The organism is Bradyrhizobium sp. NDS-1 (assembly GCF_032918005.1).
Lineage (GTDB): Bacteria > Pseudomonadota > Alphaproteobacteria > Rhizobiales > Xanthobacteraceae > Bradyrhizobium > Bradyrhizobium tunisiense.
Map to the genome: position 1 here is coordinate 2,858,283 of NZ_CP136628.1, position 57,671 is coordinate 2,915,953.

Annotated in this window: 48 protein-coding genes (1 of these 48 only partly in view); 36 read left to right on the forward strand and 12 right to left on the reverse strand. The window is 64.2% G+C overall.

Annotation, left to right across the window (positions count from 1 at the left end; genetic code table 11):
• The 3 genes from RX330_RS13240 to RX330_RS13250 form a co-directional block, all read right to left on the reverse strand.
• A protein-coding gene (locus RX330_RS13240; RefSeq protein ID WP_317243279.1) for a branched-chain amino acid ABC transporter permease crosses the window boundary here: on the reverse strand, positions 1-247 show its start. 647 nt of this gene lie to the left of the window's left edge; 247 of the gene's 894 nt are visible here — the first part of the coding sequence; its start codon is at positions 245-247; its stop codon lies off the left edge, out of view.
• A gap of 217 nt (positions 248-464) precedes the next feature.
• Positions 465-2,396 carry a long-chain fatty acid--CoA ligase gene (locus RX330_RS13245; protein ID WP_317243280.1) on the reverse strand — a complete coding sequence of 644 codons (1,932 nt, stop codon included), beginning with the start codon at positions 2,394-2,396 and terminating at the stop codon, positions 465-467.
• Complete coding sequence (locus tag RX330_RS13250; RefSeq protein WP_212091335.1) at positions 2,393-3,214, reverse strand: ABC transporter ATP-binding protein; 822 nt, start codon at positions 3,212-3,214, stop codon at positions 2,393-2,395. Before RX330_RS13250 ends, RX330_RS13245 begins: the two co-directional genes overlap by 4 nt.
• Positions 3,215-3,552: 338 nt before the next feature.
• Here RX330_RS13250 and RX330_RS13255 point away from each other — a divergent pair, with 338 nt between their 5' ends.
• On the forward strand, positions 3,553-4,227 hold the full coding sequence (locus RX330_RS13255; RefSeq protein ID WP_317243281.1) for a Crp/Fnr family transcriptional regulator: 675 nt from the start codon (positions 3,553-3,555) through the stop codon (positions 4,225-4,227).
• 93 nt (positions 4,228-4,320) lie between these two features.
• Here the strand turns inward: RX330_RS13255 and RX330_RS13260 are convergent, their stop codons facing one another.
• The gene (locus RX330_RS13260) at positions 4,321-5,583 is read right to left on the reverse strand and encodes an MFS transporter (RefSeq protein WP_317243282.1); all 1,263 of its coding nucleotides are present in this window, start codon (positions 5,581-5,583) and stop codon (positions 4,321-4,323) included.
• A 337-nt stretch (positions 5,584-5,920) separates the two neighbouring features.
• Here RX330_RS13260 and RX330_RS13265 point away from each other — a divergent pair, with 337 nt between their 5' ends.
• From RX330_RS13265 to RX330_RS13275, 3 genes are all read left to right on the forward strand, one after another.
• Positions 5,921-9,244: an adenylate/guanylate cyclase domain-containing protein gene (locus tag RX330_RS13265; protein ID WP_317243283.1), complete on the forward strand. Its 3,324-nt coding sequence runs from the start codon at positions 5,921-5,923 to the stop codon at positions 9,242-9,244.
• 21 nt (positions 9,245-9,265) lie between these two features.
• Complete coding sequence (locus RX330_RS13270; protein WP_317243284.1) at positions 9,266-9,946, forward strand: redoxin domain-containing protein; 681 nt, start codon at positions 9,266-9,268, stop codon at positions 9,944-9,946.
• Between the two features lie 114 nt (positions 9,947-10,060).
• Positions 10,061-11,506: an adenylate/guanylate cyclase domain-containing protein gene (locus tag RX330_RS13275; RefSeq protein WP_317243285.1), complete on the forward strand. Its 1,446-nt coding sequence runs from the start codon at positions 10,061-10,063 to the stop codon at positions 11,504-11,506.
• Between the two features lie 5 nt (positions 11,507-11,511).
• On the opposite strand, the gene RX330_RS13280 is transcribed toward RX330_RS13275, so the two are convergent.
• The gene (locus RX330_RS13280; RefSeq protein WP_317243286.1) at positions 11,512-12,351 is read right to left on the reverse strand and encodes a uroporphyrinogen-III synthase; all 840 of its coding nucleotides are present in this window, start codon (positions 12,349-12,351) and stop codon (positions 11,512-11,514) included.
• A gap of 149 nt (positions 12,352-12,500) precedes the next feature.
• Between RX330_RS13280 and purU the strand changes: the two genes are divergently transcribed.
• Complete coding sequence (purU, locus tag RX330_RS13285; protein ID WP_317243287.1) at positions 12,501-13,364, forward strand: formyltetrahydrofolate deformylase; 864 nt, start codon at positions 12,501-12,503, stop codon at positions 13,362-13,364.
• Between the two features lie 80 nt (positions 13,365-13,444).
• Here purU and RX330_RS13290 read toward each other — a convergent pair whose 3' ends face one another.
• A complete protein-coding gene (locus tag RX330_RS13290) occupies positions 13,445-13,744 on the reverse strand; it encodes a hypothetical protein (RefSeq protein WP_317243288.1) in 300 nt (99 codons plus the stop codon).
• 525 nt (positions 13,745-14,269) lie between these two features.
• On the opposite strand from RX330_RS13290, the gene RX330_RS13295 reads away from it, so the two are divergent.
• The 14 genes from RX330_RS13295 to RX330_RS13360 all read left to right on the forward strand — a co-directional run bounded on the left by RX330_RS13295 (position 14,270) and on the right by RX330_RS13360 (position 28,782).
• Positions 14,270-15,487 (forward strand): ABC transporter substrate-binding protein, encoded by a 1,218-nt coding sequence (locus RX330_RS13295; RefSeq protein WP_317243289.1) that lies wholly within the window; start codon positions 14,270-14,272, stop codon positions 15,485-15,487.
• A gap of 166 nt (positions 15,488-15,653) precedes the next feature.
• Positions 15,654-16,523, forward strand: coding sequence for a branched-chain amino acid ABC transporter permease (locus tag RX330_RS13300; RefSeq protein ID WP_212091365.1), 870 nt, complete (start codon positions 15,654-15,656; stop codon positions 16,521-16,523).
• An 8-nt stretch (positions 16,524-16,531) separates the two neighbouring features.
• On the forward strand, positions 16,532-17,560 hold the full coding sequence (locus tag RX330_RS13305) for a branched-chain amino acid ABC transporter permease (protein ID WP_212091368.1): 1,029 nt from the start codon (positions 16,532-16,534) through the stop codon (positions 17,558-17,560).
• Entirely contained in the window at positions 17,557-18,312 is a 756-nt protein-coding gene (locus RX330_RS13310; protein WP_212091371.1) for an ABC transporter ATP-binding protein, read from the forward strand. The genes RX330_RS13305 and RX330_RS13310 overlap by 4 nt, the downstream gene beginning before the upstream one ends.
• A complete protein-coding gene (locus RX330_RS13315) occupies positions 18,305-19,021 on the forward strand; it encodes an ABC transporter ATP-binding protein (RefSeq protein ID WP_212091374.1) in 717 nt (238 codons plus the stop codon). Before RX330_RS13310 ends, RX330_RS13315 begins: the two co-directional genes overlap by 8 nt.
• A gap of 21 nt (positions 19,022-19,042) precedes the next feature.
• Positions 19,043-20,161 (forward strand): cobalamin-independent methionine synthase II family protein, encoded by a 1,119-nt coding sequence (locus tag RX330_RS13320; protein ID WP_317243290.1) that lies wholly within the window; start codon positions 19,043-19,045, stop codon positions 20,159-20,161.
• 503 nt (positions 20,162-20,664) lie between these two features.
• Positions 20,665-22,020, forward strand: a complete 1,356-nt coding sequence (locus tag RX330_RS13325; RefSeq protein ID WP_212091381.1) for a hypothetical protein — start codon at positions 20,665-20,667, stop codon at positions 22,018-22,020.
• Between the two features lie 62 nt (positions 22,021-22,082).
• The gene (gene metK / locus RX330_RS13330; RefSeq protein WP_212091385.1) at positions 22,083-23,279 is read left to right on the forward strand and encodes a methionine adenosyltransferase; all 1,197 of its coding nucleotides are present in this window, start codon (positions 22,083-22,085) and stop codon (positions 23,277-23,279) included.
• A 124-nt stretch (positions 23,280-23,403) separates the two neighbouring features.
• Positions 23,404-24,825, forward strand: a complete 1,422-nt coding sequence (gene ahcY / locus RX330_RS13335; protein WP_317243291.1) for an adenosylhomocysteinase — start codon at positions 23,404-23,406, stop codon at positions 24,823-24,825.
• Between the two features lie 165 nt (positions 24,826-24,990).
• Positions 24,991-25,407: a nuclear transport factor 2 family protein gene (locus RX330_RS13340; protein WP_317243292.1), complete on the forward strand. Its 417-nt coding sequence runs from the start codon at positions 24,991-24,993 to the stop codon at positions 25,405-25,407.
• Positions 25,408-25,456: 49 nt separating this feature from the next.
• Positions 25,457-26,923, forward strand: coding sequence for an NAD(P)/FAD-dependent oxidoreductase (locus RX330_RS13345; RefSeq protein WP_317243293.1), 1,467 nt, complete (start codon positions 25,457-25,459; stop codon positions 26,921-26,923).
• A gap of 155 nt (positions 26,924-27,078) precedes the next feature.
• The gene (locus tag RX330_RS13350) at positions 27,079-27,234 is read left to right on the forward strand and encodes a hypothetical protein (RefSeq protein ID WP_007612486.1); all 156 of its coding nucleotides are present in this window, start codon (positions 27,079-27,081) and stop codon (positions 27,232-27,234) included.
• 146 nt (positions 27,235-27,380) lie between these two features.
• Complete coding sequence (locus RX330_RS13355) at positions 27,381-28,310, forward strand: aspartyl/asparaginyl beta-hydroxylase domain-containing protein (RefSeq protein ID WP_212091398.1); 930 nt, start codon at positions 27,381-27,383, stop codon at positions 28,308-28,310.
• A 13-nt stretch (positions 28,311-28,323) separates the two neighbouring features.
• Positions 28,324-28,782 carry a YybH family protein gene (locus tag RX330_RS13360; RefSeq protein ID WP_212091402.1) on the forward strand — a complete coding sequence of 153 codons (459 nt, stop codon included), beginning with the start codon at positions 28,324-28,326 and terminating at the stop codon, positions 28,780-28,782.
• Between the two features lie 84 nt (positions 28,783-28,866).
• Here the strand turns inward: RX330_RS13360 and RX330_RS13365 are convergent, their stop codons facing one another.
• From RX330_RS13365 to galE, 3 genes are all read right to left on the reverse strand, one after another.
• Positions 28,867-29,568, reverse strand: a complete 702-nt coding sequence (locus RX330_RS13365) for a fumarylacetoacetate hydrolase family protein (RefSeq protein WP_212091404.1) — start codon at positions 29,566-29,568, stop codon at positions 28,867-28,869.
• A 35-nt stretch (positions 29,569-29,603) separates the two neighbouring features.
• A complete protein-coding gene (locus tag RX330_RS13370; protein ID WP_212091407.1) occupies positions 29,604-31,406 on the reverse strand; it encodes an ABC transporter ATP-binding protein in 1,803 nt (600 codons plus the stop codon).
• Positions 31,407-31,524: 118 nt separating this feature from the next.
• Positions 31,525-32,538: a UDP-glucose 4-epimerase GalE gene (gene galE / locus RX330_RS13375; RefSeq protein ID WP_317243294.1), complete on the reverse strand. Its 1,014-nt coding sequence runs from the start codon at positions 32,536-32,538 to the stop codon at positions 31,525-31,527.
• 126 nt (positions 32,539-32,664) lie between these two features.
• On the opposite strand from galE, the gene RX330_RS13380 reads away from it, so the two are divergent.
• Positions 32,665-33,702, forward strand: coding sequence for a glycosyltransferase family 4 protein (locus tag RX330_RS13380; protein WP_317243295.1), 1,038 nt, complete (start codon positions 32,665-32,667; stop codon positions 33,700-33,702).
• A 175-nt stretch (positions 33,703-33,877) separates the two neighbouring features.
• Here RX330_RS13380 and waaF read toward each other — a convergent pair whose 3' ends face one another.
• A complete protein-coding gene (gene waaF / locus RX330_RS13385; RefSeq protein WP_317243296.1) occupies positions 33,878-34,948 on the reverse strand; it encodes a lipopolysaccharide heptosyltransferase II in 1,071 nt (356 codons plus the stop codon).
• Between the two features lie 159 nt (positions 34,949-35,107).
• Between waaF and rfaD the strand changes: the two genes are divergently transcribed.
• From rfaD to RX330_RS13415, 6 genes are all read left to right on the forward strand, one after another.
• On the forward strand, positions 35,108-36,088 hold the full coding sequence (gene rfaD / locus RX330_RS13390; protein ID WP_212091433.1) for an ADP-glyceromanno-heptose 6-epimerase: 981 nt from the start codon (positions 35,108-35,110) through the stop codon (positions 36,086-36,088).
• A gap of 28 nt (positions 36,089-36,116) precedes the next feature.
• Entirely contained in the window at positions 36,117-37,601 is a 1,485-nt protein-coding gene (rfaE1, locus tag RX330_RS13395; protein ID WP_212091436.1) for a D-glycero-beta-D-manno-heptose-7-phosphate kinase, read from the forward strand.
• A complete protein-coding gene (locus RX330_RS13400) occupies positions 37,598-38,884 on the forward strand; it encodes an O-antigen ligase family protein (protein WP_317243297.1) in 1,287 nt (428 codons plus the stop codon). The genes rfaE1 and RX330_RS13400 overlap by 4 nt, the downstream gene beginning before the upstream one ends.
• 84 nt (positions 38,885-38,968) lie before the next feature.
• Positions 38,969-40,882: an SDR family NAD(P)-dependent oxidoreductase gene (locus tag RX330_RS13405; protein ID WP_212091454.1), complete on the forward strand. Its 1,914-nt coding sequence runs from the start codon at positions 38,969-38,971 to the stop codon at positions 40,880-40,882.
• A 2-nt stretch (positions 40,883-40,884) separates the two neighbouring features.
• A complete protein-coding gene (locus RX330_RS13410) occupies positions 40,885-42,105 on the forward strand; it encodes a glycosyltransferase family 4 protein (RefSeq protein ID WP_317243298.1) in 1,221 nt (406 codons plus the stop codon).
• Entirely contained in the window at positions 42,102-43,049 is a 948-nt protein-coding gene (locus tag RX330_RS13415) for an NAD-dependent epimerase/dehydratase family protein (protein ID WP_317243299.1), read from the forward strand. The genes RX330_RS13410 and RX330_RS13415 overlap by 4 nt, the downstream gene beginning before the upstream one ends.
• Here RX330_RS13415 and RX330_RS13420 read toward each other — a convergent pair.
• Both RX330_RS13420 and RX330_RS13425 read right to left on the reverse strand, forming a co-directional pair.
• Complete coding sequence (locus RX330_RS13420) at positions 43,037-44,071, reverse strand: MraY family glycosyltransferase (RefSeq protein ID WP_317243300.1); 1,035 nt, start codon at positions 44,069-44,071, stop codon at positions 43,037-43,039. The genes RX330_RS13415 and RX330_RS13420 overlap by 13 nt on opposite strands.
• Positions 44,068-45,027: a lysylphosphatidylglycerol synthase transmembrane domain-containing protein gene (locus RX330_RS13425; protein ID WP_212091466.1), complete on the reverse strand. Its 960-nt coding sequence runs from the start codon at positions 45,025-45,027 to the stop codon at positions 44,068-44,070. Before RX330_RS13425 ends, RX330_RS13420 begins: the two co-directional genes overlap by 4 nt.
• A gap of 235 nt (positions 45,028-45,262) precedes the next feature.
• Here RX330_RS13425 and RX330_RS13430 point away from each other — a divergent pair, with 235 nt between their 5' ends.
• From RX330_RS13430 to RX330_RS13475, 10 genes are all read left to right on the forward strand, one after another.
• Positions 45,263-46,252 (forward strand): NAD-dependent epimerase, encoded by a 990-nt coding sequence (locus RX330_RS13430; protein WP_317243301.1) that lies wholly within the window; start codon positions 45,263-45,265, stop codon positions 46,250-46,252.
• A 7-nt stretch (positions 46,253-46,259) separates the two neighbouring features.
• A complete protein-coding gene (locus RX330_RS13435) occupies positions 46,260-47,672 on the forward strand; it encodes a mannose-1-phosphate guanylyltransferase/mannose-6-phosphate isomerase (protein ID WP_317243302.1) in 1,413 nt (470 codons plus the stop codon).
• Between the two features lie 181 nt (positions 47,673-47,853).
• Entirely contained in the window at positions 47,854-48,858 is a 1,005-nt protein-coding gene (locus RX330_RS13440) for a Gfo/Idh/MocA family protein (RefSeq protein WP_212091475.1), read from the forward strand.
• 9 nt (positions 48,859-48,867) lie between these two features.
• A complete protein-coding gene (locus tag RX330_RS13445) occupies positions 48,868-50,055 on the forward strand; it encodes a DegT/DnrJ/EryC1/StrS family aminotransferase (RefSeq protein WP_317243303.1) in 1,188 nt (395 codons plus the stop codon).
• 200 nt (positions 50,056-50,255) lie between these two features.
• The gene (murJ, locus tag RX330_RS13450) at positions 50,256-51,782 is read left to right on the forward strand and encodes a murein biosynthesis integral membrane protein MurJ (protein WP_317243304.1); all 1,527 of its coding nucleotides are present in this window, start codon (positions 50,256-50,258) and stop codon (positions 51,780-51,782) included.
• Between the two features lie 88 nt (positions 51,783-51,870).
• Positions 51,871-52,212 (forward strand): hypothetical protein, encoded by a 342-nt coding sequence (locus tag RX330_RS13455; protein ID WP_249153614.1) that lies wholly within the window; start codon positions 51,871-51,873, stop codon positions 52,210-52,212.
• Between the two features lie 293 nt (positions 52,213-52,505).
• Entirely contained in the window at positions 52,506-52,910 is a 405-nt protein-coding gene (locus RX330_RS13460; RefSeq protein ID WP_317243305.1) for a DUF1127 domain-containing protein, read from the forward strand.
• A 260-nt stretch (positions 52,911-53,170) separates the two neighbouring features.
• Positions 53,171-55,480, forward strand: a complete 2,310-nt coding sequence (locus RX330_RS13465) for a xanthine dehydrogenase family protein molybdopterin-binding subunit (RefSeq protein ID WP_317243306.1) — start codon at positions 53,171-53,173, stop codon at positions 55,478-55,480.
• Between the two features lie 128 nt (positions 55,481-55,608).
• A complete protein-coding gene (locus RX330_RS13470) occupies positions 55,609-56,058 on the forward strand; it encodes a cytochrome c (RefSeq protein ID WP_317243307.1) in 450 nt (149 codons plus the stop codon).
• 319 nt (positions 56,059-56,377) lie between these two features.
• Positions 56,378-57,661: a cystathionine gamma-synthase family protein gene (locus RX330_RS13475; protein WP_212091490.1), complete on the forward strand. Its 1,284-nt coding sequence runs from the start codon at positions 56,378-56,380 to the stop codon at positions 57,659-57,661.
• Positions 57,662-57,671: the final 10 nt, after the last annotated feature.

Here is a 57,671-nt window from a genome sequence, read left to right on the forward strand (position 1 = left end):
CCTGGATCGCGATGCCGAACACGAACATGAACACCAGCGTCATCGGCATGCCGATCCAGAACGGCACCTGGTACTTCGCCAGCAGGGCCCAGCACACCCAGGCCCCGACCAGAAGCAGCTCGCCTTGCGCGAAATTGACGACCTGCGTCGCCTTGTAGATCAGCACGAACGACATCGCGACCACGCCATAGAGCGTGCCGACCACGAGGCCGTTGACCAGGAGCTGGATGAGGAAAGCGGTGTTCATGTGATGCTCGCGGACAAATGCGGCGCGCTCTTCCCCTCTCCCCTTGTGGGAGAGGGTGGCTTCGTGAAGCGAAGACGGCTGAGGGGGTGTTTCGGCAGTGACGGTGCGGAGAGACGACCCCTCGCCCGAGTGAGGATGTGGCTGATATCGGTGAGGCCCTCTCCCACAAGGGCAGAGGGCGCATCATCCGGCATCGCGCGCTGGGCGGGAAGCGAGCTCACTCCGCAGCCTCCGCCATGTGCCCGTGCCCGCCGAGATCCACCACGCGCAGCGTCGTGCGGACACGCTGCGTGGTGCCGTCCTGGAAGCGGATAACGGTGTCGACGGGGATGTCGGCATCGCCGCGGTAGATGGCGTCGATGATCCCGGCGTATTTCTCGTTGATGACGCTGCGGCGCACCTTTCTGGTGCGGGTGAGCTCGCCGTCGTCGGCGTCGAGCTCCTTGTAGAGCAGCAGGAAGCGCGAGATGCGCTGGGCCGGCGGCAGCGTCGCGTTGACGGTCTCGACCTCCTTGTGGAGCAGCGCATAGACTTCGGGCCGCGAGGCGAGGTCGCTGTAGGTCGTGAACGAGAGGCGGTTCTTCTCCGCCCATTTGGAGATGATGGAGTAGCGGATGCAGATCATTGCTGCGAGCGCGTCGCGACCAGCCCCGAGCACCACGGCTTCGGCGATATAGGGCGAGAATTTCAGCTTGTTCTCGATGAATTGCGGCGAGAAGCGCTCGCCGCGCGAGGTTTCGGCGAGGTCCTTGATTCGGTCTATGACGACGAGCTGCTGGTTCGCGTTGAAATAGCCGGCGTCGCCCGACAACATCCAGCCGTCCTTGATGTCGGCGACGCTTGCCTCCGGGTTCTTGTAATAGCCAAGGAACATGTTGGGGTGCCGCACCACGATCTCGCCGACGCCGTGGATGTCGGCGTTGTCGATGCGGATCTCGACGCTGTCGGACATCGGCACGCCGGTGGTGTCAGGATCGACCTTGCCCTCGGGATGCAGCGTATAGGCTCCCAGCAGCTCGGTCTGGCCGTACAGCGTGCGCAACGGCACGCCCATCGCCTGGAAAAACTTGAAGGTCTCTGGGCCGAGCGCGGCGCCGCCGGTCGCCGCCGAGCGCAAGCGCGTGAAGCCAAGGCGGTCGCGCAGCGCGCGGAACAGGATCGCGTCGGCAAGACCGGAGCGCTTGCCCTGCGCGAGAGCGGCCAGACCCGACTTCATGCCGACATCGAACATGCGCTGCTTTAGGGGCGTCGCGTCCATCACCTTGGCGCGAACGTCCGCGGCGATCGACTCCCAGACGCGGGGCGCGAACAGAACGAACGTCGGCGCGATCTCGCGCAGATCGTTCATCATGGTGTCCGGCTCTTCGACGAAGTTGATCTTCATCCGGCACAGGAGGCCTTTGCCGAGCACGTAGACCTGTTCCATGATCCAGGGCAAGGGCAGCACCGAGACGTATTCGTCGTCGGGGCCCTTCGGGTCAAAGGCGAGATAGGTGGCGCAATGGCCGAGCACGCGGCCAGCCGCAAGCATCGCCAGCTTGGGATGCGAGGTCGTGCCCGAGGTTGTGCAGAGGATCGCGACATCCTCGCCCTTGGTCGCGTCCACTAGGCGATCGTAAAGCTCCGGCTCCCGCGCGGCACGTGCCCGGCCGAGCTCGGCAAACGTCTCCGCGGACATCAGTCGCGGGTCGTCGTATTTCCTCATTCCGCGCGGATCGGAATAGATGATGTGCTTCAGCTTCGGCGCGCGCTCGGCGAGGGTGAGGAGCTTGTCGACCTGCTCCTCATCCTCGGCGAAGACGAGCTGCGCCTCGCCATAGTTGAGGAGATAGGAGGCCTCCTCGTCGAGCACGTCGCGATAAAGTCCGAGGCTGAGGCCGCCAATGGCGTGTGTCGCCACTTCCGCCGCCACCCAGTCCGGCCGGTTGTCGCCGATGATGCCGATGACGTCGCCGCGGCCAAGGCCCACTTCGAGAAGACCGAGTGCAAACTCGCGCACGCGGGTCTGATAGTCGTTCCAGGTGAACACCCGCCAGAGCCCGAGATCCTTCTCGCGCAATGCGATCTCGTTGCCATGCTCCTTCGCGTTGAGCCGGAGCATCTTCGGATAGGTGTCGGCCTTCGCCACGCGGCCTGCGTAATCCATCATGCCGCGCTCTCCTGCGCTGGCGGAGCGTCGTCGGGATCGACCAGCACCTCGTCTTCCTCGCCGAGATAGGCGCGCCTGACGTGGGGATCGGCAAGCACGGTCGCCGGGTCACCCTCGGCGATCTTCTTGCCGAAATCCAGCACCATGACCCGATGGGAGATGTCCATCACCACGCCCATGTCGTGCTCGATCATCACCACCGTCATCCCGAACTCCTCGTTGAGGTCGACGATGTAGCGGGCCATGTCCTCCTTCTCCTCGAAGTTCATGCCGGCCATCGGCTCGTCGAGGAGGATGAGACGCGGCTCCAGCGCCATGGCGCGGGCGAGTTCCACGCGCTTGCGCAGGCCGTAGGAGAGGGTGCCGGCGGTGGCTTTTCGCACCGACTGGAGGTCGAGGAAATCGATGATCTCCTCGACCTTGCGGCGGTGCGCGAGCTCTTCCTTGCGCGCGCCGGTGAGCCAATACAGCGAGCCCGTGAGGAAATTGTTCTTCAGAAGGTGATGACGCCCGACCATGATGTTGTCGAGCACGCTCATGTGGTGGAACAGCGCGAGGTTCTGGAAGGTGCGGCCGATGCCGAGCGAGGCGCGGGCATTCGGCGTCAAGCCGGTGATGTCGCGACCCTGGTAGAAAAGATGGCCCTCGGTCGGCTTGTAGCGGCCGGAAATACAGTTCACGATCGAGGTCTTGCCGGCGCCGTTGGGGCCGATGATCGAGAACAGCTCACCCTCCCTGATGGCGAAGCTGACGTCGGTCAGCGCGCGGACGCCGCCGAACCGCAAGGACACGCCGCGCACTTCAAGACTGGTAGCCACCAAACGAATCCCTCCCGGTGATGGCGCACTTCAGTGGCGCTCTTCGTCCGTTCCTTCCGGGCGATCCTAGTACGGTGGTGCCGGTGAGGCCATGCAGCAGATGGTCTCGACCGGAGCCCGCGCCACTCTCGTTCCCGTTTGGGATCAAAAGCCGCATTGCCCGAGGTGGTCCTCAATAGGGGATAGCGCTATTTTGAAATGTCTCCCGGCTGACAATTCTGCGACAAAGTTTGCCGGGCGGCTGTGGCCTTCATCTTTCGTCGGATGGCGGTCGAAATCATCATGCTGCATTGCAGCAGAAGGCGGAGCGACGGATCGGTGCGGCTGGCGGCGAGATCATGATTTCCGAAGATCATCTGAAGCGCGTCGCCGCCTGGTCGCGCGAGCTCACGCGAGCGGAGATCGAGGTCGCGCGGGCCGGAATCACCGAGCGGTCATACGGCACCGGCGAGACCGTGTTCATGCGCGGCGATATTTTTGCCTATTGGGCCGGCATGGTGGGCGGCCTTGCCCGCATGGGCGGCGTCTCGCGGGACGGCAAGGAGACCAGCCTTGCCGGGCTGACGGCGGGGGCCTGGTTCGGCGAGGGCAGCGTGCTCAAGAACGAGCCGCGCCGCTATGACGTGGTCGCGCTACGCGACAGCCGCGTCGCTCTGATGGAACGCAGTGCCTTCATGTGGCTGTTCGAGAACAGCGTCGGCTTCAACCGCTTTCTGGTGCGCCAGCTCAACGAACGGCTCGGCCAGTTCATCGGCATGCTCGAGGTCAACCGCACGCTGGATGCCACCGCGCGCCTCGCCCGCAGCATCGCCTCGCTGTACAACCCGATCCTCTATCCGGAATCGACGGCGCATCTGGAGATCACCCAGGAGGAAATCGGCGCGCTCTCCGGCATGTCCCGCCAGAACGCCAACCGGTCGCTGAACCGGCTGGAGAAGGAGGGACTGCTGCGGCTGGAATATGGCGGCATCACCATCCTCGATATCGAGCGGCTGCGCGGGTACGGTGACTAGAGCGTTTTCGAGCGAAGTGGATACCGGTTCGCGTCAAGAAACCGCGTCAGAACGAGAATCCAGAATCTCGTTCCGATTCATCAGAACGAGACTCTAGCGCGCATTGGCGGGGGCGTGCGTCGGCCAGAGATCAGCGCGCCAGCGGATCGCGATCGCCAGCATCGCGATGAAGCCCGCGGCGGCATAGAGCGAGCCGGTCGCGGAATAGCCGATGATGTCGATCAGGCTGCCGGCGGCGAGCAACCCCAGCGGCAGGCCATAGATCACCATCATGCGCACACCCATGACGCGGCCGCGCAGATGGGCACTCGCCGTTCGCATCAGGATCACGGCGGCCGAGATCATCGACATGCTCTGCGCGATACCGGCGAGAACGAGGCAGGCCATCGCCACCGGCATGGTCCTGACCTCGACGAAGATCAGTAGCATGGCGTACCAGGCCAGCGTCGCGCCGATCAGAAGCCGGGCAATGCGCAGCCCGCTGACGAGACTGAGCGTGATAGAGCCGATCAGCGAGCCGACGGCGAAGCTCGCCGAGAGATAGCCGAGGCCGGTCTGGTCGGTCTGAAAGATCTCTCGCGCGATATAGGGCAGCAATCCGCCGGTGAAAGGAAAAGCGGTGAGGTTGGCAAGGAAAGCGACGCAGAGCGCCGCGCGCATTCCCGGGCCGTTCCACGCGTAGACGATCCCCTCCTTGAGGTCGCCGAACAATCGCGAAATGGCGCGGCTGTCGGCGGGAAGATCGGTCGTGGTGATAATTCTCTTCGGCCGGGTCAGGCAGAGCATGAGAAGCGCGGCCGAGAAGTAGAGACAGGCGATCGCCACATAGACGAGGCCGATGCCGAGGACGGCGAACAGCCCGGCGCCCGTCAACGCTCCGGCGATGCGGGCGCTGTCCTGGGTGGTGCGTGCAACGCTGATGGCGCCCACCAGTTGCTCGGGCGGCATGATCTCGGCGAGCAGCGCGCCCCGGACGCCCAGATCCGAAGGGCGGATCAGGCCCATGATCGCGACGATGATCATGACGCTCAGCGGCGACAAATGACCGGTCAGCGCCAGAACCATGATGGTCGACGAGAGCACCGTATAGGCCAGACGCATCACGACCAGCAGATCGCGATGGCCCATGCGGTCGCCGATCATGCCGAACACCGGCGCGACCAATGTCCCGACGAACTGGAGCGAGGCAAGCACGGTGAGCAGCAGCACCGAGCCGGTCTCGACCAGGATGTACCAGCCGAGCACCAGCGTCTCGACCTCGAAGGCCCAGGAGGTGAGCAGGTCGGACGGCCACTGGAAGCGATAGTTGCGGATGCGGAATGGCGCGAGCGCGGAAGGTCGTGCGGCTGTGTTCAAGATGCGATGACGGGTTTCACGGCGATTCCCTGCCCTTATTATTCGTTCTTCTGTTCGTGAGCGTAGTACCGGTGACGCGCGTGTCAATTGACGCTACGGCATGCCGCCATGCTTGCCGACAATTTGCGCTGCGCCATGAATCACTTCGCGCTGCGGCCGGCTTTCGATCCGCCAGTGCACCCGCAGCATTGCTTCGCCGTCTGATCCGCTACGAAGGGGGGACCAGTCGCCGCCGCTTGCTCTTCCGGTCCGTCGAGCCCATTCTGGTCCGCATCCTGGGCCCATGAGGTCGGGCTCAGCGGATAGCGCCATCGCGGCTCCCGCGAGGTTTTGGGCCATGAACTGCTCGGGTTGCGGTTTCGAGGTTCAGAGCGGCTTTGCCTTCTGCCCGCAGTGCGGCACGAAGCAGCCGAGCGCGTGCCCTGGTTGCGGCTTTCCATGCGCACCGGATTTCGCGTATTGCCCGAAATGCGGCACTCTCGTCGCTGCGGCCCCCAAAGGCGGCGGGCAGGCAGCGGTGCGGACGGACTCGACGGCAGTCCCGTCGAGCTCCTCTTCGCCACCGCTCGTGCTCACGCCCGAGGCCCAACACGCATTTCGACGGCCGTCGGACAAAATCGATAGCGAAGCGAACCGCCGCACCATCACCGTGCTGTTTGCCGACCTCAGCGGCTTCACTGCGATGAGCGAGCGGCTCGACCCCGAGGACATGCAGACGCTTCAGAACGAATTGTTCGCGGAGCTGACGGCCGCGGTGCAGAGCTTTGGCGGCTTTGTGGACAAATTCATCGGCGATGCGCTGCTCGCACTGTTTGGTGCGCCAGCCGCGCACGAGGACGACCCGGAGCGGGCAGTCCGCGCTGCCCTCGACATGATCATCCGGACGGCGCGACTTAGCGAGCGCGCGAAGGCCTATGCCGGTTCGCCGCTGCTGCTCCATGTCGGCATCAACACCGGACACGTCGTTGCGGGCGGGCTGGGCGTGGGCGTTGCCAAATCCTATTCGGTGACCGGCGACACCGTGAATACCGCCCAGCGGCTGCAGTCGATGGCGCCTCCGGGCGAGGTGCTGGTCGGACCGTTGACCTACCGTCTGACGCGGCATGCGTTCGCCTATGATTCGCTTGGCGAGGTCTCGCTCAAGGACAAGATGGGCAGCGTTCTGGTCCATCGTCTGAAGGGACCGCTCGATACGCCCCGTGCGGCACGAGGCCTCGACACGCTGGGCATTGATGCGCCGCTGATCGGACGCGACGCTGAGCTCGCGCGCGTGATCGGCAGCCTCGATCGCGCGTGCGGCGGCGCGGCTCAGCTGGTGCGGCTCGTCGGCGAGGCCGGCATCGGGAAGACACGCCTGGTGAGCGAATTCGTCGTCCGCATCGGCGAAGAGGATCGCTTCGCAGGCGTGGCGATCCGGCAGGCGGTCTGCTCGCCGCTCGGCGAACAATCCTATGGCACACTCGCCGCCGTGCTGCGCAGCGCCTATGGCATCGCACAGAAGGCCGGCGCCGCAGAGGCGGAGGCGAAGGTTGCCGAAGCGCTGTCGGAGCTTGGCCTCGCGACCGACGAGGCCGACCGCCTGATGCCTCTCTATCTGCACGTTCTTGGCCACGGCGACCGCGACGCCGTGCTCAGGCACGTCGAGCCCGAACAGCTCCGTCGGCAGATCTTTTTCGCGATCCGTACCATCTTCGAACGCCGGCTCGCGCTGTCGCCGCTGCTGATCATCGTCGAGGATCTGCATTGGGCCGATGCGGTGTCGCTCGAAGCTTTGCGGTTCCTGATGGACCGGCTGGAGCGGTCGCGGCTGATGCTGCTGTTCACACATCGGCCGATGCTGGAGCTGGATCAGTTCGGTTCGAGCCGGATCAGTCACGCCACTCTTCGGCTGGCTCCGCTTGGCGACACTGACGGACAAAGGCTGATCGCGGCGTACTTCGGTCACAGTCTGCGTGAACCGCCGGGACATTTGTTCAGCCGTATCCTCGAGCGCGCCGGCGGCAATCCGCTTTTCCTCGAGGAGATCATCCGCGGTCTCATCGAAGCCGGCACCCTCGTGCGTGACGGCGCGCAGTGGCGGATGAAGGCGGATGAGGCCGCCGCCGATATTCCAGCGAGCATTCAGGCGCTGTTGCTGGCGCGCCTGGATCGGTTGCCGCATCAGGTGAGGCGCCTGGCCCAGGAAGCCGCAGTGATTGGCCCGCGCTTCGATGCGGCCGTTCTCGGTGCGGCGGCAACCGAGCCGGCAAGGGTCGAGCCGGGGCTCGAACTTCTGTGCGACGCCGAGATCGTCGAGGAGGTCGCAGGCTCGAACTCGATTTCGCTGCGGACCTACCGCTTCACGCAGACCATGCTTCAGGACGTGATCTATCAGAACCTGCTTCTGCAGCGCCGGATCGAGCTCCACGGACGGATCGGCGCCGCGCTGGAGCGGCTCTATGGCAACGAGCCCGAGCAGCTCGAAGATCTCGTCCTGCTTGGACACCATTTCAGTCTCAGCGCAAGCAAGCCGAAGGGCGCGCGCTATCTGCGCGCGGCCGGCGATCGCGCACGCGCGAGCTATGCCAACGACGATGCCATCCGCTTCTATCAGCAGTCTCTCGCCGTGCTGCTCGCCGGCGGCGAACGGAGCCCGGAACGCCTGGTCCTCTATGAGCGGATCGCGGATCTCTGTCGCGTGGCTGGCCGCCGAAGCACGGCCGAGGAGCACTACCGACGCGCCCTTGAGGAGCATCGCACGGCCGGGGACCGGATCGGCGAAGCGCGAATTCTTCGCAAGCTCGGCCACCTGTTGTGGGACGCCGGCAAGCGCACCAGCGCCGAGACACATTATGCCGAGGCGGCCGAGCGGCTTGGCGGGACAGATGCGCCGATCGAGTGGGCGCATCTCCTGCAGGAGCGCGGCCGTCTCGCGTTTCGTGTGGGGGATCACGTCGCCGCCGCCAGGTGGGCAGACGAGGCGCTCGGCTTCGCGCGATCCGCGCCGGCGAACGCGGACGAGCAAGTCGGGAGCGAGGCGGCGCGCGCCATTGCGGAGGCACTCAACACCAAGGGGGTTGCGCTGGCGCGGCTTGGGCGACACCAGGAGGCGGTGCGCGAGGTGGAGCAAAGTGTCGCGGCAGCCGAAGCCGCCGGCCTCCTCAACGTAGCGTGTCGCGGCTACACCAACCTTGGCGTGCTCTACACGATCGTCGATCCGGCGAGAGCGATGGAGGTTTGCAGACGCGGGCTCGATGTCGCGCATCGTATCGGCGACCTCGGCTTCCAGGCCCGCCTTCTTGCCAATTATGCCGTGGCCTGTTGCACCTTCACGGACAGATGTGCCGAGGAGGGGGTGCCGGCTGCCGAAAAGGCGATCGAGATCGACCGTGCGCTCGATCAGCGCGAGCACCTCCCCGTACCCCTGATCGTGCTCGGGCAAATCCATCAATGCCATTTCCGGCCCGATCAGGCTGCCCGCTGCTACAATCAGGCCATCGAGGTCGCCAGCGAAACCGGCGAGCCGCAGCAGCTCTTTCCATGCTATGATGGTCTCGCGACGCTGAACCTTGATCGCGGTGATTTGCCCGAGGCCGAGCGGTATTTCGCGCTGGCCGATGACGTCTGCACCAGGCACGGGCTTGATCCCGCCGGACTGATTGTACTGCCATTTCTTGACTAGGTCATGTGAAGGAGTTCAACCATGTCAGAACGTCATGTCGATGGACCGCTGCAACCGGGTGATCGCGCACCGAACATCGTGCTGGACGCCATCACGCGCGACGGGAAAATCGCGCTCGATGATTTTCGCGGGCAAAGTCCGATATTGGTCGGCCTGTTTCGGGGCCTGCATTGCCCGTTCTGCCGCCGCCATATTGCGGCACAGGCGCAGCTTGACGCGGCCCTGCGCGACAAGGGCGTCGAAAGTCTCACCGTCGTCAATACGCCGATCGATCGGGCGCGGCTCTACTTCCGATATCACCCATTGCCCAACCTGCTCGCTGCGTCCGATCCCGAGCGGGTTTCGCACCGCGCGTTCGGCCTGCCCAATCTCGAGTTCACGGAGAAGGAGACGGAGTGGCCGCGCAAGGTGGGCATGGACGTCATCATGAGCATGCAGGTGGACATTCCCGGAGAATTGCCCGGGCCGATGAATCGCATGGCAGCTGCCGAGCAGCTCAACAACAAGGATGGCTACGAGATGATGGAAGCCGATCAGCGCATGGCAGCGACCGGCCAGGGCCAGTTGTTCGGCCAGTTCCTGCTCGATCGGGAAGGGGTCGTACGCTGGACCTTTACCGAGGTACCCGAAGGCGGCCAGCGCATGTTCGGGATGCCGAGCCCGCAGGAGTTGATGTCGGCTGCTTCGCAGGTGGCAGGCTAGGCATCGTCGTCTGGTTGGCGCGTTGCCCTTGGCCGCAGGAGGCATGAGCCTTTGGCAGCCGTCGTTTTCCCGACCTCGCCTGCACGTGACGAAGGTAATGATCCCGGGCGTACAATGACCGAGATTCAGGAAAGGCTCCTCGAAAGCAAGATGACCGAGATCGAGCGGGCCCGATCCTGGAGCCCCCGCGTGATCTCCAAATTCGAAGCGCTCATCAGGAGCGGTGACGATTTATCGCTCTACCGCGTCAATCCTCTGGCATTCGCGCGCGACCGTGCCATAGCAGAGCCGGAAAGCATAGACCTGTTTCTCTATGCGACGAGAAGCGGACTATTCGACATGAGCTGGGACGTTGTTTGTCCCCAATCCGGCATGGTGCTCGATAGCTTTGGCGCCTTGCGCACGCTCAAAACCCATTATGTTTGCGGCTTGTGCGACGTCTCTGGCGAAACCGATCTCGACGACTTCATAGAGGTCACGTTTACGGTGTCGCCGCAGCTCCGGCGGCTTCCGTTTCATGATCCCGCCTCCCTTTCGGTCGAGGATTTCCATTGGAAGCTTCGATTTCTGAATGACGCACGGATACCGGGCCAGCAAATCCGGTTTCTCGACCATTTACATGCGTTCGTTCGCGGCCTTTCGTTCTTGCCACCAGTCTGCGTCACGACCATTCGATGCGAGCTGGGTTCCGGAGCTCTGGCGGGGGTCAACATTCAAACCCAGGCTGCGTTCGTCGTTGCGGTGACCGGCGAGTCGACAACCGTGCCGACAATCTTGCGAATTGGATACGATGGGCAGCGCTTTTCGTCTTCGCTGGCCGCCGTACCGCCCGGTCCCGTCATTGTCGAGACGGAGAACTCCGGAGCGATGCGAGGCTCCTTGCTCCTGATCAATTGGCCGCCTGAAGTTCTGGCTCAAGCGATCAAGCCGCCGCTTGATTTCGATCCCTACATGTCTGGAGGGATGTTGCTTGCGAGACAGACGTTTCGCCGCTTGTTCCGGTCAGAACGCGTGGACGAAAGGGAGGGCCTGGGTATCCGGCAGGTGACCTTGCTGTTCACGGATCTCAAAGGTTCGACCGCCATGTATGAACGGCTCGGCGATCTCAATGCCTATGCGCTGGTCCGCGAACATTTTGCCCTGCTCGGTGCGACCGTCCAGGAGCATTCCGGGGCGATCGTCAAGACGATTGGGGACGCGGTCATGGCTGTCTTCTCTCGTCCAACGGACGCGGTTTCGGCGGCGCTCGACATGCTGGGAGAAATTGAGCGCCACAACTCCGAGCATGGCGATCCAAGCATCATCCTGAAGATTGGAGCCCATTGCGGCCCCTCTATCGCCGTCACCCTGAACGACAATCTGGATTATTTCGGTCAGACCGTGAATGTTGCCGCGCGTGTGCAGTCGTTGGCGGACGCGGGCGAGATTTGTATCTCGGAGGCGCTGTATGCGGCGCCAGGAGTGAGTGATCTCCTCTCCGGGCATCCGATCGCAGTATTCGATGCACCTCTTCGCGGCGTTGAAGGAAACGCCAGCGTGTATCGTGTCTTGCGCGCGTAGGACTCTCAGCTCTCTCGTGATGGCTGCTTCTCCGCGAGCGCTACAGCCATTGCCGAGATCAGTGGCCGCATGAAATAAGCGTCCTCCGCCGGCACGATGTCGGTGCGCAAGCCATGTCCGGCGAGCTCGCCGGATACCGCCGGTCCCACCGACGCAATCAGCGTCCGCTCCAACCCCGCGCGCAACTTCGCCTCGCTGCCATCGGCCTTCGCCGCTTCGATCAGGCGGCGGACCTGGCCGAGATTGGTCAGCGCGATGCAATCGATCCGTCCCTCCGCCATGTCGTCGATGGCGGCGACGATGTTGGCGTCCGCTGCCTTGGAGTCATAGACATAGGGCAGCACGATATCGACCTCGGCACCCTGTGCCGAGAGCGCGCCGGTCAGCTCGCCATGATCCTTGTCCGGATAGAGCTGGAGGCCGAGGCGCCGTCCCTTCAGGTCGAGCTTGCCCAGCATCTCGATCACGCCTTCGGTGGTCGGTTTCTCCGTGGTCTGCTGCGTTTCCAGCCCGACCTCGCGCAACGCCTTGCCGGGCTTCGGGCCGCGGGTGAATTTCCGCGCTCTGGCGAGCGCCGCGACGAGAGCGGCGTCGAGCTCACGGGCGCGCGCGAGCTTCATGATCCGCCGCAGGCCTTCGCCGGTCATCAGCACGAGGTCGTCAAGAGGCTTGTCGATGGCGCGGCGGATCCAGGCCTCGATCGGCGCCGGGTCTGGCGCGTCGTGAATGGTGAACATCGGGCACTGCACGACCTCGGCGCCTTGCTCGGCCAGCAGTTTTGAGAACTGCGCCTCCTCGCGCGTTTCCAGGATGAGGATGCGGGTGCCGTTCAAGCGGTCGGCCATGGGTGTGCTCCGGTCAAAAATCGCAATTGTCCGTTCATCCTGACTCCGCGTGCGGGATTGGCGCAAGGCCAGGGTCGGTGCTAGAGCAGGCGCAAATCGCGGACAGTTCCGCTGCCCAATCCTTCATCAAGAGCCAAGCCGTTCATCACATGCCCGATCATCAATATGTCCTGACCCTGTCCTGTCCGGATCGTCCCGGCATCGTGTCGGCGGTGTCGACGTTCCTCGCACATAACGGACAGAACATCCTCGATGCCCAGCAGTTCGACGACATCGAGACCAAGAAGTTCTTCATGCGGGTGGTGTTCACCGCGGCGGATCTCGCGGTGGAACTATCGGCGCTGCAGACCGGCTTTGCGGCGATCGCCGAGCGCTTCGGCATGGACTGGCAGATGCGCGACCGCGCCGCGCATCGCAAGGTGATGCTGCTGGTGTCGAAGTCGGATCACTGCCTGGTCGACATCCTTTATCGCTGGCGCACCGGCGAGTTGCCGATGAAGCTGACGGCGATCGTCTCCAATCACCCGCGCGAGGTCTATGGCGGGCTCGATTTCGGCGGCATCCCGTTCCACCATTTGCCCGTGACCAAGGACACCAAGCACGAGCAGGAGAGCCAGATCATGGACCTCGTCGGCAACACGAAGACCGATCTCGTCGTGCTCGCCCGCTACATGCAGATCCTGTCGGACGATCTGTCGGCGAAGCTTTCGGGACGCTGCATCAACATCCACCACTCCTTCCTGCCGGGCTTCAAGGGCGCAAAGCCCTATCATCAGGCCCATGAACGTGGCGTCAAGCTGATCGGTGCCACCGCGCATTACGTCACGCGCGACCTCGACGAGGGCCCGATCATCGACCAGGACGTCGAGCGCATCAGCCATCGCGATACGCCCGAGGATCTGGTCCGCAAGGGCCGCGACATCGAACGCCGCGTGCTCGCCCGCGCGATCCGCTACCATCTCGACGACCGCGTCATCCTCAACGGCCGCAAGACCGTGGTGTTCGTGGATTAGTGGTAGCGAATAGGGAGTGGCGAGTAGCGAATGGAGCAGGGCAGCCCTCTATTCCCTACTCCCTGTTCGCCATTCGTCCTTTATCGCGCCGCGCCGGCCGACGTAGCCCCCGCGGCGCTCTTCTCGGCCTGCTCTTCCTTCTCGCGATCCGCAGCGGGCAACAGCCGCTTGCGTTCGCGTTCCCGCATGTAGGCGTCGTATTGCGGCGTGCCCGCGCGCGGCGGGGCATCGGCCGGCAGGCCGCCGGCCCATTGCGGGACGTAGTCGCCCATGCCGGCGGAGAGTTTTTCGTTGACCGTCCCGCAGCCGGACAGCCCCGCGGCGAGCGCGACGAGGATGAGGGCGGAACGAAAAGTCTTGGACCGAAAAAATTCGGACATTGTCTGGGCGCGCACGCGTTCGGTCATTGGACGCCAGCTCGGGCCGGAGGAAGAGTAGCCTTCAACAAGGTAAAATAGGCTTATTCGAGGTAGGTATTTTATTACCGAAATGCAGCCTGCCAAGTCGCGCGGATGTCCGAATTCTGCAAAGGAAAGACGAAATCCTCCATCCACGCGGTCGCTGCCGCTTCTAGACTGCGATGCGAGGCCCGCGGCAGCATGGTTTGGTCGCCGGGAGGGGTTTTCGTTGACAAGTCCATTTTCTTTGTACATTCGTACAAATGAAAGCCCAGTGATCGAATTGCTCGAGTTACCCGAGGTAACCCGAGCGACGGACCTCCGGTCGATGGGACATTGGAACGCCCGGCTTGCGCCGAAGGGTCGCCAAACGTCCGATTGACAAGGCAGGCGCGAAAGACGCCCATGTGGCGCGCGAGCGCCAGCCGCGAGCGGGCTAGGTTTAAGACAAGGGCCGGGCACTCGGTCCAGGACACAAGAGTCAGGAATGAAGGGGAGGGACATCTGATGTTCGAACGCAAACAACCGTCTCATATGGCGTCTTCCAAGGCTGCTCGTTCCAAGGCTGCTTGGGCAGCTGCCGTTGCGGCCATCGCAAGCCTTGCGGCGATCGTGCCGGCGAAGGCCCAGGACAGCGTCAAGATCGGCCTGATCCTGCCGATGACCGGCGGCCAGGCCTCGACCGGCAAGCAGATCGAGAACGCGATCAAACTCTACATGCAGCAGAAGGGCGACACCGTCGCCGGCAAGAAGATCGAGATCATCCTCAAGGACGACGCTGCGATCCCGGACAAGACCAAGACCGCCGCGCAGGAGCTGATCGTCAACGACAAGGTCAACTTCATCGCCGGCTTCGGCGTGACGCCGGCCGCGCTCGCCGCCGCGCCGCTGGCGACGCAGGCCAAGATCCCGGAAGTCGTCATGGCGGCCGGCACCTCGATCATCACCGAGCGCTCGCCCTATATCGTGCGAACCAGCTTCACGCTGGCGCAGTCCTCCACCATCATCGGCGACTGGGCCGTCAAGAACGGCATCAAGAAGGTGGCGACCCTGACTTCCGACTATGCGCCCGGCAATGACGCGCTGAACTTCTTCAAGCAGCATTTCACCGCCGGCGGCGGTGAGGTGGTCGAAGAGGTCAAGGTGCCGCTGCAGAACCCCGACTTCGCACCGTTCCTCCAGCGCATGAAGGACGCCAAGCCCGATGCGATCTTCGTGTTCGTGCCGGCCGGTCAGGGCGGCAACTTCATGAAGCAATATGCCGAGCGCGGCCTCGACAAGGCCGGCATCAAGGTGATCGGACCCGGCGACGTCACCGATGACGATCTCCTCAACAATATGGGCGACGCCGTGCTCGGCACCGTCACCGCGCATCTCTACTCCGCGGCGCATCCCTCGCAGATGAACAAGGATTTCGTTGCCGCCTACAAGAAGGCGTTCGGCAATCGTCCGGGTTTCATGGCGGTGGGCGGCTATGATGGCATCCATCTGATCTACGAGGCGCTGAAGAAGACGGGCGGCGACACCAACGGCGACAAGCTGATCGAAGCCATGAAGGGGCAGAAGTGGGAAAGCCCGCGCGGCCCGATCTCGATCGATCCCGAGACCCGCGACATCGTGCAGAACATCTACATCCGCAAGGTCGAGAAGGTCGATGGCGAGCTCTACAATGTCGAGTTCGCGACCTTCGAAGCCGTCAAGGATCTCGGCAAGACCAAGAAGTGATGCGCGAAAGCGCGTCATCCCGGAGCGCGCTTAGCGCTCATCCCGGATCTCGCGAGCCACTTTCTGCGTCATGCCCGGGCTTGTCCCGGGCATCCACGCAAAGCCCAGACAAGAACGTGGATGGCCGGGACGAGCCCGGCCATGACGATAACTCCAAGCTGAGACGATGACCGCAATCCTCACCAACCTGTTCGATGGCGTTGCCTACGGCATGCTGCTGTTCGTGCTCGCTTGCGGGCTCGCGGTCACCCTCGGATTGATGAACTTCGTCAATCTCGCCCACGGCGCCTTCGCCATGGCCGGCGGCTATGTTTGCATGGTGCTGGTCAACCGGATGGGCTGGCCGTTCTTCGCAGCACTGCCGCTCGCTTTCCTCTCCGCGGCCGCGATCGGGATCGCGCTCGAACGCACGCTCTATCGCCACCTTTATGCCCGCAGCCATCTCGACCAGGTGCTGTTCACCATCGGCCTGACCTTCATGTCGGTGGCGGCCGTCGACTACATCCAGGGCTCCTCGCGCGTCTTCATCAATTTGCCGGCCGCGCTCCAAGGCCAGTTCGACCTGTTCGGCGTCGGGATCGGCCGCTATCGGCTGATGATCATCGTGATCTGCGGCCTGCTCACCATTGGTCTGCAGATGGTGTTGGCCAAGACGCGCTTCGGCAGCCGCTTGCGGGCGGCGGTTGACGACCCCCGCGCCGCCAGCGGCCTCGGCATCAACGTGCCGCAAGTGTTTGCCTTCACGTTCGCATTCGGATGCGGGCTCGCCGGCCTCGGCGGCGCGCTGAGTGCCGAGATCCTGGGCCTCGATCCGTACTTCCCGCTGAAGTTCATGATCTACTTCCTGATCGTGGTCACCGTCGGCGGGTCCTCCTCGATAACAGGTCCGTTCCTGGCCTCGCTGCTGCTCGGCATCGGCGACGTCGCCGGAAAGTATTACGTGCCCAAGATGGGCCCCTTCGTGATCTACACCATGATGATCGTGATCCTGATCTGGCGCCCGAACGGCCTGTTCGGCCGCACCGCCGCGCGTTGAGTTCGCCGATGAGCGCTGCTTCCGACGTCGGTTATCACGCCCAGCGCCAGGCGCGCTGGCACTACGGCGAAATCGCCTTCTGGCTGGTCGTGCTGGCCTGTGGTTTCCTGTTTCCCTCCCGCTACCTGATCATGACCGACATCCTGCGGCTGGCGCTGTTCACGATGTCGCTGGACCTCATCCTCGGTTATGCCGGCATCGTCTCGCTCGGCCATGCCGCGTTCTTCGGCGTCGGCGCCTATGCCGCAGGGCTGCTTGCCCTGCACGGCATCGTCAAGGAGCCCGTGCTGGCGTTGATCGTCGCTGGTCTCGCCGCGATGGTACTCGGCTTTGCCACCAGCTTCCTGGTGATCCGGGGCGTCGACCTGACGCGCCTGATGGTCACGCTCGGCATCGCCCTGCTGCTGGAAGCGCTCGCCGAACGATTCTCCAACATCACCGGCGGTACTGACGGCCTGCAGGGAATCGAGATGCAGCCGATCTTCGGCGAGATCCCGTTCGACATGTTCGGCAAGGCCGGCTTCTTCTATTCGCTGGCCGTGCTGTTCCTCCTCTTCCTGTTCGCCCGTCGCGTGGTGCATTCGCCATTTGGGCTGTCGCTGCGCGCGATCAAGAACAATCCGCTGCGGGCCGCCGCGATCGGCATCCCCGTCAACCGCCGCCTGATCGCGATCTACACGCTGGCGGCGTTCTATGCCGGAATCGCCGGCGCGCTGTTCACCCAGACCACGGCGATCGCCTCGCTCGATGTGTTTGCCTTCGAGCGCTCGGCCGATCTGATGCTGGTGCTCGTCATCGGTGGCACCGGCTATCTCTATGGCGGGCTGATCGGCGCAGTGGTGTTCCGCATGCTGCAGGAATTGTTCTCCACCATCACCCCGCAATACTGGCAGTTCTGGATCGGCCTCGTGCTGGTCGTGATCGTGCTGGTCGGCCGCCAGCGTCTGCATCGCTGGGCGCTCTACGTGCCCAATCTGATCATCAAGAAAATCGCCGGGCGCAAGGCCGTCGTCGCCGTTCCGGAGAGCGACGCATGACCATCGTGCTCGAAACCCAAAATCTCGAAAAGCAGTTCGGCGGCCTGCGCGTCACGCGCGATCTGTCCTTGAAGATCGAGCAGGGCGCCCGCCACGCGCTTATCGGCCCGAACGGTGCCGGCAAGACCACGGTCATCAATCAGCTGACCGGCGTCCTCAAGCCGAACTCGGGCCGCATCCTGCTCGAAGGCCAGGACATCACCGATCTGCCCGTGCACGAGCGGGTGCTGCGCGGGCTCTCGCGCACCTTCCAGATCAACCAACTCTATCCCGATCTGACCCCGCTCGAGACCATCGGCCTTGCCGTCTCCGAGCGCCTAGGCCATGGCGGCGATTGGTGGCGGCGGATGGGCACGCGCAGCGACGTCAACGGTGAGATCGCCGATCTGCTCTCGCGCTTCCATTTGCTCGACGTCATGAACGAGCAGACCGTGACGTTGCCTTATGGCAAGCAGCGCCTGCTCGAGATCGCCGTCGCGATCGCCGCCAAGCCGCGCGTGCTCCTGCTGGACGAGCCCGCCGCCGGCGTGCCCGAGAGCGAGCGTCACGACATCCTTGCCGTCGTCGGCAGCCTGCCGCGCGGCGTCACGGTGCTCTTGATCGAGCACGACATGGACCTCGTGTTCTCCTTCGCCGACCGCATCTCGGTGCTGGTCTCCGGCGCGCTGCTCACCGAGGGCCCGCCCGAGCAGGTCGCGCGCGATCCGCAGGTCAAGGCGGTCTATCTCGGCGAGGAGGCGGTCAATGTCTGACCTGCTCGCGATCGATTCATTGCGGGCCGGCTATGGCGAGGCGGTCGTGCTGCCAAACATGTCCTTGCGCCTCGCCGAGGGACAGGTGCTGGCATTGCTCGGCCGCAACGGCACCGGCAAGACCACGCTGATCAATTCGATCGTCGGCGTCACCCGCCGTTTCGCAGGGACCATCGCGCTCGCCGGTGTGGACGTCACCTCGCTCCGGCCCGATCAGCGGGCGCGCGCGGGCATCGGCTGGGTACCGCAGGAGCGCAACATCTTCCGCTCGCTCACGGTGGAGGAGAACATGACCGCCGTGGCGCAGCCGGGTCCCTGGACCGTCGAGAAGGTCTACGAGATGTTCCCTCGACTGAAGGAGCGGCGGAGCAATTTCGGCAACCAGCTCTCCGGCGGCGAGCAGCAGATGCTGGCGATCGGCCGCGCGCTGACCCTCAACCCGAAAGTGCTGCTGCTGGACGAGCCGACCGAGGGCCTTGCCCCCATCATCGTCGAGGAGCTGCTCAAGGCGATCGGCACCATCACCCGGGCGGGCGGCATCTGCTCGATCATCGTCGAGCAGAACGCCCAAAAGATTTTGGGGCTCGCCGACCGTGTTGTGATATTGGAGCGCGGAACGATCGTCCACGACGCCCCGAGTGCGGCGTTGAAGGCCGATCCGTCGGTCCTGGAGCGCCACCTCGGCGTCGCAGGGGCGGCGGCCCACTAGAACAATATCCGGGAGTAACGAATGCAGCGAACCAAAGCCCCCTTCCGCGCCGACGAGGTCGGCAGCCTCCTGCGTCCGGCCAAGATCAAGGAAGCCCGCAGCCGTCTCGAGAAGGGCGAGATCTCGGCGGACGATCTGCGCAAGATCGAGGACCTGGAGATCGAGAAGGTCGTGCACAAGCAGGCCTCGGTCGGCCTGAAGCTTGCGACCGACGGCGAATTCCGCCGCTCCTGGTGGCATTTCGACTTCCTGGCCAAGCTCACCGGCTGCGAGCTGTTTCACCCGGACGCCGGCATTCAGTTCGCAGGCGTGCAGACCCGGCATGACGCGGTGCGAGTGATCGACAAGCTCGATTTTCCCGACGACCACCCGATGCTGGACCACTTCCGCTTCCTGAAGAAGGTCGCCGACCAGGCCCACGTCACCGCCAAGATGACCATTCCGTCGCCCGCGGTGCTGCACTTCCGCGGCGGTCGCAAGTCGATCTCCAAAGATGTCTATCCCGATCTCGACGTATTCTACGAGGATCTCGGCAAGACCTATCGCAAGGCGGTGAAGGCATTCTACGACGCCGGCTGCCGCTATCTCCAGTTCGACGACACCGTGTGGGCCTATCTCTGCTCGCAGGAAGAACTGCAGAAAGCGCGCGAGCGCGGCGACAATCCGGACGGCCTCCAGCAGATCTACGCCCGCATCATCAACTACGCGCTGGCCGAAAAGCCCGCCGACATGGTGGTGACGACGCATGTCTGCCGCGGCAATTTCCGCTCGACCTGGATTTCCTCGGGCGGCTACGAGCCGGTCGCCGAGACCATGCTCGCGGGCACCAATTACGACGGCTATTTCCTCGAATACGACAGCGACCGTGCCGGCGGCTTCGAGCCGTTGCGCTTCCTGCCCAAGGGCAACAAGGTCGTCGTGGTCGGCGTCATCACCTCGAAGTTCGGCGAGCTCGAGAAGAAGGACGACATCAAGCGCCGCCTGGAAGAAGCCGCCAAGTTCGCGCCCTTGGAGCAGCTCGCACTCTCCCCGCAATGCGGCTTTGCTTCGACGGAAGAGGGCAACATCCTCTCCGAGGAGGAGCAGTGGGCCAAGCTGAGCCTTGCGGTCGAGATCGCAAAGGAAGTGTGGGGTAACTGAGCGCCGCAGCTAGGCTTAAGCCTCGCTCGTGTCCCGGACGCGCTGCAGCGCTTTTGCGTTGCTTGCTGCGCAGAGCCGGGACCCCTGCTGCTGGACTTGCGCTTGGAGGATATGGGCCCAGCTCTGCAGCGTACCGCTGAAGAAGCGCTGCACTGCGTCCGGGGCACGGAAGTTATCTCACTTCGCGGGCCAGACTGACCTCGCCCGGCATCGACCACGCATCGGCTTATTCGTCGTGGCCGACACCAACCCCCAGCCCGCACCCCGTCATGATCGGCTGAACCTCCAGACCTGGCGCGCCGCATATGGCGCGAAAGGGCGGCGGCGAGGTCGCGCCTCTGTTGTCGAGCGCAACTGGGGTCGAGCGTAACCTGGTCGGCGCCGTCGCGCCGTCCGAGGCGGAATGGGGATCACCACGGGACGCGCCCGATCCACTATTCCCTGAGTGGGCAGAATTTGCTAGGACGCAGGTCCCAATCTTTCTGCCCACTGCGGCCCACTTCATGAAGAACGACGAAATCCTGAGCCAGATCACGGAGTTCTGCCGCAAGGCGGACATGGCGGAATCGACCTTCGGCCGGCGCGCGGTGAACGATGGGAAGCTGGTGCATCGTCTGCGCGAGGGCAAGCGCATCACCATCGACACGCTGGAGCGAATCCAGGCCTATATGGCGGCATCGATGGCTGGCGGCGTGCCACCCCCGCGGGGGCTGCAGGTGCCGCCGGAAAAGCGCGATCCGCGCGGCAATTTCCGTTTCTTCGAGAACCGCCAGAAATACCTGCTGTTCGTCCACACCTGCAGTGAAAAGCGGGTGGTCGCGGATCGGGTTGCCCTCGAGCTTGCCTCCATTCATCCGCGGCCGCCGGCCCTGCGTCTGTTCGATGCCGGCGTCGGCGATGGCACGGTGCTGGCGCGCGTGCTGCGCGCAACGCATCAGCGCTTTCCACACATGCCGTTCTACGTCGCCGGCAAGGAGCTCAGTCTCGAGGACCTGCGCCTGACGCTGGACAAGGTGCCGGATCGCATTTTCGAGCATCCGGCCTCGGTGTTCGTCTTCACCAACATGTTCTACTCAGAGGCGCCTTGGCTCACGCCGGCATCGCCTGCGGCGGCGGCTGCAACGGTCTGGCACGAGGTCCCGCTGCGGGGCGCCTCATCCGGCGAGTTCGAGCAGCAGATCGCGGAGCTGAGGCCGTTTCTGGAGCAGAACTGGCGCGCCGCGATCAGCCCGCGCACCGCCATGCCGTTGTATGAACGGCCCGTGGTTCTGGTGCTGTATCGCGAGGACCACAGGTTCCTGCTGGATTCGACCATTCCGCGGCCGGGCCAGACCGAAGCCAATTTCGACCTCGTCATCGCGTCCCAGCCCTACCGGGCCCTATCCTCGGTCAATTTCCGGGCCAAGCGGATCATAGCACCCCTGGCCCGGGCGCTTCGGCCTGGCGGCCGGCTGATCGGAATTCACTCCCACGGCCAGGATCCGGGCATGGAAATGATCCAGGCGATCTGGCCGGGAGAAAATCCTTTCGCAGTGAGCCGCCATGAGCTATTGCGCGCCGTTAAGTATGAACTCGGGTCGGTGGGCCGCGACTTAAATTTTAATGCTTATGCGGATAACCGCTCGATCTTCAGGTATGATATGGAAGCGCTGCCCAACGAGGTAACCGGGACGATCGGAACCTCGACGGCCTTTGCAGCGTGGAATGCGGCGGTGTATGTCGCTCAGATTGAGGACGACCGGTTGACGGAAATGACTCAAAACGGCCGCACTCTGGACGCCGCCAGGGACGTGCTGCGAAAGTACAATGGGCTCTGGTTTCTCGACGAATCCTACGTCATCTCGCGCCGGCGTGATTGACACCATCCACAGGTAAACATCGCAAACGCCCGCCGGGTTAGCGGCGGAACAAGGGGTTACTGATGCGCGCGTCCTATCTCTTCACCAGCGAGTCCGTGTCCGAAGGTCATCCGGACAAGGTCTGCGACCGCATTTCCGACGAGATCGTCGATCTGTTCTACCGCGAAGGGCCCAAGGCCGGCATCGACCCCTGGCAGATCCGCGCCGCCTGCGAGACGCTCGCGACCACCAACAAGGTCGTGATCGCCGGCGAGACCCGCGGTCCGAAGTCGGTGACCAACGAGCAGATCGAGGGCGTCGTCCGGGACGCGATCAAGGACATCGGTTACGAGCAGGAGGGCTTCCACTGGAAGACCTGCGACATCGAGATCCTGCTGCATCCGCAGTCGGCCGACATCGCCCAGGGCGTCGATGCGCTGCAGCCGGGCGAGGTCAAGGAAGAGGGCGCGGGCGACCAGGGCATCATGTTCGGTTACGCCACCAACGAGACGCCCGACCTGATGCCGGCGCCGATCTTCTACGCCCACAAGATCCTGCGCCTGATCTCCGAGGCCCGTCACTCCGGCAAGGAAAAGGTGCTCGGTCCGGACTCCAAGAGCCAGGTCACCGTGCAGTACGAGAACGGCAAGCCGGTCGGCGTGCGCGAGATCGTGGTCTCGCATCAGCATCTGGTTCCGGACCTCACGTCGAACCAGGTCCGGGACATCGTCGAGCCCTATGTGCGCGAGGCGTTACCGAAAGACTGGATCACCCCGAAGACGATCTGGCACATCAACCCGACCGGCAAGTTCTACATCGGCGGTCCCGACGGCGATTCCGGCCTGACCGGCCGCAAGATCATCGTCGACACCTATGGCGGTGCGGCTCCGCATGGCGGCGGCGCTTTCTCCGGCAAGGACCCGACCAAGGTCGACCGTTCGGCGGCTTACGCGGCGCGCTACGTCGCCAAGAACATCGTCGCCGCAGGTCTTGCCGACCGTTGCACGCTGCAGCTCGCCTATGCCATCGGCGTGGCGCGTCCGCTGTCGATCTACATCGACACCCACGGCACCGGTAAGGTGCCGGAGGAGCAGCTCGAGAAGGCGGCGGCGCAGGCGATGGATCTGACCCCCCGCGGCATCCGCAGCCATCTCGACCTCAATCGTCCGATCTACGCGCGCACCTCGGCCTACGGCCATTTCGGCCGCACGCCCGACAACGAGGGCGGCTTCTCCTGGGAGAAGACCGACCTCGTCGAGCAGCTCAAGCGCGCGCTCTGATTCACTTGCGTCATTCCGGGGCGCCGCGAGAGCGGCGAACCCGGAATCTCGAACTGCTGGATTCCGGGTTCGCTCGTTTCACGAGCGCCCCGGAATGACCAGCCAAACAAACAGGAACCTCCCTATGAACGCGAAGCCCGGCTTCACCGATTACATCGTCAAGGACATTTCGCTCGCCGATTTCGGCCGCAAGGAGCTCTCGCTTGCCGAGACCGAGATGCCGGGCCTGATGGCCACCCGCGAAGAGTATGGCCCGAAGCAGCCGCTGAAGGGCGCCCGCATTGCCGGCTCCCTGCACATGACGATTCAGACCGGCGTGCTGATCGAAACGCTGGCGGCGCTCGGCGCCGACATCCGCTGGGTCTCCTGCAACATCTATTCGACGCAGGACCACGCTGCGGCCGCGATCGCGGCCGCCGGCATCCCGGTGTTCGCCGTCAAGGGCGAGACGCTGACCGAGTACTGGGACTACACCGCAAAGCTGTTCGACTGGCATGGCGGCGGTCATCCGAACATGATCCTCGACGACGGCGGCGACGCCACCATGTATGTCCATCTCGGTCTGCGCGCCGAGAAGGGCGACACCGCCTTCCTCGACAAGCCCGGCTCCGAGGAAGAGGAAGTCTTCTTCGCGCTCCTGAAGAAGCAGCTCAAGGAAAAGCCGAAGGGCTACTTCGCCGCGATCGCCGAGAGCATCAAGGGCGTCTCCGAAGAGACCACCACGGGGGTGCATCGTCTCTATGACATGCAGAAGGCTGGAACGCTGCTGTGGCCGGCGATCAACGTCAACGACAGCGTTACCAAGTCGAAATTCGACAACCTCTATGGCTGCCGTGAATCGCTGGTCGACGGCATCCGCCGCGGCACGGACGTGATGCTGTCGGGCAAGGTCGCGATGGTCGCCGGCTTCGGCGACGTCGGCAAGGGCTCGGCCGCATCGCTGCGCCAGGCCGGTTGCCGCGTCATGGTGTCGGAAGTCGATCCGATCTGCGCGCTGCAGGCCGCGATGGAAGGCTACGAGGTCGTGACCATGGAAGATGCCGCGCCCCGCGCCGACATCTTCGTCACCGCCACCGGCAACAAGGACATCATCACCATCGAGCACATGCGCGCGATGAAGGATCGCGCCATCGTCTGCAACATCGGTCACTTCGACAACGAGATCCAGATCGCGTCTCTGCGCAATCTGAAGTGGACCAACATCAAGCCGCAGGTCGACGAGATCGAATTCCCCGACAAGCACCGCATCATCATGCTGTCGGAAGGCCGTCTCGTGAACCTCGGCAACGCGATGGGTCATCCGTCCTTCGTGATGTCGGCGTCCTTCACCAACCAGACGCTGGCGCAGATCGAGCTGTTCGCCAACAACAAGGACGGCAAGTACAAGAAGGAAGTCTACGTGCTGCCGAAGACGCTCGACGAGAAGGTCGCGCGCCTGCATCTCGCCAAGATCGGCGTCAAGCTCACCGAGCTGCGTAAGGACCAGGCCGACTATATCGGCGTGAAGCCGGAAGGCCCCTACAAGTCGGATCACTACCGCTACTGATGCGAAAGCGATTGCGACCCGAAGGCCCCGGAGCGATCCGGGGCCCTTTTTTTTGGCCGGTCCTGTGATACGCTCGCAGGTAGAGCCAAAACAAGCCTGCCACTTTCGAAGCGGGCGGCCGCTTTTCTCACGTTCATTGTCAGGAATGCATATGGAGGGAATGCGATGTCCAGCGAAGCAAACGTTGCGCTGTTGAAGGACGCCTATCGCGAGTGGAACGACAGCAAGGGTCTGAACGTCGACTATTGGTTCGACAACGTCATCGGCCCGGAGATCAAGTTCGATTCGGTTCCGCGAGGAGCCGAGCCGATGCCCTTCGCCAAGCATTACGACGACCGCGCCGAGCTCCGCAGCTACTTCGCCGACCTGCTGGCCGACTGGAGCATGCAGTACTTTACGATGAACGAATATGTCGCGCAGGGTGATACCGTGGTTGCGCGCGGGGAATGTGCCTGGACGAACAAGCGGACGGGGAAAGTCGCGAAGACGCCCAAGGTGGATTTCTGGAAGTTCAAGGACGGCAAGGCAGTCGAATACCACGAGTTTTTCGATACGGCTTCCGTGGTCGCTGCCGCATCCTGATGGTTGCAATTTGGTGCGGCGCTGCCATCCTGTGTGGCGGGAGGACGCCATGTCCGAAAGCAAAGAACATTTCGACGTGCTGATCGTCGGTGCCGGCTTGTCCGGCATCGGCGCTGGTTACCATCTTCAGACCAAATGCCCGACCAAGAGCTACGTCATCCTCGAGGGCCGCGACTGCATCGGTGGCACCTGGGACTTGTTCCGCTATCCCGGCATCCGCTCCGACAGCGACATGTTCACGCTCGGCTATTCGTTCAAGCCGTGGACCGATCCGAAGGCGATCGCCGACGGGCCGCAGATCCTGAACTATGTGCGCGAGACCGCCGGCGAGAACGGCATCGACAAGCACATCCGCTTCCACCATCGCGTCAAGCGCGCGGCTTGGTCGACGAGCGAGGCGCGCTGGACCATCGAGGCCGAGCGCACGACAGGCGAGGGCGCAACCGAGCTCGTGCGCTTCACCTGCAATTTCCTGTTCATGTGCTCAGGCTATTACAAATATGAGGCGGGCTACACGCCGGAGTTCAAGGGTACGGCAGATTTCGCCGGCCGCATCGTGCATCCGCAGAAGTGGACCGAGGACATCGACTATGCGGGCAAGCGCGTCGTCGTGATCGGCTCGGGCGCGACCGCGGTGACGCTGGTGCCGGAGCTCGCCAAGAAGGCGGCGCAGGTTACCATGCTGCAGCGCTCGCCGACCTATGTCGTATCGCGTCCGGCGCAGGATCCCCTCGCCAACAAATTGCGCCGTAATCTGCCAACGCGGCTTGCCTATCATGTCATCCGCTGGCGCAATGTGATGTGGGGGATGTTCTTCTTCCAGCTCAGCCGGCGCAGGCCGGACAAGGTGAAGGGTCTGATCCTCGGAGGCGTCCGCATGGCGCTCGGCCCCGACTACGACGTCGCGACCCATTTCACCCCGCGCTACAATCCCTGGGACCAGCGGCTGTGTCTCGTGCCCGACGGAGATCTCTTCAAGGCGATCCGCGAGCAGCGGGCTTCCGTGGTCACCAGCGAGATCGACACGTTTACGCGCGACGGCATCCGTCTCAAGGACGGCCGCGAGCTTGCCGCGGACATCATCGTCACTGCGACGGGGCTGGTGCTCCAGGTCGTCGGGGGCCTCGAAGTTACCGTCGACGGGCGCGCGGTCGATTTCGCCAGCACGCTGACCTACAAGGGCATGATGTATGCCGACGTGCCGAACATGGCCTCGGCCTTCGGCTACACCAACGCGTCCTGGACGCTGAAATGCGATCTCACCTGCGAATATGTCTGCCGGCTCATCAATTACATGGACCGGCACAATTTCCGCCAGTGCATGCCGCACAATGACGACCCCGAGATCACCGCGCAGCCGTCGCTCGATTTCACTTCGGGCTATGTGCAGCGCTCGGTCGCCAGGATGCCGAAGCAGGGCTCGAAGCAGCCGTGGCGGCTGTACCAGAACTACGCGCTCGACATCGTCACCCTGCGCTTCGGCCGGATCGACGACGGTGTGATGCGGTATTCCTGATCGCGCCGTCGTTACCGAACATGATGGCAATGCGTCGTTTTGCGTATACGGCCGCCGGACTGAATCGGCCAAGCTGGCGGACGGTTAACGCCGGATTAAGGGATGAGTCCTAGCCTGTCTCGGCCGGGGTGACTCGCAAGGCCGAGGTAAGCCCAATGGAAGCCCAGAGAATCGCAGTCGACGCCGTCGTCGCCCTGACCGATTGTGACCGCGACGCCGTCATCGCCTTCATCCGCCGTCTCTATCTCGCCGGCGTCACCGACCCCAAACGCCTGACTTTCAAGGGCCTCCAGGCGTTGTCCCGGGCCTGATCTGGCTCGGTCCCCATCCCGTTAGGCCTCCATTTCGTTCCCGTGCTCTCGCCGGTGTGAACCTCAACCTGGCGGTGAATATCTTGCCGCTCGGGCCGGTGCGGAGTAGATGACGTCCCCGGCTGGGTTCACTGGGGAACGGGGAGATGTTGAAGCAGCTTATTGCGCCGCAACTTGTCATTCTTTATGTCCTGGCAGCATCGACCATTTACGTTCACTTCCGCGGCAAGCAGAGGCTGCGCTTTGCGCGCCAGCTCGGCGACCACTCGACCTATCTGGCGCCCTATAACGTGCTGATGTATGCGGGCTCGGCGGTCCCGAACAAGCCGGTGATCCCGGTCGAGCAGTTTCCGGAGCTGAGGCCGCTGAGCGAGAATTGGGAAACCATCCGCGACGAGGCCGTGCGCCTGTTCGACGAAGGTTTTATCCGCGCGGCAGCCAAGAACAACGATTGGGGCTTCTACTCGTTCTTCAAGAGCGGCTGGAAGCGATTTTACCTGAAATGGTACGACGACTTCCTGCCCTCGGCGAACACGCTGTGCCCGAAGACGGTGGAGCTGCTCAAGTCGATCCCGAGCGTGCACGGCGCGATGTTCGCGATGCTGCCGCCCGGCGGCAAGCTGGGGGCCCACCGCGATCCGTTCGCGGGCTCGCTGCGCTACCATCTCGGCCTGGTCACGCCGAACTCGAACAAGTGCCGCATTCTGGTCGACGGCGTCGAATGCGTCTGGCGCGACGGCGAAGCCTTCATGTTCGATGAGACCTTCATCCACAGCGCGGAGAACGCGACCGACGTCAACCGCATCATCCTGTTCTGCGACGTCGAGCGTCCGATGAAGTTCGGCTTCATGACCGCGGTCAATCGCTGGGTCAGCCACCACATCGTCAAGGCGTCGGCGACCCAGAACGTCGACGGCGAGAATGTCGGCGTGCTCAACAAGGTGTTCGGCAAGCTTTACGAGATCCATCTCGCCACCCGAAAGGTCAAGGAATGGAATCGCAACGTCTACTACACGCTGAAATACTCGCTGACGGCGCTGATCCTCGGCCTCATCGTGTGGTCGGCACTGCGATGATCGGGGACTTGCAATGAGTTCCTTGCCGGTCGCGAATACCGAGATCGAGCGGTTCTTCCGCCAGTGGCTGGAGACCTTCGCGGGCTATGTTCGCGAGGTCGACTACGCTTCGGCGCGGCCGCTGTTTCATCCGGACGTGCTCGCCTTCGGCACGCATAACGATGTCATTCCCGGCCTCGATCAATGGGTCTCGACGCAATGGGACAATGTCTGGCCGAAGACGACGGACTTCGGTTTCGTCCTTGATCAAGTCTCGATTCTGGCATCGTCCGACGGCACGATGGCGACGGTGATCGTGCCGTGGACGAGCACGGGCTACCATCCCGATGGCAACGCGTTTCCACGCCCTGGCCGGGCCACCATGGTATTTGCGAGGAATGCCGAGGGGTGGCTGTGTGTGCATTCCCACATGTCCCTCAATCGCGGTGTGCCGCAAGCGAGCCACGCCAATCGGGCGGTGAAGGCCTGGTAGATCGACGACGTCCGCGATCATGTGCTCGAAATGCAAAAGGCCCCGGACGCGTCCGAGGCCTTTCGATCTACAGTCGCCGCAAGTCTATTCCGGCTGGCCGATGCTCACCTTCAGCGTTCCAACGCCGTCGACGCCGCATTCGAGCTTGTCGCCCGCCTGGAGCTGCGACACGCCGGCCGGCGTGCCCGTCATGATGATGTCGCCGGCGGCGAGCTTCACCTGCTGCGAGAGCTGCCAGATGATTTCAGGCACGTTCCAGATCAGCTCGGTGAGGTCGCCCTTCTGCGCTTCCTTGCCGTTGACCGTGAGCCAGATCTTGCCCTTGGCGGGATGGCCGATCTTCGACGCCGGCTGAATCGCGGAGCACGGGGCGGAGCCGTCGAACGACTTGCCGATCTCCCAGGGACGCTCCTTCTTGCGCGAGGCGATCTGGAGGTCGCGGCGGGTGAGATCGATGCCGACGGCGTAGCCGTAGACGTGGTCGAGCGCCTTGTCGGCGGGGATGTTGAGGCCGCCGCTCTTCATCGCGACGACCAGCTCGACCTCGTGATGCAGATCCTTGGTCAGCGGCGGATAGGGGATGGTGGCGCCGTCGGGCACCAGCATATCCGCGTGCTTGGCGAAAAAGAACGGCGGAGCGCGCTCGTCATTGCCCATCTCGCGGATGTGCTCGAGATAGTTGCGGCCGACGCACCAGATGCGGCGCACCGGATAGCGGCCGCTTTCCCCGACGACGGGAAGCGAAGCCTGAGGCGGAAGCGGGATGACGTAGGAGGCGGCGTTCATGTAGCGGTCTCGCTGCTCTTGAGGTGGAACGAACTCTATGCCGTTGCGCTGATCGGCGCCAGAGCGCCGGCGTCGTGATGCTGCAGGCGGAAGAACGAGGCGTAGCGCCCGCCGCGGCGGAGCAGCTCGTCGTGCCGGCCCTGCTCGACGATCTCGCCGCCCTCGACCACCAGGATGGCATCTGCGTGCATGATGGTGTGCAGGCGATGCGCGATCACGATGGTGGTGCGGTTCTGACAGAGATGCTCGATCGCCTCCTGCACCTGCCGCTCGGATTCCGAATCGAGCGCCGCGGTGGCTTCGTCCAGGAGGATGATCGACGCGTTCTTGATCAATGCGCGCGCGACCGCAATGCGCTGGCGCTGGCCGCCGGAGAGCTGCGTACCGTGCTCGCCGACCGGGGTGTCGTAGCCGAGGGGGAAGGCCATGATGAAATCATGCGCGCAGGCCGCCTTCGCGGCTTCGATGATCTCGTCCTCGCTTGCGCCCGGTTTGCCGAAGGCGATGTTGCTGCGGATGGTGTCGCGGAACAGATAGACGTCCTGGCCGACATAGGCGGTCTGCGCCCGCAGCGATTTGCGCGAGACCGCGCCGATCGACTGGCCGTCGATCACGATGTCGCCTTGCGTCACCTCGTAGAAGCGCAGCAGCAGCGCCAGCACGGTCGACTTGCCGCCGCCGGAGGGCCCGACCAGCGCGGTGACCTTGCCGGGCTCGGCCACGAAGCTCATGCGATTGAGCACGGTCTCCCCGGTGCGGTAGGCGAAGCTGACGTCGCGCAGCTCGATGCGCGCGGCGGAGAGCTTCAGCGCCGGCTTGTCGTCGTCCGACCGTTCGCTCGCGGGGCTGTCGACGACTTCGAGCAGCATGCGCGCGCCGACCAGCTGGCTGTTCAGGTCGATGTTGAGCCGGGCCAGCCGCTTGGCCGGCTCGGTCGCCATCAGGAAGGCGGTCATGAAGGAGAAGAACGCGCCGGGCGTGGCGTTGAGCGCGACCACGCTGTAGCCGCCGTACATCAGGCAGCCCGCGACCGCGAAACCGCCCAGCATTTCCATCAGCGGATTGGAACGGTTGGCGACGCGCGCCATCTTGTTGGCGTTGCGCTCGACGATCGCGATGTTTTCGTCGATGCGCTTCTGCATCGTGTCTTCGAGCGTGAACGCCTTCACGGTACGGATGCCCTGCAGCGATTCCTGCATGGTCTCCATGATGTCGGCGGTGCCGGTAAACTGGTTGAAGGCGAGGCCTTTGATGCGCTTGACCAGCTTGCGCAGCACCAGCATCGCCGGCGGCACTACGACGAGGCCGATGAACGACATCACGGGGTCCTGCCACACCATCACGCCGATCATCGCGAGCAGCATCAGCAGGTCGCGCCCGATGGCGTTGACCAGCATGTTGAGCACGTCGGTGATCGACTTGGCGCCGGCCGTCAGCCGCGCCAGGAATTCCGAGGAGTGCCGCTCGGAGAAGAAGCCGACGCTCTCGCGCATCAGCTTTGCGAACAGCTGGCGCTGGTTGGTGGCGAGGATGGCGTTACTGATCTTGGTCAGGATCACCATGTGGCCGTAGGTCGCCACGCCCTTGATGAAGAGCAGGAGCACCGTGATCCCTGAGAACATCGCGATGCCCGGGATGTTCTTGTCGACATAGGCCTGGTTGATGACCTGGCCGAGCACATAGGTCGCGCATGCGGTCGCGCCCGCGGCCACCGCCATCAACGCGAAGGCGACGAGGTAGCGCCGCCAGTAGACGATGCCCTGTTCGGTGACGAGGCGGCGAATCAAGGTCGCTGCCGCATAGGGATCGTCGGTGATTTTCTTTGGAAACTGGGCCATCCGGTGTCCATTGACGGCGCAGGACAAAGCCTGCCCGCGCGTCAGGGATCGATGGGCCTCTGTGCCCGCTCAAGCGGGGTTTTTCAAGCCCAATTAAGGGCTTGCGTCGCAGGGGAATCTAGGCCGAGGCGGCCTGGCGGAGCTCGCCATGGCGCTCGCGGAACAGCTTGTCCTCCCATGCCAGAGCGTGGGCCGCGATCGTCTCGAGGTCCTCGTATTGCGGCTTCCAGTCGAGCAGTCCGCGGATGCGGCTGGTGTCGGCGACCATGGTCATAATGTCGCCGGGTCGCCGCGGGGCGTATTGCACGGCGAAGCTGCGGCCTGAAACCCGGCGCACGGCGTCGATCGTCTCCAGCACCGAATAGCCGCGGCCATAGCCGCAATTGAGCGTCGTCGAGGCGCCGCCATTGCGCAAGTAAGCCAGCGCCGAGCGATGCGCCTGCGAGAGGTCGGTGACGTGGATGAAGTCGCGGATGCAACTGCCGTCGGGCGTCGGATAGTCGGTGCCGAACACGTCGATCTTGGCGCGCTGGCCGGTCGCGGCTTCCACCGCGATCTTGAGCAGGTGCGTTGCGCCGACGGTGGCAAGACCGATGCGGGCGTGCGGATCGGCGCCGGCGACGTTGAAATAGCGCAAGGTCACGTACTGCATGCCGTAGGCGGCGGCGACGTCGTGCAGCATGATCTCGGTCATCAGCTTCGACGAGCCGTAAGGTGACAGCGGCCGCGTCGGCGCGTGCTCGGGCACCGGGACCTGGTCCGGATTGCCGTACACGGCGGCGGTCGAGGAGAAGATGAAGCGATTGATGCCGCGCTTCACTGCGACGTTGAGCAGGTTACGCGCGGTCATGAAGTTGTTGCGGTAGTAGCCGAGCGGATCGCGCATCGAATCCGGCACGACGACGGAGCCCGCGAAATGGATGATGCTCTCGATGTTGTGCTGCGCGATCACGCCTTCGAGCAGATTCTCGTCGCCGGCATCGCCGATGAACAGCGGTACGCCCTCGGGCAGATAGGCGGAGAAACCAGTCGAGAGATCGTCGATCACGACGACGTCCTCGCCGGCTTCCGCCAGCGCGAGAACCGTGTGACTTCCGATATAACCGGCGCCGCCGGTGACTAGCACAGTCATGATCTCACCCGTCTTCGATCAACGCGCAAAGCTAACGCTTACGTGGTGAAGAGGGGGTATCGGCGCGGCCGAACTGGTCACTATGCTTAATGTTGCGTATAGGGGACCTTCGAAACGGAGCGTGACGTGGCGAATCTCCCCGGCGATCTCGAAGTGATCGTGCCAAATCTGCACAGGCGCTATTCCGGGGTCACCGCGACCAACCGGATGGTGGCGCCGCGACTGGCGAAACTGTACCGCGCCGCCTGGTTCGGGTCCGATGCGCCGGCGGGGATCGCGCGGCTGACCGTTGCTGATTTCCTGAAGCTGTGGCGCCGCAAGGCGCCACTGATCTGGCATGCGCGCCGCAACAACGAGATGATCGCAGGCGTTGCGTTGCGCGCGCTCGGCTGGCCGTTGAAGCTCGTGTTCACCTCGGCCGCGCAGCGGCACCATAGCTGGATCACGCGCTGGCTGATCCGGCGCATGGATGCGATCATCGCGACTTCAGACATCTCCGCCTCGTTCCTGAAGGTGAAGGCGACCGTGATCCCGCACGGCGTCGACACCGAAATCTACGCACCGCCGACAGATCGCGCCGCCGCCTTCGCGGAAGCCGCGCTGCCGGGCAGCTACGCCATCGGGTGCTTCGGTCGCGTGCGGGCGCAGAAGGGCACCGATGTGTTCGTCGATGCGATGTGCCGGCTGCTGCCGCGCTACCCGGATTTCACCGCTGTCATCGTCGGTCAGGTCACGGCCGAGCAGACTGGTTTCGCGAATGACCTGAAGAAGCGGATCGAGGCCGCCGGCCTGCAATCGCGCGTCGTCATCACCGGCGAACTGCCGATCGAAGCGGTGCAGCGCTGGTATCAACGGCTGACGATCTACGCCTTCACCTCGCGCAACGAAGGCTTTGGCCTGACGCTGATCGAGGCGATGGCGGCGGGCAGCGCTCTCGTCGCCGCACGCGCGGGCGCGGCCGAGCTCGTGGTTGAGGATGGGGTGAGTGGCGTGCTGATCCCGACGAATGATGCCGATGCGCTCGCCGCGGCACTCGAGCCGCTGATGCGCGACGTGGCCTCGGCGACGGCGATGGGCGAGCGGGGACGGGCGAGAGTGTTGGCAAAGTTCAGCCTCGATGCCGAAGCGGCGCGGATCGGGGAGGTCTATCGGCCGCTGCTTTGAGCCCGCTCTCGCACTGGCAAACAAAAATTGCGAAAACAACCCCATGCACAGTAGACGGGGCCAGCGAAATCAATGGGTTGGCGGTCGGCGCGAGGCGTTGCGGATTACACGAAAATGATTTGACGCAGCGGGCAAAACATCGCCACGACCATCAATGCACAGGCCTCGCTGACGCTCACGTCGTTGCCTTCGCCCCCGCTTCTCCCAGCACCCTCTCAGCAATCCCCACCACCTCGCTCGCCGCGATGTTACGCATGCAGCGGTGGTCGTTCATTTTGCAGACCGTGCTCTGGCAGGGCTGGCAGGACAGCACTTCCTTGTCCTGCACCACGGTGGCGGCAAGGCCGTTGAGGGGGGCCCAGAGATAGGGGCTGGTCGGGCCGAAGATGCCCATGGTGGGCGTGCCCAGCGCGGCCGCGATGTGCATCAGGCCCGAGTCGTTGGAGATGGCGACGCCGGCCGCGGCCATGGCCAGCACGCCGTTGCGCAAGTCATTGCCGGTGAGGTCGCGCACGCCCGGGCCGCCTGCTGCGACGATCTCCTGGGCGAGGCCTTTTTCCCCGGGGCCCCCGACCACCCAGACCTCCAGCCCGCGCTCGACCAGGAGTCGGGCCGCCTCCGGATAGGACGTCCAGCGCTTTGAGACCCCCACCGAGCCCGGGGCGAGCGCCACCGCGGCGCCGGCGCTGAGGCCATTGGCCTGCCTCCAGCGGACAATGTCCTCGGCCGGAACCCGCAATTGCGGGACCGGCCATTCCGGGGGTAGGGGCGCACCGTCGGGCTGGGCCAGGGCAGCGTTCTTGTCGATGAAGCGGGGCAGCTTTTTCTCGCCCCAGCGCCAGCGGTTGAGCAGGCCGAACCGGAATTCGCCGACGAAGCCGACCCGTTCAGGGATGCCGGCGAGGGCGGGCGCGATGGCGGCCTTCCAGGTTCGCGGCAGCACCAGGGCCGTACCATAGTTCCGCTCGCGCAGGAGCTTGCCTAGAGCGAGCTGGCGGGCGACGGCCAGGCGGCCGCGCGGCAGGTCCCAGACGATGCCAGCGCGCACGCCGGGCATGTAATCGACCAGCGGGGCGCACAGGGAGGTGGTCAGCAGATCGACCGGGCGATTGGGCCAGCGCTCCTTCAAAACGCGGATGACGGTGTGATTCCGGACGAAATCGCCGATCCACATGTAGGGAATGATCAGGATCGGGCGAGTATCGTCCCGATCTACCTGTCGACTAAACTGCGAATCTTGATTCATTCGTTGATGGAGCCGAAGGCAATCTGATTATGGCGTCCGGTTAGCCGCTCCGGGCCAGCAGGTAAAGCCGGCTGATAACTCAATCCCAAAACCGCTTACACTTTGGCGGCTCATGCGCTAGGGCAGGATCGGGCCGCAAAAATCGGGCAGGGTTTCGGAATGTTGCTGGTGACCGGCGGGGCCGGTTTTATCGGGTCGAATGTCGTGGCCGCGCTCAATGACGCGGGCCGCAGCGACGTCGTGGTTTGCGATCTGCTGGGCAACGAGGGCAAATGGCGCAACCTCGCCAAGCGGCAGCTCGTGGATATCGTTCCGCCGGCCGAGCTGATGGACTGGCTGAGGGGCCGCAAGCTCGACGCGATCATCCATTTCGGGGCGATTTCCGCGACCACCGCGACCGACGGCGACCTCGTGATCGAGACCAACTTCCGTCTGTCGGTGCGCCTTCTGGACTGGTGCACGATGAACGCGGTGCCGTTCATCTACGCCTCCTCGGCCGCGACCTATGGCGACGGCATGGAAGGCTTTGACGACGACGCCTCTCTGCCGGCACTGAAGAAACTGCGGCCGATGAATCTCTACGGCTGGAGCAAGCACCTGTTCGATCTCACTGTTGCCGAGCGCGTGGCGAACGGCGATCGACTGCCCCCGCAATGGGCCGGGCTGAAATTCTTCAACGTGTTCGGCCCCAACGAATACCACAAAGGCTCGATGATGAGCGTGCTGGCGCGCCGCTTCGACGACGTCAAGGCCGGCCGCGTCGTGCAACTGTTCAAGTCGCATCGTGAAGGCATAGAAGATGGCGACCAGCGCCGGGATTTCATCTATGTCGACGACGTCGTGCGCGTCGTCATGTGGCTGCTCGCGACGCCGTCGGTGTCCGGACTCTTCAACGTCGGAACTGGCAAGGCGCGCAGCTTCAGGGACCTGATGTTGTCTGCCTATGCGGCGCTCGGCACCAGGCCCAACATCGAATATATCGATATGCCCGAGCAGATCCGCGGAGCTTACCAGTACTTCACCCAGAGCGAGGTCGATCGCCTCCACCGCGCCGGCTATAACGGCGGTTTCACGACGCTCGAGGACGCGGTGAAGGCCTTTGTCGGGGATTATCTCGACCGGCCCGACCGCTTCCGCTGAGGCCCCCAGGATCTGAGGCCAAAAGATCATGCCGACGCCCATTCTCGATTTCGACGCCCTCGCGCAGGCCATCACGAGCCGCACGGTGTTGTGCATCGGCGACATCATGCTGGACGAGTTCGTCTATGGCGAGGTGTCGCGGATCTCGCCGGAAGCGCCGACGCCCGTCATCGCGGCACAGCGTAGCGAGATCCATATCGGCGGCGCCGGCAATGTCGCGCGCAATGTCGCCTCGTTGGGCGCGCGCTGCATCTTCATCGGCCTCGTCGGCGAGGACGATGCCGGTGCACGGCTCAAGGCGGCGCTGGATGAGTTCGCTGCAATCGAGAACGTGCTGGTGCGCGACCCGTCGCGGCCGACCACGCGAAAGGTCCGCTTTGTCTCCGAACATTTTTCCACGCACATGCTGCGCGCGGATTGGGAGCAGGCGCTGCCTGCCTCCGATGAGATCGAGACCAGGTTGATCGAGGCGATCCTGCCGCAGATCGCGCGCGCCGACATCGTGCTGCTTTCGGACTACGCCAAGGGTGTGCTGACGGCGCGCGTGATCCGCCACACCATCGACGCGGCGCGGAAACTCGGCAAGCCCGTGATCGTCGATCCCAAGAGCCTGAACTGGGCGATCTATCGCGGCGCCACGCTGCTCACCCCCAACCGCAAGGAATTCTCGGAAGCAACGCGCAGCCGCGCCGACACGCTGCAGAGCATCGTCGACGCCAGCGAGGACGTGATGCGGCTGGCCGATTGCGAGGCGATCCTGGTTACCCAAGGGGAGCACGGCATGACGCTGGTGCCGCGGAGCGGCGAGGCCGTTCACGTTCCGGCCTTTCCGGTGAAAGTGCGCGATGTCTCGGGCGCCGGTGACACCGTCGCCGCAGCGCTCGCGGCGTCGCTTGCGACCGGCACGGACTGGGATACGGCGTTGCGCATGGCCAATGCGGCGGCCGCCGTCGCCGTCGGCAAGCAAGGCACCGCCAGTGTGAGCGCGGCCGAGTTGCGTCGCAAGATCCTTCCGCATGCCAGTCTCGCGGCCGAGGAGAAGATCGTGCTCGAGCCGACCGCCCTCGACGCGCAGCTCGCAGAATGGAAGCGGCAAGGCCAGCGCGTCGGCTTCACCAATGGCTGTTTCGACATCCTGCATCCCGGCCACGTCAAGGTGCTGACCGCGGCGCGCGCGGCTTGCGATCGCCTGATCGTGGGGCTCAACAGCGACGCCTCGGTGCGGCGGCTCAAGGGTGCGGAGCGGCCGGTCCAGGACGAGCGTGCGCGTGCCGAGGTGCTCGCCGCTCTCGAGGCCGTCGATCTCGTCGTCATCTTCGAAGAGGATACGCCGATCGACCTGATCACACGGATCAAGCCCGGCGTGCTGGTGAAGGGCGGCGACTACACCCGCGAGCAGGTGGTCGGCCACGAGGTCGTCGAGGAAGCCGGCGGAACGGTCGTGCTGGTCGACATCCTCCAGGGCTTCAGCACGACGGCGCTGGTGCATCGCGCCCGGGGAGGCGACCAGTGACCGCCCTCGCACGCGAGACGACCGGCGGAATGTTGATTCGCCGTCTGCGCAGCCCGGCTGCCTGGCGCGAGACCGTCGATATATTCGCGGTCCTGACCGCAGCCTCGCTGCCCTGGTCGACCTCGCTTGCGGGGATCTTCAATGCGCTGATGCTGCTCTGCATGGTGCCGTTCCTCGACGTCCGCGCGTTCCTGCAATCGCTGAAGCGTCCGATCTGCATTGCGCCGATCGCGCTGGTCCTGCTCGCGCTGGTGGGGACACTCTGGTCGGACGCGACCTGGGGCGCGCGCTTCTATGCGGTCAATCCGACCATCAAGCTGCTCGTGTTGCCGGTCCTGCTCTACCATTTCGAGCGATCGACGCGCGGCCACTGGGTATTCATCGCCTTCCTGGTGTCCTGCGCCTTGTTGTCGGTGATGTCCTGGCTGGTCGCCTTCTACCCGGATCTTTCGCTCAAGCCCGATCCGCCCGAACGCGGCATCTTCGTCAAGAACTACATCGACCAGAGCCAGGAATTCGCGCTTTGCGCCGTCGCGCTCGCCTATCCGATCGTGACGCTGCTGCGCGAGAAGCGATACTGGTTCGCCGGGCTGCTCACGGCGCTGGCGCTGGGCTTCTTCCTCAACATGACCTTCGTGGTGGTGTCACGTACCGCGCTCGTCACCGTTCCGATCATGTTCGGCGTGTTCGCGCTGCTTCACCTCAAATGGCGCAGCATTGCGCTCATCTCTGCCGCTTTGCTCGTCGGCGCCGTTTTGGCCTGGCAGACCTCGCCGCAATTGCGCCAAACTGCCGAGAGGTTTAGCAGCGACTACACGCGTTATATGGAAAGGGGCGAGCCGAGCTCGGCGGGCTTGCGGCTCGAATTCTGGCGGAAGTCGCTCGGCTTCTTCGTGCAGGCGCCGATCATGGGGCACGGCACCGGCTCGACGCGCGGATTGTTCGAACGCGCCGCGACGGCTGAGGGTCTGTACCAGGCCTCCGCCGAGGTGATCGGCAACCCGCACAACCAGACGCTCAACGTTGCCGTGCAGTGGGGCGTGATCGGCATCGCCGTTCTCTACGCGATCTGGATCCTGCATCTGCAACTGTTTCGCGGCGAGGGGCTTGTCAACTGGATCGGGCTTCTGGTGGTGGTGCAGAACGTCTTCACCTCTCTGTTCAACTCCCATCTGTTCGACTTCCACGAGGGCTGGATGTACGTCATCGGCGTCGGTGTCGCCGGCGGCATGGTGATCCGGGCACAACAGGGTGAGGCGAAGATGGGGGAAGCCGGTTCCTGAGCGGCCGCGCGGCTGGCAAGTCTGGTCCAGATGGGCTATCAGCGCGGTAAGGTTGCATCTAACTGGGCTTTCATCGGTCGGCGGATGACGCGTCTTTCGCATCTCACCCTGCGCAATTTCCTGATCGCGCTTCACGACCTGCTGGCGACCGCGGCAGCGCTTTTTGCCGCCTTCTATCTGCGATTCGAGGGTGGCGACGGCTTCTTCGACCGCTTGCCGCTGCTGTTCCAGATCCTGCCCTACTTCCTCGCCTTCAGCGTGGTGGTGTTCTTCATCTTCAACCTGACCACGACGAAATGGCGCTTCATCTCGCTGCCTGACGCGCTGAACATCATCCGCGTCGCGACCGTGCTGACGGTTGCCCTGCTCGTGCTCGACTACATCTTCGTCGCCCCCAACGTCCGCGGCGCCTTCTTCCTCGGCAAGGTGACGATCGTCCTCTACTGGTTCCTCGAGATCTCCTTTCTCATCGCGCTGCGGCTGGCCTACCGCTACTTCCGCTATACGCGGGTGCGGCGTCACGCCAGAGGCGGGGAGGCCGCGCCGACGCTGCTGATCGGCCGTGCCGCGGATGCCGAGGTGCTGCTGCGCGGCATCGAGAGCGGAGCGATCAAGCGCATCTGGCCGGTCGGCGTGCTGTCGCCATCGAGCTCCGACCGCGGCCAGTTCATCCGCAACGTGCCGGTGCTGGGCGGCATCGACGACGTCGAGGACATCATCGCCGATTTCGCCAAGCGCAACAAGCCGATCGCGCGCCTCATCATGACGCCGTCGGCATTCGAGCCGGAGGCCCGTCCGGAATCGATCCTGATGCGGGCGCGCAAGTTGAGGGTGATCGTCAACCGGATGCCCTCGCTCGAGAGCGGCGACACACCGCGGCTCACCGCCGTTGCGGTCGAGGACCTCCTGCTGCGGCCGAGCGAGACGATCGACTATGCCCGCCTGGAAGCCCTGATCAAAGGCAAGGCGGTGATCGTCACCGGCGGCGGCGGCTCGATCGGGTCCGAGATCTGCGAGCGCGTCGTTGCCTTCGGCGCGGCGCGGCTCCTGATCGTGGAAAACTCGGAGCCGGCGCTCTATGCCATCACGGAAGCGCTCGCCGCGCGAGGCGCTGCCGCCGAGATCGAAGGGCGCATCGCCGACATTCGCGACCGCGAGCGCATCATGCGCCTGATGGCGGTTTTCAAGCCCGACATCGTGTTCCACGCCGCCGCGCTCAAGCACGTGCCGATCCTCGAACGCGACTGGAGCGAGGGCGTCAAGACCAACATCTTCGGCTCCATCAACGTGGCGGATGCCGCCGTTGCCGCCGGCGCCGAAGCCATGGTGATGATCTCGACGGACAAGGCGATCGAGCCGGTGTCGATGCTCGGCCTGACCAAGCGCTTTGCCGAGATGTACTGCCAGGCGCTGGATCACGACCTCGCAGGGACGGCGCACGGCGCCAAGCCGCCGATGCGGTTGATCTCGGTCCGGTTCGGTAACGTGCTGGCCTCGAACGGCTCGGTGGTGCCGAAATTCAAGGCGCAGATCGAGGCCGGCGGCCCGGTGACGGTGACGCATCCCGACATGGTCCGCTACTTCATGACCATCCGCGAGGCCTGCGACCTCGTCATCACCGCGGCCACGCATGCGCTCGGAGCGCCGCGTCCCGACGTCTCGGTCTACGTCCTCAACATGGGCCAGCCCGTGAAGATCGTCGATCTCGCCGAGCGCATGATCCGCCTCTCCGGATTGCAGCCCGGCTACGACATCGAGATCGTGTTCACGGGCATGCGGCCGGGCGAACGTCTCCACGAGATCCTGTTCGCATCCGAGGAGCCGACCCGCGAGATCGGCGTGGCCGGCATCATGGCTGCGCAGCCGAACGAGCCGCCGATGCAGACGCTGCGTAAATGGATCGCGGCGCTCGAGCAGGCGATCGCGCGCGACGATCGCGCCACCATCAAGACCATCCTCAAGGATGCGGTGCCCGAGTTCGGGTCGACCGCGGCCTGACCATGCAGCCTTCCGGCAAGATCGTCGTCGCGAGCCAGCATTATCCGCCGGATACCAGTACGACGGCGGCGATCATGGCCGAGATTGCCTGCCGTCTCGCCGCCGGGCACGAGGTCGTCGTGCTCTCGGGCTGGCCGGGCGCTTTGCCAGCCTCGCAGACCGGCCCGGGCACGCCCCGCGTCGTCGCAATCAAGAACCACATGGCGGGCAAGGCGGCGCTGGTGCGGCGCGGCGTGTCCGAGCTGCTGTTCGCGGCGCGCACGTTTTTCGCATTGCTGCGGCAGCTGAGGCGAGGGGATGTCGTGCTCACGGTCACCGCGCCGTTCATGCTGCCTTATGCGGTGGCGGCGGCAGCCAGGTGCAAGGGCGCGCGCTCGGCGCTGATCCTGCACGACCTCTTTCCCGACGTGCTGGTGATGGCGGGCCTCTTGAAACCCGGCTCTCTGGTGACGCGGACGATGCGGGCCGCCAACGGCCTGATGTTCCGCGCGCTCAATGCCGTCATCACCATCGGGCGCGATGCGGAACGGCCGCTGCTGAGCTATTCCGGAATGAGGCGGAACAAGATCCGCTTCATCCCGAACTGGGCGACGCTGGTGCCCGCGCCGCGCCCGGTCACGCCGGACAATCCGTTCCGCAAGGCGATTGCCGCGCGCTTCATCGTCGGCCTGTCGGGCAATCTCGGCTTCACCCATGACCCGGAGATCGTGTTCGAGGCGGCGCGGCTTCTCAAGGACGAGGCGGACATCCACTTCCTGCTGTCCGGCTGGGGCATCGGCTTCGAACGGCTGAAGCAGTTGCAGGCGGCGGCGAGCCTGCCCAATGTCTCCTTTGTCGGGCGCGTCGCGGATTCCGAGCTCGAGGCGTTTCTGTCGTCCGCCGATCTCTGGATCATTCCGTACCGGAAGGACGTTGCGGGGGTGTCGGTGCCGAGCCGGTTCTACAATCTGCTGGCGGTCGGCCGTCCCGTGGTGCTGGTATCCGAGCCGGAGGCGGAGGCTGCCATGACGGTGGTGGAGAACGGGCTCGGCTGGGTCGTGACGCCAGGCCGCGCCGATCAGCTCGCCGATGCGATCCGCGCGGCGTCCCGGTCCGACGACGGTACCATCGCGGCGCGCGCGGTGAAGGCGGCATCGCGGTTCGACAGGACGACCGCGATGAACGCTTATGCGGCGCTGATCGACGAATTGTTGCGCAACCCGGACCTGTCGGAGCAACGATGAACGAGAAGAAACCGGTCGTGCTGGTGACGGGAGCGAGCGGCTTCGTCGGCCGTCATATCGTGCCGGCGCTCGTTCGCGAGGGATGGTCGGTCCGCCGCGCGGTTCGCAGTCCGGAAGGTGTCGCAGACGAGGTCGTGATTGAAACGATCGGCCCCGAGACCGATTGGCAGGCAGCGCTGGAAGGGGTGGACGCCGTCGTCCATCTCGCCGCACGCGTGCACCGCAAGCGCGAGGAGCACGCGGTCCAGCTCTACCGCAACGTCAACATCGCCGGCACGCTGCATCTGGCGCGCTGCGCGGCGACGGCCGGCGTGCGCCAGTTCGTCTTCGTCAGCACCGTGCTCGTGCACGGCCGCAGCAACGAGGGCCGCGCCCCGTTCAGCGAGAACGACATCCTGACGCCGCGCGGCCTTTACGGCATGTCCAAAGCCGCGGCCGAGGCGGGCTTGAAAACGCTGGCGCGCGACAACGACATGAAGATCTCGGTGATCCGGCCGCCGTTGGTCTATGGCGCGGGCGCCAAGGGCAATTTCGCGCTGCTGACGCGCGCGGTCGATCTCGGGCTGCCGCTGCCCTTTGCAGCGATCCGCAACCAGCGCGCCTTCCTCGCCGTGCAGAACCTGTCGTCTTTCATCGTGCGCCGGCTCGGTCATCCCAATACCGACAGCAATTTCGAGATCTTCCTCGTGGCCGACAGGGAGCAGGTCTCGACACCCGAATTCATCACGCGTCTGGCCGATGCGTCCGGCAAGCGCCTGCGGCTGTTCGGCATGCCGGCGGGCATGCTCAGCACGCTGCTCGGCGTCATGGGCCGGCAGGATACGCATGACAGCCTGATCGGCTCGCTCGAGCTCGACATCTCCAAGGCGATGGCGACCGGTTGGCAGCAGCAGGTCTCCCTCGACGAAGGCTTGCGGCTGGCGCTGGCGGCTCAGGACGCCTGAGGGCGCGAGAAGCGCCGCAGCACGAAGGCGACCGCGACCGCGCCTGCGAGCAGGGACACGATCGTGACCGTCAGCGAGCCGGCGCGAACGGTGACGATGGCAAGTAATGAGAGCACCAGATTGAGCGCGAACACTTCGCCGATGACCTGGGGCACCGTGAACCCGTTGTCCGTCGCACGCTGATAGAAATGCGAGCGATGTGCCGACCAGAACGGCTCGCGCCTGATGATGCGCCGAAACAGCGTGATGGTGGAATCCGCAAGGTAATAGCCGGGCAGCAGCAGCGCCGCAGCAGGTTGCCCGCGCCAGGCGAGATCCAGCAGGCACCAGCCAAGCAGAAGGCCGATCGGCAGGCTGCCGACATCGCCGAGGAATACTCTTGCGGCCGGCTTGTTGAAAGGCGCAAAGCCGAGCGTGGCGCCGCACAGGGCCGTGGCGATCAGTCCGGCGGATGCGGAGAGGTCGCCCCACCATGCGATCAGCCCGAGCGCGGCCGTCGTCGGCACCACTTCGGATACCGTCATCAAGTCGAGCCCGTCCATGAAATTGACCAGGTTCACGAACCAGACGCCGGCGATGACGATCAGGAGACGTTCAAAGGCAAACGGTAGAGCGGGCACGATGCGCAGCGATTCCGGCGCCGGGTACACGATGGCGGTCACGGCCGCGGCTTGCAAAAAGAGCCTAACGACGACCGGCAGAGGCTTGATATCATCGACAAGACCGACCAGGGCGATCAGCACGGCGGACCCGATCAGAGCCAGGGGAAGCGCGTCATGGATCCAAGCGGCCCAGGGCACGGCAACCAGCAAGGTCGCTGCGACAACCGCGATACCCGCGCCTTGCGGAGTTGGAATCCTGTGTGATGAGCGTGCGTTCGGACGTGCCAACGCATAGCGTTGCAGCAGCGGCATGCTCAGCCAGGTGATGCAGGAGGAGAGTGGTGCAGCCAGCAAGGCCGGCGCGATCGCGAGCAGCACCAGTCCGGCCGCAACTTCCGGACTCGAGCCGAGAGCCGTCACTCCGGCACCCCGATCGGAGCCGAGCCTTGCGCGGCCTTCTCTGCGCTGAGGATCCAGACCAGGCCGCCGATCGCGCCGACGATGAAGAACACGGCGCCATACAGCAGCGAGACGTTGACACCCTCGTTCGTGGCCAGTCCCGCAAAGCCGAATGCCAGGCCCATCGTTGCTTCACGCACGCCCCAGCCCGCGATCGAGATCGGCATCAAGGTGATCAGCATCACCGGCGGGACGAGCAGGAAGATCTGGCCGAAGCTGATCGGCGCGGCGATCGACTGCACCACGCACCATGCGATCACGACGGCGAGCACGTGAACGAGGACCGACAGGATTGCGATGATCGGTCCGCGGCTGCGGCTGAAGATCACGCGGTTGGCGATCACCGCGCAGGCGTGGATGTGATGCGTCGCCCACCAGGTCTTCAGCCAGCGCCATTTCAGCGCGCCGAAGATCAGGAAGCCGAGGCCGCCCGCGAGCGCTGCGAAATCGACGAGCAGTAGCGCCGAGCGCCCGTGCGGATCTGTGATGAGGGTGTAGCTCCAGGGCAGGCTCGCGACGATCACGATCGCGAGCGCGATCAGGCCGATCGCGCGGTCGACGAAGATCGAATAGGTCGCAGCACGCCAGCCGGCGCCGGCGCGCGCGACCAGCCACAGCCGGACGGCATCGCCGCCGATCGCCGAGGGCAGCGTCTGGTTGAAGAAGGCGCCGATCACGTTGTAGCGCATGGCGCGGTCGAGCTCGAGCGGCGCTCCGCATTCGGCGCTGATCTCGCGCCAGCGCAGCACGCCGACGAAGATCTGCAGGAACGTGACCGCGATCGCCACGCCGATCCAGAGCAGGCTGGTCACCGTGAAGCGCGAAAACAGTTCGGACAGGTCCACCTTGCGCAGCGCCAAATAGAGCAGCGCCACGGAAATCAGGATCTTGGCCGCAGAAAGCAGGATTCGGCGCATCTCGTCCGCATGAACAGGGTTTGCGAAGATTTGAGGCAACCCGACGCGAGCGCCGAATTCGGCCGCTTTGGTATGGTTTTGGCGCCGATCTTGCAATAGCCCTCCTTGCAATAGCCCTCCCTCCAATGGCTGTCGTGGCGGGCGTCATGGCGGGCATGAGGCGGGGCGGGCCTATTGCGGCCATCTTGAGGTGGCGGCTAAACCGGAGCGGGCGAGGGATCCCGCGGGGAACAGGATGACGGATCAGGCGATTTTGGTCACGGGAGCCGCCGGCTTCATCGGCTTTCACGTCGCCCGGCAGCTCCTGGGCGAAGGCCGGTCCGTCGTCGGGCTCGACAATCTCAACGCCTATTACGATCCGGCTTTGAAGCGGGCGCGCCTGGCGCTGTTGCAGAGCGACTCCCGTTTCTCGTTCGTCGAGGCCGATCTTGCCGACCGCGAGGCAATGGCGGGGCTGTTTGCGCGGCATCGCTTTACAGAGGTCGTGCATCTCGCGGCGCAGGCCGGCGTGCGCTACTCGATCGAGCAGCCGCACGCCTACGCCGATTCCAATCTGCAGGGCTTTCTCAACGTGCTCGAGGGCTGCCGCAACCACGGCTGTCGTCATCTCGTCTACGCCTCGTCATCCTCCGTTTACGGCGCCAACACAAAACTGCCATTTGCGGTTGCGGACCGCACCGACCATCCCGTGAGCTTCTACGCCGCGACCAAGAAGGCGAACGAGGTGATGGCGCAGTCCTACAGCCATCTCTATCGCCTGCCGGTCACGGGGCTGCGCTTCTTTACCATTTACGGCCCGTGGGGCCGGCCCGACATGGCCATGTTTCTGTTCGTGGACGCCATCATGGCGGGCAAGCCGATCCGGCTCTTCAACCATGGAAAGATGCGCCGAGACTTCACCTATATTGATGATGTGACGCGCGTCGTGTCCAGACTGATCGATCTTGTGCCCGCGGACGATCCTTCTGCCGCAAATGCGCCGTTTAAGCTCTACAATGTCGGCAATCACCATCCGGAGGAACTGATGCACGTCGTCGGTCTTCTGGAGCGGGAGCTGGGCCGGACGGCGATCAAAGAATTGCTGCCGATGCAGCCGGGAGATGTGCTGGAAACGTTCGCGGATGTCGAGGATTTGATGCGCGACACCGGCTTTGCACCGTCAACGCCGATCGAGCATGGGGTCCACAATTTTGTCACCTGGTATCGGGACTACTTCAAGGTTTGAGATGACGATGGACAAACGCATAATCCCCCTGATCATGTGCGGCGGTGCCGGCACGCGGCTTTGGCCGGCTTCGCGCGAGGTGCGGCCCAAGCAGTTCCTGCCGCTGTTCGGCACGCGCTCCACCTTCCAGGACACGCTGCTGCGCGTCTCCGATTCCTCCCTGTTCGACCGGCCGATCGTCATCACCAATGCGTCCTATCGCTTCATGGTGCTGGAGCAACTCGCCGAGATCGGCATCGAGGCCGACGTGATCCTCGAGCCGATGCGGCGTGATTCAGGCCCTGCGATCGCGGCCGGCGCGGTGTTCGCGCAGAACCGCGCCGTTGATGCCATCGTGCTCGCGCTCGCAGCCGATCACGTCGTGCAGGACACCGGCGCTTTCGTCGCCGCCTGCCGCGAGGGTCTTGCGGCCGCGAGCACAGGGCGCATCGTCACCTTCGGCGTCAAGCCGGAGCGGCCGGCGACCGAATACGGCTACATCAATCCGGGCGAGGTGATCGCCGGCGAGGTGCATGCGGTCGCGCGCTTCGTCGAGAAGCCGGACGCGGTGAAGGCATCCGACTACGTCAATTCGGGCTATCTCTGGAACAGCGGCAACTTCATGTTCCCGGCCAGCGTGCTGCTCGACGAATACCGCAAGGTCGATGCGGCAAGCGTCGAGGCGGTCACCAATGCGGTCAATAATGCCGGCCGCGATCTCGGCTTCGTCACGCTGGAGCCCGAGGCGTTCGGCTCGGCCAAGGCGATCTCGATCGACTATGCGGTGATGGAGAAGACCTCGCGCGCGGCCGTCGTTCCGGTGTCGTGCGGCTGGTCGGATGTCGGCTCCTGGCACGCGGTGTGGGAGCTTTCGGACAAGGACGCGCAGGGCAACGCGGCGCATGGCGCCGCGGTGTTCGAGGATTCGCGCAACTGCAACGTCACCACCGACCGCGCGCTGGTCGCGCTCGAAGGCGTCGACGATCTCGTCGTGGTCGCAACCGCGGATGCGGTTCTGGTCTCGCGCCAGAAGGATGCCAACGGACTGAAGCGCCTCGTCACCAAGCTGAAGGCGGTCGCGCCGAAGGTCACCGAGGAGCATCTGAAGGTGCATCGGCCCTGGGGCAGCTATCAATCCGTCGACAATGGCGAGCGCCACCAGGTCAAGCGCATCGTGGTGAAGCCGGGCGGGCGGTTGTCGCTGCAGAAGCACCATCATCGTGCCGAGCACTGGATCGTGGTGCGCGGCGCGGCCCGCGTTACCGTCAACGAGACCGTGAAGACCGTGCACGAGAACGAGTCGATCTACATCCCGATGGGCGCCGTGCACCGGATGGAGAACCCCGGTAAAATCATGCTGGAACTGATCGAGGTCCAGACCGGAAGCTATCTGGGGGAAGACGACATCATCCGGATTGAAGACGACTATCAAAGGTCGTAACCAGCAAGCTCCGAATCACGCGACCCGGGCCAAACAGGCGGTATTTTTCGCCCTAAGGCCCGGGGAACGTGTAACTTTTTGAATCAAATCGTGTCCGGGCCGCTTGGGCGGCATTCGCCACAAATGTGGCGTCCGTGCTAGAAGCGCGCCGGGGATTTGCGTTGAATCGGGGTTTGCTCAAATGAGTTCCAAAGGATCTGCACCGGCAAAGGCCGGCCTGCGCGTCGGCGTCATTGGCGCCGGCGTGATGGGCAGCAACCATGCGCGCGTGCTTAGCGGTCTGCCTGGCGTCAGTCTCGTCGGCGTGGTTGATCCTTCGCCTGCGCACCGCGCGCGCGCCACGGAACTTGCCAATTGCGAAAGCTTCGAGACGCTCGACCAGCTCCTCGCCGAAGGCGTCGACGCGGTCACCATCGCAGCTCCGACCCATCTGCATCACGAGGTCGCGCTCGCCTGCATCGCCAAGAACATTCACGTCCTGGTCGAGAAGCCGATTGCGTCCACGGTCGCAGAGGGCCGCGAGATCGTCGCCGCCGCGCAAAAGGCCGGCGTGACGCTGATGGTCGGCCATGTCGAGCGCTTCAATCCGGCGGTCGCCGCCGTCAAGCAGGCGATCGCGGGCGAGGATATTCTCTCCATCGCGATCACGCGCGTCGGCCCGTTCCCGCCGCGCATGTCCAATGTCGGCGTCGTCATCGACCTCGCCGTGCACGACATCGATCTGATCCGCTGGTTCACCGAATCCGACATCGTCGAGGTGCAGCCGCAGCTATCGAGCGCGGTCGCCGAGCGTGAGGACATCGCGCTCCTGCAGTTCCGCACCGCCAACGGTGTGCTCGCGCACATCAACACCAATTGGCTGACCCCCTTCAAGGCGCGCAGCGTCACGGTTGCGACCCGGGGCAAATATGTGATGGGCGATCTGCTCACGCGCCAGGTCACCGAGTGCTTCGGCTTCAAGCAGGACGGCAGCTATTCGATGCGGCATCTGCCGGTCGGCCATGACGAGCCGCTCCGCGCCGAGCTGATCGCGTTCCTCAGGGCCGTGCGTCACGGCGAGACGCCGGCGGTCACCGGCGACGAAGGCGTCGCCAGCCTCGAGATCGCGACGCAGTGCCTCGAAACGCCGTCGCAGCCCGCGGCCACCTCGTCCGCCCGCAAGGGTCCGCGCCGCGTCGCCGGCTGAACCCCTTTCATGTCGACCATGCAAGAAGGCGCCAAGAACCAGACCATGAACCAGCATCTGCGTTCCGAACCCATTCCCTTCATCGATGTCGGCTCGCAGCGCCGCCGGCTCGGCGCCTCGCTCGATGCCGCGGTCAAGCGCGTTCTCGACCATTGCCAGTTCGTCAATGGCCCTGAAGTCGCCGAGCTCGAGAAGCAGCTTGCGGGCTACAGCGGTGCCAAGCATGTGATCGGTTGCGCCAGCGGCACCGATGCGATTCTGATGGTGATGATGGCGAAGAATGTCGGGCCCGGTGATGCCGTGCTGTGTCCGTCCTTCACCTTCATCGCAACGGCCTCGCCGGTGGCGCGGACCGGCGCGACGCCTGTTTATGTCGACGTCGACGAGACGACCTTCAACATGAGCCCGGAGTCGCTGAAGCGCGGCATCGCGACTGCGCGGAAGGCGGGGCTGAAGCCGGTCGCGGTCATTCCGGTCGATCTGTTCGGCCAGCCCGCCGACCACGACGCCATTGCCGAGATTGCCGGGGCCGAAGGCCTGTTCGTGCTCGACGACGCCGCGCAAGGGTTCGGCGCGAGCTACAAGGGCCGCAAGCTCGGCACCTTCGGCCTTGCCACCGCGACCAGCTTCTTCCCGGCAAAACCGCTCGGCTGCTTCGGCGACGGCGGCGCGATCTTCACCAATGACGACGAACTCGCGACGACACTGCGCAGCATCCGCGTGCACGGGCAGGGCGTCGACAAATACGACAACGTCCGCCTCGGCCTGACCGGCCGGCTCGACACCATGCAGGCTGCCGTCCTGATCGAGAAGCTGAAGATTTTCGACGACGAGATCGCCGCCCGCAACCGGGTTGCGGAGCGCTACGCGCGTGGCCTGTCCAACGTCGTCACCGTGCCGCGTCTGGCGCCGGGCAACACCTCGGTCTGGGCGCAGTACACGATCCGTCTTCCCAAAGGCACCGACCGCGACGGTTTCGCTGCCGCGCTGAAAGCCCAGGGCGTGCCGACCGCGATCTATTACGGCAAGTCGATGCATCAGCAGACCGCCTACAAGCAGTACCCGGTCGCCGACGGCGGCCTGTCTGCTTGCGAGAGCCTGTCGCAGGACGTCATCAGCCTGCCGATGCACGCCTATCTGACCGAAGCCGACCAGGAGCGCGTGATCGCCGCCGTCCGCGGCGCGCTGGCGGGCTGATTCCGCGGCTTCGTTGCCCTGCTGTCTCTGGGACACCTCTCCCGCTTGCGGGAGAGGTCGGCGCGTAGCGCCGGGTGAGGGTACTTTCGTCTCGTTGCCGAGACACCCTCTCCCCAACCTTCCCACGCAAGCGGGGAGGCAGCGCACCTTCCCGGCCGCTAGCACCTAGACCTAATCGCGCCATGCTCTAAAACAGACGCATGCTCGGACGCATCTTCACGGTTGGCGGATATACGCTGCTCTCGCGGCTGACGGGCTTTGCCCGCGACATCATGCTCGCGGCGATCCTCGGCGCCGGCCCGGTGGCCGACGCCTTTTTCGTGGCGCTGCGGCTGCCCAATCATTTCCGCGCGATCTTCGCCGAGGGCGCCTTCAACGCCGCCTGGGTGCCGGCCTATGCCCATGTTCATGGCGAGAAGGGCGAGGCGGCGGCAAAACTGTTCGCCGACCGCATCTTCACGCTGCTGCTGGCCTCGCAAGTCCTGCTGTTGATCGTCGCCTGGCTGTTCATGCCGCAGGCCATGAGCATTCTGGCGCCGGGCTTCGGTGAAGATGCCGAGCAGCGCAAGCTCGCGATCGAGCTGACCCGGATCACCTTTCCCTATCTGCTCTTGATCACGCTGGTGACGCTCTATGGCGGCATGCTCAACGTGATGCAGCGCTTTGCCAGCGCCGCGGCCGCCTCGATCTTCCTCAACGTCGCGATGATGATGACGCTGGCGGTCGCCGTCTGGTTTCCGACGGCCGGCCACGCCGCGGCCTGGGGCGTCCTGATCTCCGGTTTCCTGCAATATTTCCTGCTCGCCGGCGATCTCGCCCGCCATGGCGGCCTGCCGCGCTTTGCGCCGCTCAAGCTCGACGAGGACGTCCGCGGCTTCTTCAAAGCGCTGGGCCCGGCGACACTGGGCTCGATGGGGACGCAGGTCGCGCTGTTCGCCGACACCATCATCGCGACCTTCCTCCCCGCAGGCGCGCTGTCGGCGCTCTATTATGCCGATCGCCTCAACCAGCTGCCGATCGGCGTCATCGGCATCGCCATCGGCACCGTGCTGCTGCCGGAGATGTCGCGGCGCATCACCGCCAACGACCTCGACGGCGCGATGAAGGCGCAGCGCCGCGCGTTCGATTTCACGCTGCTGTTCTCGATCCCGTTCGTGGCCGCCTTCCTGACCGTGCCCGACGAGATCATGCGGGCGCTGTTCGCCCGCGGCGCGTTCTCCAAGGCCGACGCGGTCGCCGCAGGCAGCACGCTCGCGGCGTACGCCATCGGCCTGATTCCCTTCGTGCTGATCCGCAGCGCAGTGGCGACCTTCTATGCCCGCAAGGACACCGCAACGCCGGTGCGGGCCTCGCTGACCGGCATCGCCGTCAACGTTGCGCTGAAGGTCGCCTTGATGGGATCGCTGGCCCAGATCGGCCTCGCGCTCGCGACAGCCGTCGGCGTCTGGACCAATCTGCTGCTGGTGCTGTACTTCGCCGTGCGCCGGGGCTTTCTCGTGCTGGACCGCGCTTGGCTGTTGTCGATCGCCAAGTTCCTGCTGATCGGCCTCGTCCTGGCCACCGCCTTCTGGCTGATCGCGCGCTTTGGCGGCGTTTGGCTGGGTTCGATGCACTTCCACGATGAGCTGATGTTGGTGCTGCTCGCTGTCGGCGGCACGATCATTTACGCAGTCGCTATTCTCGCGTTGTTCGGCCGGAGTTGGCTAGTCGCATTGGTGCGCGGTTAGGTGCATTACATAACGTCCTCGGCTGGATGCGATACACAACGTTGTGTCGCAACTGGCCCTTCAGAGGATGAGTAGGAGTGTCGGGTCTATGATCATCAAGATTGTACGCCTTGTCCTGATCTGCTTTTCGGCATTCGGCGCGCTGCTAATGGGCCGTGAGATGATACTTTTCGGAGCTAGGCAAATGCTCATTATCATTGAAGCGATGCTGATCCTCAACGCTGTTTATCTGATTTCCTTGTTTGTATGGCGTCCGTCATTGACGCAAGTTGAGGCAGCAGCGCGGGTGTTGCACGAATCCGGAGGTCGGCACGGATGGTGGAAGGCGTATGTCACTTCCTACGACGAAATGGCCGCGACCGATCCAATTGCCAAGTCGGAGTTCGACGGCATTGTCGAGCGAATGTTGAAGGCGGCCCGAAGGGAGTGAGTTAGGAAGTCCATGCTGTTTGCGAAACGGAGTATCGGTTTATCTTGAACCAACCCCCATAGCGTCGTCTCGCACCGGCGTGTCTATTGTTTTTTCGCGCCCGCCGTGCTACGAGCGACGCATGATCAAGTCGCGCAAACTCGACCGTCGTCACGTGACCCGCTCTTGCCGGGCCGTGGGAGGAGTCGTGCGCTAGGATTTCGACGACATCTCTTCCACCAGGCCCCGCCGGCATCGGACGGGGCCTTTTTTGTGGCCACGCTTCCCTGCCGGCACAACAGCAGGAGCGTGCGATGCCGCCCCAATTGACGACCATCACATCCGAGGCCGAGCGCGATGCCGCCGTGCTCCGCCTCGACCGCTCGATCGCGTTGGCAAAGGAAGCCATGGACGAGGTCTTAACGGCTGCGGCGCGCCTAAACGCATCCGTTGCAACGCCGCGCAGCGACGTGTCGCGAAGGGAGGACGTACCGGCAGCGGCCGAACCGGCGCAAAGCGTCCTCGTCCTGCTCAAGCAATACTGGCGCGCGTTTCGGGGATGGTATCGGAGTTCACGGGTGATCTTGCAGGGCCTGAGCGACAGGGACCTGAGGGATATCGGCCTGACGCGCGACGAGGTCGACTATCTCGCACCTGGGCGCGCTATCGATGCGGTGAGAGATCGCGCGAGGTCTTTGTTGAACCACAGTGGGATGTAGATGATCCTGGCAGACGCAGATATGCGCTTTGCGAACAAGCGGCGGTCGATCCTGTTGCTTGTCCGCAGGAATGCGCTGCGGTGCAGAATTATTCGATCTTCACAGGGAAATGACCGAGCTGCGGCCTTTTTGTCCTATCCCGCTTTGATAGGGCAGGCCCGGGCTAAATCCTCGCGACCAAGCCCGCCTAAACCCGTTTGCCTTGCCAGTTTTTCCACGGCAATATGCCCACAAAACAACCATGAGAACGGGAAGATAAAATGGCGGCTCCCATCAAGTTCGGCGTTGGCCAAAGCGTGCTGCGCAAGGAGGATGACGCGCTCATCCGCGGCAAGGGCCGCTATACCGACGATTATGCGCCGCAGGCCGCGCTCCGCTGCCTCATGCTGCGCTCGCCGCATGCGCATGCCAAGTACACCATCGATGCGAGCCGCGCCCGCGGCCTGCCCGGCGTGGCGCTGATCCTGACCGCCGACGACGTGAAGGAGCTCGGCAATCTGCCGTGCCTGTTCAATCTCGAGACCGATCCGTTCACCGGCCCGCCTTACCCGATCCTGGCTGCGGGCGAAGTGCGTCATGTCGGCGACGCCGTTGCCTTCGTCGTTGCCGAGACGATCGACCAGGCCCGTGACGCGATCGAGGCGATCGACGTCAAATGGAGCCCGCTCCCCGCGGTGACCGGCGTCGTCAATGCGGTGAAGAAGGGCGCGCCGCAGGTGTGGCCGGACAAGGCCGGCAATGTGCTGTTCGATGTCTCGATCGGCGACAAGGCCGCGACGGAAGCCGCCTTCGCCAAGGCGCATACGGTCGCCGAGATCTCGATCGTCAATCCGCGCGTGGTCGCGAACTTCATGGAGACGCGCGCGGCGGTGTGCGAGTACGATGCCAAGCGCGACCATCTGACGCTGACGATTGGGAGCCAGGGCAGCCATCGCCTGCGCGACATCCTCTGCCAGAATGTGCTCAACATCCCCACCGACAAGATGCGGGTGATCTGCCCCGACGTCGGCGGCGGCTTCGGCACGAAGCTGTTCCCGTATCGCGAATATGCCCTGATGGCGGTCGCTGCCAAGAAGCTCAAGAAAACGGTGAAATGGGCCGCCGACCGCACCGAGCATTTCATGGGCGACGCGCAGGGCCGTGACAACGTCACCACCGCGAAGATGGCGCTGACGGAAGACGGCAAATTCCTCGCCATGGATTGCGACCTGATGGGCGACATGGGCGCCTATCTGTCGACCTTCGGGCCCTACATCCCACATGGCGGCGCCGGCATGCTGCCGGGCCTCTACGACATCCAGGCCTTCCACTGCCGGGTACGCACCATCTTCACCAACAGCGTGCCGGTCGACGCCTACCGCGGCGCGGGCCGCCCCGAGGCGGCCTATGTCATCGAGCGCCTCGTCGATGCCTGTGCGCGAAAGCTCGACATGACGCCGGACGCCGTCCGCCGCAAGAACTTCATCCCGCCGAAGGCGCTGCCTTACAAGACCGCGACCGGCAAGGTCTACGACTCCGGCGACTTCGCCGCGCATCTGAAGCGCGCGATGGAAATCGCCGATTGGAAGGAGTTTCCAAAGCGCGCCAAGATGGCCAAGAAGGGCGGCCTGATCCGCGGGATTGGTCTTGCCAGCTATGTCGAGGTGTGCGGCACCATGGGCGAGGAGACCGCCAATGTGCGGATGGACCCCAACGGCGACATCACCGTCCTGATCGGCACGCAATCCAGCGGGCAGGGTCACCAGACCGCCTATGCGCAGATCGTCGCCGAGCAGTTCGGCGTTGCGCCAGAGCGCGTGCACATCCACCAGGGTGACACCGATATGATCGCCACCGGCCTCGGCACGGGCGGCTCGGCCTCGATCCCGTCAGGCGGCGTCAGCGTCGAGCGGGCCACGCGCGAGCTCGGGCAAAAGCTCAAGGAGGTCGCGGCACAGGCGCTGGAGGCCAGCGCCGGGGACCTCGAGATCTCGGAAGGGGTGGTGCGGATCGCCGGTACCGACCGTTCGATCTCGTTCGCTGATCTCGCCAAGCGGCCGGGCGCCGATCCGTCCAAGCTGAATGCCAGCGCGACCTTCGCCAGTGCCGACGGTACCTATCCCAACGGCACGCATGTCGCGGAGGTCGAGATCGACCCGGCCACCGGCATCATCAAGATCGTCAACTATGTGATCGTCGATGATTTCGGCAAGACGCTCAATCCGCTGCTCTTGGCCGGCCAGGTGCATGGCGGCGCCATGCAGGGCATCGGCCAGGCGCTGATGGAGCAGGCGGTCTATGGCCCCAGCGACGGCCAGTTGATCACCGCGACCTTCATGGACTATGCGCTGCCGCGGGCGGCGGACGGGCCGGCCTTCGTGTTCGAGACCGCCAACGTCCCCTGCAAGACCAATCCAATGGGCGTGAAGGGGGCGGGCGAGGCCGGCGCGATCGGCTCCTGTCCGGCCGTCGTCAACGCCATCGTCGACGCGCTCTGGCGCGAATACAAGATCGACCACATCGACATGCCGGCAACCCCGGAGCGGGTGTGGATCGCCATCAACGAACACCATCGCCGTCACAGCCTCTAGGCCAAGTTCCCCGCGCGCACGGGAAATAAAAGCGCCGCGCGGGGTTCTACCCATGATGGGTCCAGGCTTCTCCCGAAGCCCGTGAAGTCTCATTCCCTGACCGTATCGAGAGCCGGAGAAACGAACCAATGAAACGGACGATGATTGTCGCGGGCGTCCTAGTGTTGGGCGCGGGCGCCGTAATGGCGCAACAGGAGATTGCCGTCCAGCAGGACAATCTGATGCGATCGATCGCCAAGAATCAGTATGGCGTCATCCAGAAGATGACCAAGGGCGATATCCCCTTCGACAAGAAGGCGGTCGATGAGGCCATCGCCGGTATCGAGGCCGATGTTGCCAAGATCGCCAAGACCTTCGAGATCAATCCCAAGCAGGACGTGGTGAACGCGACCTACGGCAGCTCGCAAAAGGTCTGGCAAAACAAGGCCGATTTCGACTCCAAGATTCCGCCAGTGCAGAAAGCCATTGCCGACGTCAAAGGCAAGATTACCGACGTTGCGAGCTTGAAAGCGGCCTATACCACGATCAACGATCGCTGCAACGATTGCCACGAAACCTATCGCGTGAAGTTGAAATAGCTGGGCACAGTGTCCGTCGGCGGAGCGAAATCCCGGGTCTATCCCGGCTGATGGCCGTCCCGGATTGCGTTTCGCGCCATTCGAGCTACGAGCAAGAGAGGGCGGTTGCGAGAGCAGCCGCCCTCTTTGCATCGTGGCTCAGCATCAGGAAATTCTGGTCGCAAGGCCTGACGGATCGCCTTGAGAGCGGTTATCTTCAATGCCAGCCGCTGCGGCATCAACGTGAGCTGTTGGATACAGGCGTATCTCGCGCCTGACTGCGTCATGACACCATGAGTTCCAACGCCCGGCGAGCACCTGAAGAACAGCGAGGCAGGCCATGGTAAAACCGTTCCCGTCGAAGACCCACATCGGCAACCATATGCTGCATCCGGAAACCCTGATGCTGACCTATGGCTATGACCCGCAATTGTCCGAAGGCGCCATCAAGCCGCCGGTGTTCCTGACCTCCACCTTCGTGTTCAAGACGGCTGATGACGGACAGGACTTCTTCGATTTCGTCGCCGGCCGGCGCGAGCCGCCGGAAGGGATGGGCGCGGGCCTGGTCTATTCGCGCTTCAATCATCCCAACAGCGAGATCGTCGAGGACAGGCTTTCGATCTACGAGCGTACCGAGAGCTGCGCGCTGTTCTCATCGGGCATGGCGGCCATCGCGACCACCATCCTCGCCTTCGTCCGCCCCGGCGACGTCATCCTGCACTCCCAGCCGCTCTATGGCGGGACGGAAACGCTGCTGACGAACACGCTGGCGCGTCTGTCGATCGGCGCCGTCGGCTTCGCCGACGGGATCGACGAGGCGGCGGTCAAGCAGGCCGCGGAAGAGGCCATGGCCAAAGGCCGTGTATCGATGATCCTGATCGAGACTCCGGCCAATCCGACCAATGGCCTGGTCGACATCGCCATGATCCGCCGTGTCGCCGATTCCATCGGAAAGGCGCAAGGCAACACACCGATCATCGCCTGCGACAACACGCTGCTCGGGCCGGTGTTTCAGCGGCCGATCGAGCACGGCGCTGATATTTCGCTGTATTCGCTGACGAAATATGTCGGCGGTCATTCCGATCTGATCGCGGGTGCCGCGCTCGGTTCGAAGGCGATCATGAAGGGCATCAAGGCGCTGCGCGGCGCCATCGGCACCCAGCTCGATCCGCATTCCTGCTGGATGATCAATCGCTCCCTCGAGACACTGAGCCTGCGCATGGAGAAGGCCAACGGCAATGCGCGCCTCGTTGCGGACTTCTTGCGCGATCATCCCAAGGTCGCCAAGGTCCACTATCTCGGTCATCACGAGGCGTCGTCGCCGGCCGGGCTTGCATTCGCGCGGCAGTGCCTGGGGGCGGGATCCACCTTTTCGTTCGACATCGTCGGCGGCAAGGAGGCAGCCGTCAAATTTCTCAACGCGCTGCAGATCCTCAAGCTGGCGGTGAGTCTCGGTGGCACCGAGTCGCTTGCGAGCCTGCCTGCAACCATGACCCATTCCGGCGTTCCCGCCGACATCCGCCGGAAGATCGGCGTGCTCGATTCCACGATCCGTCTGTCGATCGGCATCGAGAACCCGTCGGACCTGATCGCCGATCTCACGCAGGCGCTGAATGCGGCTTAGGACACCGTCG

Coding starts and splice junctions, on each gene's coding strand:
- RX330_RS13245 (WP_317243280.1), bottom strand. CDS start 2,396: ATGATGGATTACGCAGGCCGCGTGGCGAAGGCCGACACCTATCCGAAG.
- RX330_RS13255 (WP_317243281.1), top strand. CDS start 3,553: ATGATTTCCGAAGATCATCTGAAGCGCGTCGCCGCCTGGTCGCGCGAG.
- RX330_RS13265 (WP_317243283.1), top strand. CDS start 5,921: ATGAACTGCTCGGGTTGCGGTTTCGAGGTTCAGAGCGGCTTTGCCTTC.
- RX330_RS13270 (WP_317243284.1), top strand. CDS start 9,266: ATGTCAGAACGTCATGTCGATGGACCGCTGCAACCGGGTGATCGCGCA.
- RX330_RS13275 (WP_317243285.1), top strand. CDS start 10,061: ATGACCGAGATTCAGGAAAGGCTCCTCGAAAGCAAGATGACCGAGATC.
- RX330_RS13280 (WP_317243286.1), bottom strand. CDS start 12,351: ATGGCCGACCGCTTGAACGGCACCCGCATCCTCATCCTGGAAACGCGC.
- purU (WP_317243287.1), top strand. CDS start 12,501: ATGCCCGATCATCAATATGTCCTGACCCTGTCCTGTCCGGATCGTCCC.
- RX330_RS13290 (WP_317243288.1), bottom strand. CDS start 13,744: ATGTCCGAATTTTTTCGGTCCAAGACTTTTCGTTCCGCCCTCATCCTC.
- RX330_RS13295 (WP_317243289.1), top strand. CDS start 14,270: ATGTTCGAACGCAAACAACCGTCTCATATGGCGTCTTCCAAGGCTGCT.
- RX330_RS13300 (WP_212091365.1), top strand. CDS start 15,654: ATGACCGCAATCCTCACCAACCTGTTCGATGGCGTTGCCTACGGCATG.
- RX330_RS13305 (WP_212091368.1), top strand. CDS start 16,532: ATGAGCGCTGCTTCCGACGTCGGTTATCACGCCCAGCGCCAGGCGCGC.
- RX330_RS13310 (WP_212091371.1), top strand. CDS start 17,557: ATGACCATCGTGCTCGAAACCCAAAATCTCGAAAAGCAGTTCGGCGGC.
- RX330_RS13315 (WP_212091374.1), top strand. CDS start 18,305: ATGTCTGACCTGCTCGCGATCGATTCATTGCGGGCCGGCTATGGCGAG.
- RX330_RS13320 (WP_317243290.1), top strand. CDS start 19,043: ATGCAGCGAACCAAAGCCCCCTTCCGCGCCGACGAGGTCGGCAGCCTC.
- RX330_RS13325 (WP_212091381.1), top strand. CDS start 20,665: ATGAAGAACGACGAAATCCTGAGCCAGATCACGGAGTTCTGCCGCAAG.
- metK (WP_212091385.1), top strand. CDS start 22,083: ATGCGCGCGTCCTATCTCTTCACCAGCGAGTCCGTGTCCGAAGGTCAT.
- ahcY (WP_317243291.1), top strand. CDS start 23,404: ATGAACGCGAAGCCCGGCTTCACCGATTACATCGTCAAGGACATTTCG.
- RX330_RS13340 (WP_317243292.1), top strand. CDS start 24,991: ATGTCCAGCGAAGCAAACGTTGCGCTGTTGAAGGACGCCTATCGCGAG.
- RX330_RS13345 (WP_317243293.1), top strand. CDS start 25,457: ATGTCCGAAAGCAAAGAACATTTCGACGTGCTGATCGTCGGTGCCGGC.
- RX330_RS13350 (WP_007612486.1), top strand. CDS start 27,079: ATGGAAGCCCAGAGAATCGCAGTCGACGCCGTCGTCGCCCTGACCGAT.
- RX330_RS13355 (WP_212091398.1), top strand. CDS start 27,381: ATGTTGAAGCAGCTTATTGCGCCGCAACTTGTCATTCTTTATGTCCTG.
- RX330_RS13360 (WP_212091402.1), top strand. CDS start 28,324: ATGAGTTCCTTGCCGGTCGCGAATACCGAGATCGAGCGGTTCTTCCGC.
- RX330_RS13365 (WP_212091404.1), bottom strand. CDS start 29,568: ATGAACGCCGCCTCCTACGTCATCCCGCTTCCGCCTCAGGCTTCGCTT.
- RX330_RS13370 (WP_212091407.1), bottom strand. CDS start 31,406: ATGGCCCAGTTTCCAAAGAAAATCACCGACGATCCCTATGCGGCAGCG.
- galE (WP_317243294.1), bottom strand. CDS start 32,538: ATGACTGTGCTAGTCACCGGCGGCGCCGGTTATATCGGAAGTCACACG.
- waaF (WP_317243296.1), bottom strand. CDS start 34,948: ATGAATCAAGATTCGCAGTTTAGTCGACAGGTAGATCGGGACGATACT.
- rfaD (WP_212091433.1), top strand. CDS start 35,108: ATGTTGCTGGTGACCGGCGGGGCCGGTTTTATCGGGTCGAATGTCGTG.
- rfaE1 (WP_212091436.1), top strand. CDS start 36,117: ATGCCGACGCCCATTCTCGATTTCGACGCCCTCGCGCAGGCCATCACG.
- RX330_RS13405 (WP_212091454.1), top strand. CDS start 38,969: ATGACGCGTCTTTCGCATCTCACCCTGCGCAATTTCCTGATCGCGCTT.
- RX330_RS13410 (WP_317243298.1), top strand. CDS start 40,885: ATGCAGCCTTCCGGCAAGATCGTCGTCGCGAGCCAGCATTATCCGCCG.
- RX330_RS13415 (WP_317243299.1), top strand. CDS start 42,102: ATGAACGAGAAGAAACCGGTCGTGCTGGTGACGGGAGCGAGCGGCTTC.
- RX330_RS13425 (WP_212091466.1), bottom strand. CDS start 45,027: ATGCGCCGAATCCTGCTTTCTGCGGCCAAGATCCTGATTTCCGTGGCG.
- RX330_RS13430 (WP_317243301.1), top strand. CDS start 45,263: ATGACGGATCAGGCGATTTTGGTCACGGGAGCCGCCGGCTTCATCGGC.
- RX330_RS13435 (WP_317243302.1), top strand. CDS start 46,260: ATGGACAAACGCATAATCCCCCTGATCATGTGCGGCGGTGCCGGCACG.
- RX330_RS13440 (WP_212091475.1), top strand. CDS start 47,854: ATGAGTTCCAAAGGATCTGCACCGGCAAAGGCCGGCCTGCGCGTCGGC.
- RX330_RS13445 (WP_317243303.1), top strand. CDS start 48,868: ATGTCGACCATGCAAGAAGGCGCCAAGAACCAGACCATGAACCAGCAT.
- murJ (WP_317243304.1), top strand. CDS start 50,256: ATGCTCGGACGCATCTTCACGGTTGGCGGATATACGCTGCTCTCGCGG.
- RX330_RS13455 (WP_249153614.1), top strand. CDS start 51,871: ATGATCATCAAGATTGTACGCCTTGTCCTGATCTGCTTTTCGGCATTC.
- RX330_RS13460 (WP_317243305.1), top strand. CDS start 52,506: ATGCCGCCCCAATTGACGACCATCACATCCGAGGCCGAGCGCGATGCC.
- RX330_RS13465 (WP_317243306.1), top strand. CDS start 53,171: ATGGCGGCTCCCATCAAGTTCGGCGTTGGCCAAAGCGTGCTGCGCAAG.
- RX330_RS13470 (WP_317243307.1), top strand. CDS start 55,609: ATGAAACGGACGATGATTGTCGCGGGCGTCCTAGTGTTGGGCGCGGGC.
- RX330_RS13475 (WP_212091490.1), top strand. CDS start 56,378: ATGGTAAAACCGTTCCCGTCGAAGACCCACATCGGCAACCATATGCTG.